Below are 57,244 nucleotides of genomic sequence, written 5' to 3'. Positions count from 1 at the left end.
GCAGGCGAAGTCGAGCGGATCGGATTCTCGGCGCAGGACCGAATGCTCGCCACGATGCCGTTCAATCACGTCGGCGGGCTCACCTGTACCCTGCTTTCTGCACTCCTTGCGCGCGGACAGGTCGTGCTGCACCCTGCTTTTTCCCCGACGGCTGTTGTGAATGCCCTCACCAACGATGACATCACGATTTTCGCTGGTGTCCCGATGATGTGGAAGTTGATCCTGGCGACGTTGGGGGAAGGGCGCACGCTTTCCGGTCTGAGGGTGGCCATCGTGGGAGGATCCAACGCCGAACCGACGATGTGCCAAGAGATCCGTAGAGCAGGGCCGACTGTTCGCCTGGTCAACCTTTATGGGATGACGGAGTTCTCAGGGCCATGTCTGATGTCTGAATTGGACGACGATCTCGAGACGATCTCAACGACGTTGGGCACGGCCCTGGACGGCGTCGAAACACGGGTGGTCGATTTCGACGGTGGAATCGTCGACGGCGAAGGTGACGGCGAACTTCAGGTGCGCGGAGCGGCTGCGGCTGCCGGGTACTGGGACCAGGCTATGGCCACGGCCGACACCTTTCGACCGGGCGGATGGGTCGCCACCGGAGACATTGTTGCGCGTACGGGTACCGGACATTTTCGGTTCCGCGGTCGTTTGAAGGAGATGTTTATCCAAGGGGGTTACAACGTATACCCCGTAGAGGTCGAGAACGTTCTGACCAGCCACCAGGCAGTCGTGGCAGCAGCCGGCATCGGGATATCGGACACGCTGAAGGGCGAAATCGGTCATTACTTCGTGACGATCGTCGACGGTTCTGCCATCACAGCCGACACGTTGATCGAATATTGCGCAGGCCGTCTCGCAAATTACAAAGTCCCGGTAGCCATCACCATCGTGGACAAACTCCCTACCACGCCGGGAGGAAAGATTGGGAAAGCCGACCTCAGGAAACTCGCTGCTGTGCAATCCTCTCAACTCGATTAATGCGCATGCGACAAGGATGCGAGGAAATGGTCGAGTCTCTGCGGGGAGCTGGCCTGCTGCGCTGCGTCCGCGTTCCCAGCCTGCGGACATCGATCGGCTGAGTGAAATCGTTGCCCGTATCAGCGCTTTCGCCTTCGCCCTCGGCGACGGTCTCGAATCCTGAAAACCAATGCGCCAAAAGGCCACGGACCACACATCGAAGCCCTGGTCTATTTAGACACTCCCGCCAATCCGAAAAGGAACCAGAAATGACAACTGCAACAAACCGCGCCGATACCAGTCGACCGATTCTGCTCAACTGCAACGATGCAGTCACCGCCGAAGAAATCGGGCACGTCTTCCTGGTGACGATCAATCGCCCCGAGGCCCGCAACGCCGTCAACCCCGACGTCATCCGGGGCGTCGGACGCGCGCTCGAGCATGCCGAGGAGTGCCCAGGCATCCGGGCCGTCGTCATCACCGGTTCCGGGGACAAGGCTTTCTGCGCCGGCGCAGACCTTAAATCGGCCGCTGTGGGAGCTTTCGGCGAGATCCCAGAGGGGATGGAGCAGTGGGGCTTCGCCGGCTTCGTCAAGCACCACATCTCCAAGCCCACCATCGCCGCCATTAACGGCTTCGCGCTCGGCGGCGGCACCGAAATCGTTCTGGCCAGCGACCTGGCCATAGCCTCCAGCGAAGCCGTCTTTGGGCTTCCCGAGGTAAAGCTCGGTATCTTTGCGGGCGCAGGTGGGGCCTTCCGCGCCGGTCAGCAGGTCCCCAAGAAGATCGCGATGGAAATGCTCCTGACCGGACAACCTCTCCCGGCCCAACGGGCACTCGAGATCGGACTCGTCAACCGTGTCGTTCCCCCTGAGGAAGTTCTCCCTGCCGCACTGGAACTGGCCCGGCAAATCTGCGAAAACGCCCCTCTGGCCGTCCAAACCACCAAGCGCATCGCCAACGGCATCACGGACGGAACGGTCGAATCCGACCAGGCAGACTGGGCGCGATCGGAGTGGGAGGCGCAGAAGCTGATGCGCAGCACGGATTTCATGGAAGGCATGCGAGCCTTCGCCGAGAAGCGTGCCCCGCAGTGGCAGGGAGAGTGACGGGACGCAAAATTACGAGAACAATCAAGGTGGCGATTGCCGACCTCGGTATCACCGAACTGGGCAGGGTGTGGGAAGACGGCTTCACAGTTCGCGGTCCAGGCCGTGAACTTGGCAGCCCAAGACTCAGGCTTGTCCCTGGCGGACAGCGACGGGCTGATCGTCGTGGGCAATCTAGACCGACGTCGACACGTCCACAAGGGGCGTTTGGGTCTGACGACCTAAAACTGTTCACGTAGGTGCAGACCTACGGCTCTCTGCTTCACCGCCGCGGGCGAGGCCTCTACCGCACCCGTGCCCAGCCAACGCAGCCAGGTCATCCCGATCCTCGCGGCCACCACAGACATATCCGCCCGATTTTCCCGAGTACTACGGCGCGCCCCCATGGGTGCGATCCAACCACGCCAATTGGGAGGCACGCTCTGGGAAACCGGCCACAGTACGGGTGGCAGGCCGCTTTCTGCGCCGAGGCCGTAACCTTTTCATGCGGCCGGCTCAGGCTGCCGCCGAGGGCCTCTCCGGAATTCCGTCGTGGTACCGCACAGTGCTTCGCTTGAACACCTCCGCATAGATGGAGGACCTGACGGAGGCTACCCCGTCCCGTATCTGGAGATCAGCCAGCAGCAGCCGGAGGTCCTCCAGGGTGGCCATAGCCACCTGCGCCATAAGCTGCTCGCCGGAGGCGCCGGCCCAGCGCGTGACCGGGAGGCCGGCCAGGTATTCCCCCAGCCCATTCGTTGCTGCGCCTGTACAGGTGATACTGATCAAAGATTCGATGGGGAAGCCCAATGACGCTAGGTCTACCACCGCCCTGATTAACAAGGCACCGGAGCTGGTCATCGCGTCGAACCGGCGGCTGACGGTTGCTTTGGAGACATCCAGTTCAGAAGCGAGCTCGTCCACGGTTGCCCGGCCGTTGCGGTGCAGGAGCCGGGCCAGCATCAGGCCGGTGTCATCGAGCGGTGTGTAACCGGTCGCCCTGCTGGTGGCCCGGAGGGCATCCTCGTCGGGGTGCAGCGCGGCATTTTGTTGTTCATCCAGGACGTCCGGCGTCCAGCCGGAGGGGGTCCGGAAGAACTCGAACAGCGGCATCATGGTGAACGACTGGACGCCCTCCACTTTCGCGAGACGGTGGTACAGCAGCTCTGAGAGCTCATCGGGACGGACGAACATTTCCGCCACACCCTGGTTGGATCCGGACAGGGCGCTGACCCACGAGGACTCTTCCTGGTCGGCGAGCCACGAACAGACCTGGCGCAGCTCTCTGGGCGCCGCCACCACGCGGAGCAGGAAGGCACCCCGCGAACTGACTGCCACGGGGTTGATGAACGCGTTGATGCGTACGGCACCGGATTCGAGCAGTTTGTTGCCCCGGCGTGCCACAGTCCGTTCCTGTTGGCCCAGGACCTCGGCGATCAGGCGCCAGGGCGCGCGGCCATTGCGCACGAGTGCCGCCATGATCTGCCGATCGAGCGCATCAGGCTGCTCCATGTCCGTTTCCTTTCACTGCTGCTTCCCGCCCTCGACGCCGGCCGGCGTCGATACCCAACGACACGGGGGCGGCAGGCAAGTCTGCCGCCCCCGTGCCATCTCAGTTCCGGCCCAGATAGGCTAGCACTCCGGAAAGTGCCGCCCCTGTTCCACCGACGACGGCGGCGCGTGCGTCCGGCGCGAAGAACGGTGAATGATTGCCCGCCGGCGAAGCGCCGCCTTCGAATAGTTCCGGGTCGAAGGCGCCAAAAGCCCAGAAGACACCGGGAACACCAATGGCGTCGCTGAGCCAGCCCGCGTCTTCGGAACCCATCCCCAGCGGAGCCGCAGTCAGTGCCTCCGAGCCGAAGTCCGCCGTGAACGCTTGCATGACACGGCTGGTGGACGCCGGATCGTTGTAGCAGCGGGGGAAGTTGTTCAGCTCCGTGATGGTGGGTTCGGGAGCCGCGGAGGCCGCGGCTTCGGCGGAGATGATCCGCCGAATTGCTGCGAGCACGATGGTGCGGGTGTCTTCATCCGGGGTCCGGACGTTGACCGTGAACTCGGCCGAGTCCGGGATGATGTTTTCCTTCAGGCCCGCGTGGAACGTACCCACGGTCACTACGGCCGGGGTGGACGGCGCCAGTTCGCGGGAGACTATGGTCTGGAGTCGAAGGACCATCGCAGAGGCGGCGACGATCGGGTCAATGGATTTTTCCGGCTGCGAGCCGTGCGCCTGCTGGCCGTGGACCGTGATCTTCCAGGAGTCCGCCAGGCTGGCCATGTGCCCATCCCGGATAACGAGCTTGCCCTGGCCCACGGGCATGACGTGTTGGGCCAGCACCACCTCGGGTTTGGGGGCGCGGTCCCAGAGGCCGTCGTCGATCATTGCCCTCGCGCCGTACGCCGTCTCCTCGCCGGGCTGGAAGATCAGGACCAGGGTCCCGGACCAGAGGCCGCGGCGCTCCGAGAGAAGAGAGGCCAGCGCCAGGGCAGAAGCGATGTGGGTGTCGTGGCCGCAGCCGTGCATCACCGGGGCGGTGGACCCGTCCGGTAGCGTGCCCGTGGCTTCACTGGAGTAATCCAGGCCGGTCTGTTCGGCGATGGGCAGTCCGTCGGTGTCGGCCCGGAAGCCGATCACCGGTCCGTCTCCGTTCTTCAGGATGCCCACCACTCCGGTGACACCGCAGCGGAAGGATTCAATCCCCAGGCCGGCCAGATGGGCTTCAATGTAGGCGGCGGTCTCGAACTCCTGTGAGGAGAGTTCCGGGTGGGCGTGCAGGTGCTTGTAGACGGCGACGTAGGCGTCCACAAATGATTCGGGAACCTCTATGGCGGCGGTCAGCCGCACACTCGTGGTGGTGGTCATTTTTGGTTTCCTTTCAGCGGGTCGGTTCGGAGATGTGCGGCGGGCTCGCTTCAGCCGGGGCCGTGCCGACAACGGACGGCGGGGTTTTGGACCGCGTAAACCAGGACAGGGCGATGGTGATGACGACGGCCAGCGCCGTGGCGTAGAAGGTCAGAGACGGTACGAGCGGAACCACCACGAAGACGAGGACGGCGGCGACGATGACGGCCACGATAGTGGTACGGCGGCTCCTCATGGCCATCACACTCTGCAGGACCACGGCACCGAAGACGGCGGGCAGGATGTAGCCGCGCGCCGTTGCGATGAGCGGTGCGGGCAGCATGCCCACCAGCCAGGTACCCAGGATTCCCACAAAGATGGTCAGGGTGGTGATGTGGATCAGCACGGCACCGATGATGGCGCTGCCGGCGATGAGTTCCGCCCGGCGCGTGCCTGGGCGCTCACCGAGGTTTGCCTGGGCAACTACGGCGGCGGGGAGGAGCTTGTTGGCGATATTGCCGATCAGGAACGCCTGGTACATGGCCGAGCGGCCCAGGATGGGGAAGTAGGAGATGGGCTCAATGATGGCAATGACGCCGAAGGTGGCGAGCACGGCCACAACGGCGGTGACCAGTTCCACCGGCGTGATGCCCATCCCGGAGCCGAAGGCGGCATACAGCGCGGCGGCCAGCGAGATGAGCAGGCCTAGCGCCAGGGTGATGGGCCCCCAGATGGACGTGGTGCGGTCAAAGGCTGAAAGTCCTGCGGCTGTGTCAGCGGAAGTTGTTGTAGACATCAGAATTGCTCCTTTCGGGGGCTTCAGGCTGCGGTCATGAAGTAGGCGGCTGCTAGGGCCACGACAATGGAGAATCCGAGTCCCCATTCACGCAGCCAGGAAAGCCTCAGCCGGTGGGCGAGGATCAGGCAAACGGCCATCGCGGCCGCTGACGCCAGCATGGTGACCAGGTGCGCGGGAGATTTGAGCACTTCCGTGAAGGCGAGGGTGAAGAAGGCGCCCAACAGTGCCGCCGTCGGGACGATGGCCATCACCGCCGGATTCACCTTGCGGAGTTTCGCATCACCCTTGCTCAGGATGGGCGTGAGGATCAGCGCGGACAGCATCCAGGCCAGGCCGCCGATGGTCATGGCGGCAAAAGCGAGAGCGAAGATCTTCTGGGTATATGTAGGTCCGCCGAGCTCGGCGCCCTGGGTGCCGGCCGAGATGCCTGCGGCGGCGACATCGAACGCCGCCGATCCGACGAGGCCGATCCGTGCGAGCACCGCCGGCGTGCCGAACAACGGAAGAAGGGAAACGGCGATCAGCGCGACGGCGAGCGAGGGCCCGATGGCCGCCACTGCTCCGGAGCGGACCGAACCGGTCACCTGCGCAGGGCTCAGGCCGACGGCCGGCGCTGCTTTGCGGATGGCCCTGAAATAGATGACCGACTGGAGGATGATCACCGCGAAGACGCCGGCAGCGCAGGCCCAAAGGACCGGGTGCTGGATGAGGGGTGTTATATCTGTGGAACTGGGATCGACAGCTGCAATAGCCACGGTTGCTCCCTTGCAAGCGTGAGGAACACTCCGCGGACGAAGGTGTCCAAAAGATGGATGAGATGAACGTCTCATGTCGTTATCTTCTATTTGTACAGGATTTGGTGTCCATAAGTAAAGACTTTTCAGATTTGCGGCATGTTCGGCGATGGCACGGAAGGGCAAATTCTGGGTCCACCTGTGACCGTTAACTTCGTTTGGCGGCTATTTCGCAGGTTCGTTCGGCGCTTAAGCTGATGCCGATGACGAGGGCGGACAGTGCGGCCTCGGCGGCGTTGGTAAGCGGCCTGCGGCAGCGGAGCGGAAATCGGTCGTATTTGCTACAAGCGGGCAGGGCCCGTTGTTATTTTCAGAAATCGTCTGCACGGAACGTTCGAAGTCGTCTGCGCTGCGACCCCGATGGGAGTTCGCGGGTGTGAGCCGACACTTCGGGTCAGGACGCTGTTGCACGGGCCTTCGCTAAGAACATTCGACGCGGTCGGCAACTATCGAGAGGCATCCTGCTGTGCCTGGTGCCAGCCGACCACGCTGTTGGCGCAGTCGGCGACTAACGTGCTGAACGAGGTGGTGCAGTTGTTCGACCGTGCGCTTGCAGGATATGGAGCTACTCCCACCCGTTTCCCCCGGGAGAGCAAGCCGCGGCACAAGATGGGACGCGCTGGCTGAGCGGGGCAGAGCCGGGGAGGACAGGCAGGTGCTGTTGGACGCGACTCTGGGCATCGTCGCCGACCCGGCGGTGCGACCATACCGCCACCATCGAACCGGGCGCCACACTGGAACTGCTGGCCGTTCTCGAAGAACAGCGTGATCGGATGAATCAGCGCATCGACTGCCTCACCCGCAACCGGGACGCCCTCAACAACTACATCAACGTCGTCACCGAAACAATTTCAAAGACGACCACCTGGCAAGCAGCGTAGCCAAAGGTGGCGCCCGATCACGCGGTGCAGTTGCCGCCACTTGTGCGGCGTCAAGGATTGGGGCCTATGGCCTGCGCTGCCAGGTCGTCATCTCCCTTTGGGACGGTGCGAGTTGCTTGGAAGCAGAGCCGACTGGGTTCGAACTGCCAAATTTCTTTACTTATGCAATATTGGACACGCCGTGTTGCGAGTCATTCTCCTGATTTCCCGTGCGGGCACGCCTGTGAGAGCCGAAATTTCGTAGTAATCACAAATCCGGAGGCTGTATGCAGTGATGATGACCCGATCCCGCTGGCTTAAAAGCCTTTCTCTTTCGGCTTCGGCGCGTTGAAGCCGGTCGGTCGTGGAAGTGATCGCAGCAACATGCGCGTCATGAGGCACTCCTTGGGGATGCATATCCTCGAAGCTCAGACCGATGGCGCGCACCTCGGCCATGGAGGCGGACGAGGCGGCCGAGACGGCACGGAGGGGAACACGATCCCAGAGCGCGTCAGCGATTTGCTCGTTCCGGCGTACCAAGATGGCTCTGATGGACGCGACGGCCTGGGAAAGTGCTTGGCGGTGCCATTGCAGGGCCTTTTCGACATTGCCCCTGGTTGGATGCAAGGATTCTTCCGACTGGGCTGCATCACCCCTATTTTGGTATCCGCCACGGGGACTTGTGCCGGGAACGGGAAGGCTTGGCCCGTCGAGGCCCGTCGGGTGATGTAGCCTCACTCGGGCCTGCAGACGATCTGAACCTGCGTCTCGGGGTGGAGCGCCGGAGCGGGCATGCGGTTGAAGAGTCTGCCTTCGAGCTGAAGGGGCTCTACCCAAGCCTCGTATCCTTCTGCTGCTTCGAACAGGGCCCTATTGTTGTTTGCGTCGGCGGCGAGCCAAAGGCACGATGAGTCTGACATGGCATCGTCCACACGCCCTGTCCGGAGGACTTTCTGGTTTTTCCGAACCTCGATGAGGGCGCCGATGAGCTGATCCCAGTTGTCGTGACGGTAGGTGGGCATGTGGTCATTCCTATGGTTGGCGAACAGCTTGGCGGGAGATTCCCCGGCACGTTGTTCGACATTTACTCTGCAGAACGCCTACGGAAGTGCGCCCAATCGTCGACAATCGGGCCTGGAGGAGATCTTCTCTTCCCGGGGGTTGCCGCCCATCTTCCGGTCGTCTCGACTCACACGGCTTCGAGGACGCTGACGTAGTTGGCGATGCCTACACCGCCCATGTTCTGCACCGCCGCACGCCGGGCGCGGCCCAGCTGCATGTCACCGGCGGTGCCGGTGAGCTGCATGGCGGCGATGACGTGCTGGGATACGCCGGTGGCGCCGACGGGGTGGCCTTTGGCCTTGAGCCCGCCGGAGACGTTGACGGGGAATTTGCCGTCCTTGAAGACCCAGCCTTCGGTGACGGCGCGGGCGCCTTGGCCGGGTTCGGTGAGTCCCATGGCCTCGTACATCAGCAGCTCGGCGATGGTGAAGCAGTCGTGGACCTCAGCGAAGTCCAGGTCTTCAAGCCCGACGCCGGCCATCGCCAAGGCGCGCTGCCAGGACGTGCGCGTGGCCGCGAAAGCCGTGGGATCCCGCCGCTCGGCCGGGAAGAAGTCGTTCGCGTGGCCAAAACCGGCGAGCTGAACGGGCAGCGTAGCCGCCGACGAGGACGCGGAAGTGGACAGTACAACCGCGGCGGCGCCATCGGACACTGGGGAGCAGTCGGTGCGGCGCAGCGGATCGGCCACCATCGGGTTCTTATCCGACACGGTGCGGCAGAACTCCTCGCCGAGGTCCTTGCGGAGCTGGGCGTAGGGGTTGTCCACGCCGTTGCGGTGGTTCTTCGCCGAGATAGTGCCGAGCACATCTGACACCGATCCGTAGCGCTTCTCGTAATGCTTGGCAACGTCGGCGAACAGGCCCGTGAATCCGGTGGTGGAGGTCTGGCCGGCCATGTCGTAGTCAGCGCCGAGCAGGGCGGCACCCACCACGTCTGCCCCGGCATGGGTCATCTTCTCCGCACCGATCACCAGGACGGTCTTGGCGGTGCCTGCCAGCAGGGACTTGGTGCCTTGCTGGAAGGCGGCCGAGCCGGAGGCACAGGCATTTTCCACCCTGGTGGCGGCAACGTTGGCCAGGTCCGGTGAGACCTGCAGTGCCAGGGAGGACGGGAACGCCAAGGGCATCATGCCGGAGTTGAACTGGCCCAGGTAGATCTCGTCGATCTGGCCGGGCTCGATGCCGGCGTTGCTGATGGCTTCGCTGGCCACTTGGACGATCAGGGATTCGAGTGTCTCGTCGGTCAGTTTGCCGAAGCGGCTGTGGCCCCAGCCGGTGAGTAGGACATCCTTGCTGAACTGTTCTTTCAAACTCATGACTTGGCTCCTTTGGGCTGTGGTGAGCGGCGATTGCGGGGGTTGGCGGTCCTCATACCAGCGTCGGTTCTATGGGTGGAATCAGCATCTGATCTTGGAGGGGCGGGAGCCCGGCTCGTGAGAGTGTTTTGCGGGCATGGCGCAGGAGGGGCTCGTCCACCATGCGTCCTTCAAAGGTGAACACCCCGGCGGACAGTTGTGCGGCGGCGAGGATCTTCTGTGCCTGGGCAACCTCCGTCTGGGTGGGTGCGTATGCTGCCCGGATGACGGGCATCTGGCTGGGGTGGATGGATGCTTTCGCGGTGAAGCCGGAAGCGATGGCGTCGTCGCATTCCTCCTTGAGCCCAGCCAAGTCAGCTATGTCCACGTAGACGGAGTCCAGGGCGGCCTTTCCGGCCGCTCCTGCGGCGAGCAGCACGTGTGAACGGGCGTGCAAAGCGACGTCACGGTACTGTCCGTCGGGCCTGCGGCTGGACGTGCCCCCGAGTGACGCGAGCATATCTTCAGCGCCCCACATGAGGGCCACCACGTTGGGGGCGGCCGCGATGGCCGGCGCGTTGATGATGCCTTTGGCCGTTTCGCACAGGGCCACTATGGAGTAGTCCGCCAGTTGGGCCAGTGACTCCGGTTCTTCGGTCTTGGCGAGCATGACGTACCTGTACCGCGTCTGCTGCAAGGCTCGTAGGTCCTGCGCGAAGTCGTCGCTACCCGCAGGGTTGATCCTGACGACGGTCCGGTCCGGATCCATAGGGTTCGCTATGAGGGACTGCCGCGCCTCTTCTCGGTCCTGGGGAGCCACTGCGTCCTCGAGGTCCAGAACGACGGCGTCGGCCCGGTCCATCGCCTTGCCGTAGCGGTCTGGACGACTTGCAGGGCAGAAGAGGAGCGCCGGACCCATTTCGAAATCTGTCACGGCTACTCCTTTTCCGCGGGCATGAGGGCCTCGTGGGCATCGCGGGTCCACATCAGGCACGAGCGCGTTGCTTCGGCTACGACGACGCCATCCTGGTTCCGTCCGGTGTGCTTCATGCCCACTACTCCTTGTCCCGGGCGGGATGCTGACAGCCGGACCTCGGTCACCTCTGTTTCGGTGTAGAGGGTGTCGCCGTGGAACATTGGGTGTGGGAAGCGGACGTCCGTCAGGCCGAGCTGGCCGATGATGGTGCCCTCGGTCATCTGGGGAACGGACTGGCCGATCATGGTGCCCAGGGTGAAGAGGGAGTTCATGAGTCTCTGGCCGAAGGGCTGGGTGGCGCTCCATGCGGCATCGAGGTGCAGGCCTTGGTTGTTCATGGTCAGCGAGGTGAAGAGGACGTTGTCCGTTTCCGTGAGGGTGCGCCCTGGCCGGTGGGCGTAGACCGCGCCCTCCTCCAGCTCATCAAGGTAGAGTCCGCGCTGTTGAATGCGTTTGATCTCAGTGGTGTCCATTGGATTATCCCTTCGCTTCTTCGAGTTCTTGTGCGGCTGCTTCGACGGTGTCGTGAGGGTTTGCGTCCGTGGTGTCCAGGGAGAGCGGTTCCACGGTTGCCACGATCTGCGCGGCTTTGACCAGGTCTCCCACTTTCAGGCTTAGCCGTACGATTCCGGAGATGGGTGCGTTGAGTTGGTGCTCCATCTTCATCGCCTCGATGGAGAGCAGCGGTTGCCCTTCCTCCACGAGGTCGAGATCGGCGACTTCCACCGCGATGACGGTGCCCGGCATGGGTGAACGGACTTCGGGGGAGGCTGTGCCGGCGTCGCGTTTCAGGGAGGCGAGCCCGCGCTGGAGCTGTTCCTGGCGGCTGAGCTGCCGTGCGGACCCGCCCCAGCCATCGATGCCCAGCCACGCGGTGCCGTCGGCGGAGGTGGCGGTAGCGACCCGCCTTCGGGCGCCGTTCACGGAGGCTGAACCGTCGGCCAGGGACTTGACGCGGAACAATTCCCCGTCGATGCCGAATGTCTGCCCCTCCGTGTCGCGGCTGGCGGTGACGGTGTGTGTCTGGCCGTCGACTTCCAGCTGGATCGACGACGTCGCATGACGGCCCACCCGCCAGCCGTCCCCGGCGCCCCAGGGTCCGGGAGCATCCGGCTGGCTGCCGGTCAATGCGTGGGCGGCGAGGGCAAGGTCTTCGCTGCTGAAAGTCCGGAACGGCATGCCGGCGATTTTGCGGTCGATCAGGGTCGTATCGAGCCGCCCCGCGGCGACGTCCTCGTCGGCGATGAGCAGCCGCAGGTACTCGACGTTGGTTTTCACACCCAGCAGGACTGTATCGGCAAGGGCCCGGTCCAGGGTGCCCAGGGCCTGTCCGCGGTCTGCGTTCCAGACGATGACCTTGGCGATCATAGGGTCATAGTGCGGCGAGACCTCCAGACCCTCAACCAGGGAGCTGTCCACTCTGACGCCGGGACCGGAGGGTTCACGGATCTCGAGCAGCCGGCCGATCGACGGCATGAAACCGTGGGAAGGGTCTTCGGCGTAGACGCGCGCTTCGATCGCGTGTCCTTCGAGTACGACGTCGGACTGCGCGACGGTGAGGACCTCACCGGCTGCGACGCGGACCTGCCATTCGACCAGGTCCAGCCGTTCGCCGTTGACGCGGACGACCTCTTCGGTGACGGGATGCTCCACCTGGAGACGGGTGTTCATTTCCATGAAGAAGAACTCGTCGGGGGCCTCGTCGGAGACCAGGAACTCCACGGTGCCGGCGCCCACGTAGTTCACGGAACGGGCCGCGTCAACGGCCGCCGCACCGATCCGTGCCCGGATCTCGGCGCCGTTCGGCAGGCTCTGCAGCAGCGGTGCGGGGGCCTCTTCGATGACCTTCTGGTGCCGGCGTTGCAGGGAACATTCACGTTCGCCCAGGTGGATGGTGTTGCCGTGGCGGTCGGCGAGGACCTGGACCTCGATGTGCCGGGGGGAGCGGACCAGGCGTTCCAGGAAGAGTGTGTCGTCTCCGAAGGAGCTCTTGGCCACGCGCCGGGCTGTTTCCAGGGTGGCTGGCAGGTCCTCGGCCCGTTCCACTACGTGCATGCCCTTGCCGCCGCCGCCTGCGGAGGGTTTGATGAGCAGCGGGAAGCCGACGCCGTCCGCGGCGTCGACCAGTTGCTCATTGCTCAGTCCTGGTTCGGCGATTCCCGGGACCACGGGAACGCCGTGCGCGATTACGTGGTTCTTGGACCGGATCTTGTCTCCCATCATGTTGATGGACTGCACGTCCGGGCCGATGAAGGTGATGCCTGCTGCCTCCAGGGCGCGGGCAAAGTCGACGTTCTCGCTGAGGAAGCCGTAGCCGGGGTGCACGGCCTGGGCGCCGGTGTCGTTGCAGGCCTGGATGATGGCCTCGATCTTCAGGTAGCTTTCTGCCGCCTGGGCGGGGCCGATCCGGACGGCAACGTCCGCCTCCTGTACGTGGCGGGCGTCGGCGTCGGCGTCCGAGTACACAGCGACGGACGTGATTCCGAGGCGGCGCAGGGTCCGGATGACGCGGCAGGCGATTTCACCGCGGTTGGCGACCAACACGGTGTCGAAGGTTCTGGTGGTCATGGAAGTGCTTCCTTGAGCTGGTGTGGTCATGGCGGTTACATCCGGAACAAACCGAAGGAGGTCTCCGGCAGTGGGGTGCGGGAGACGACGTCGAGGGCCATGCCGAGGACACGGCGCGTGTCGACGGGGTCGATGATTCCGTCGTCCCAGAGGCGCGCGGTGGAGTAATACGGGCTGCCCTGGTCCTCGAACTGCTCCTTGATGGGTGCCTTGAAAGCCTCTTCGTCGGCAGCGGACCATTCCTCGCCACGGGCCTCGTACTGGTCGCGTTTAACGGTCGCCAGGACACTGGAGGCCTGGTTTCCGCCCATCACGGAGATACGGGACGCCGGCCACATCCAAAGAAACCTGGGTGAGTAGGCGCGGCCGCACATCGAGTAGTTGCCCGCGCCGAAGGACCCGCCGATGACGACGGTCAGCTTGGGTACGCGCGCGGTGGCGACGGCGGTGACCATCTTGGCGCCGTTCTTGGCGATGCCGCCGTGCTCGTAGTCTTTACCGACCATGAAGCCGGAGAGGTTCTGCAGGAAGATCAGCGGGATGCCGCGCTGGTCGCACAGCTCGATGAAGTGTGCGCCCTTGAGCGCGGATTCGCTGAAGAGCACGCCGTTGTTGGCCACGATCCCCACCGGGTGGCCGTGGAGCCTGGCGAAACCGGTGACAAGGGTGGCGCCGTAGTTGGCCTTGAACTCATGGAACTCGCTGCCGTCCACCAGCCGGGCGATGACCTCACGCACGTCATATTGCGCGTTCACGTCAACCGGAACCACGTCATAGAGTTCTTCCGGGTCCGCCAGCGGCGGAACCACGACGCCGGCAACGTCCCAGACGGGCGCGGAAGGCTTGGGCAGGGTGGCAACGATGTCGCGGACGATCTGCAGGGCATGCTCGTCGTTTTCGGCCAGATGGTCGGTGACACCGGAGATCTTCGAGTGGACCTCACCGCCGCCGAGCTCCTCGGCCGTGACGATCTCACCGATGGCCGCCTTCACGAGCGGCGGGCCACCCAAGAAGATCGTCCCCTGGTTCCGGACAATCACGGTCTCGTCGCTCATCGCCGGGACGTACGCGCCACCAGCCGTACACGAGCCCATCACGGACGCGATCTGGGGGATACCCGCCGCGGACATCTTCGCCTGGTTGAAGAAGATCCGGCCGAAATGCTCCTTGTCCGGGAAAACCTCGTCCTGCTTGGGCAGGAACGCTCCACCGGAATCCACCAGGTAGATGCAGGGCAGCCGGTTCTCGAGAGCGATTTCCTGGGCCCGGAGGTGCTTCTTCACCGTCATCGGGTAGTAGGTGCCGCCCTTGACCGTGGCGTCGTTGGAGATGACCAGCACTTGGCGGCCATGCACGAGTCCGATCCCGGCGATGACCCCGGCGCCGGGTGACTCGTTGTGGTACATGCCGTTGGCAGCCAGCGGCGCAATCTCCAGGAACGGACTGCCCTCATCCAGCAGCCGGTCAATGCGTTCGCGTGGCAACAACTTGCCGCGGGACACATGGCGTTCCCGGGACTTCTTTGGTCCGCCCAGCGCCGTCGCCGCGAGCCGTTCCTTCAATTCCCGGGCCAGGCCCAGCTGGGCCTCGCGGCTCACGGCGGTGGCGGAGCTTGCCGCATCGACGCTGCTCGTCAGTGTATTCACGTGTCCTCATTCCAGTATCGGGTGGGCAGATCCGTGGATCAGCACTAAGTTGTTAGACCAGACTGCTCTCGGCTGTGGCAGTGAAGGCGTTGTGTGGTTCGCTGGGGAGCAGCTTGGGGGGCAGCACGTAATCGACGCCGTCCAGCGCCGCGGGGTCGACGGCCAGCATTTTGCAGGCTGCCCCTACGAAAAATCGCTGGATGGTGTGCAGCTCCAGACGTCCGCCCGGCCGGTACCAGTGGGCCACGCCTGTGCCCATTTCCACGATGGCCAGACGGGCCATCGCGAGGTCATCTGTGTGGAAGCTTCCGACGCGCTGGCCACGTTCCAGGACCTGGGCGAAGAGGGCTTCGTATTCATCGCGCATTCCCTGAAGTGTGGGCCGGTTGGCCGCAGACAGGGCGCGCATTTCATATTCCGCAACCCTGGCGGTGAGCTGGTTGATCGCGGTGATGCCCACATGGGAGGACACCAGCCCGGCGAGCTGGACGACTGGTTCGGAACTTGCCCGGAGAGCTGCTGCCCCGGCGTCGATGAGCTCCTGCAGACAGGCGCGCATAATGCTGACCAGAAGGTCTTCCTTACTGCCGACGTAGTGGTAGAGGGTTGCGGAGTTGATTCCTGCGGCGCCTCCCAGTTCGCGGATTCCGGTGGCGGCGAATCCGTTCGTAGCGAACAGGGAAACTCCCGCGCGCTGTACACGCTCCAGATCCATCCGTCCCACTTTCGTCTTCGACTTATCCACTTGATCCCAATCGATCGATTGGACGCCCAAGCCAATAAAACACTATCGAAACCTGATATGTCAATCAATCGATTGACGCAGCATCCTTTCGCGGCGTCGCTGATTGGCCACTATGGTCCTTTCAGGCGAAGCGCGCCGCTTCCTCCCGGCCTCAGCGCTCGATGGAGTACCTGCCGCACGACGCAATTAGCCCTAGTCGCGTTTCCCACACTCTCAAAAGGAACAGCACCTTGATTTCAAAACCATATGAAGACATCAAAACCGGCGACACCGCGACAACAAATTCCCGCATCATCACAGCCGAGTATGTTCGAGCGTTCGGTGAACTCACCGGGGACAACCACCCACTGCACACGAATGCGCAATATGCGGAGCAGACTCGTTTCGGGAAGCAGATAGCGCACGGGGCCTTGATGATCTCCACGTTGCTGGGGCTGGTCGAACTTCACCCGAGCTACCTTCAGTGCTTCTACAGCCTCGATAACCTAAGGTTCAAAGCGCCCAGTTACTTTGGGGATTCGGTGTACGCCGTTTGTGAGATATTGGCCGTTACGCCCCATAAGGATGGCGAATCGGCGGTCGTAACGAGCGCGGCCAAACTCATCAACCAGGACGGTGTAACGGTACTCAGCGGTGACTTCTCCCTGCTCGTGGCAGGCCGGAGCACCGCACTGGCAGACCCGGCATTGAAAGCGCAGGGCGCCCCCTGAGCGCCGGCAGCGCCCATTCCTGGCGCTGGACCACCGACCGCAGCCTTGCCGCCCCGCTCCGGATCGCCATCGATGACCGCGGACTCACCCTGAGTTTCCGACGCATGATCTTCCCCGTTGCGGTCATTGGCAGCTCGGCCAAATACGAAGTCGAGCGGGGGTACTGATGTACGCGAGCTTGAGCTTGACGTGGTTCTTCAGCTCGCACCCCAGGGTGTGCAGGCCGTCTGCGTGGCCCGTGCCTGTTGTGCTGGTCATGCTGCTTCCTCCAGGATTTCGCGGGACTTCTGCACGCGGTCGCCTCCGCGCCGGCTGCGGCGCTGGGCCAGTCGTTGGGCAGTACCCGTCAGGCCGCCCGGCAGGAAGAGCACCACCAGGATGAACAGGGTGCCCAGGATAAAAAGCGGTTCTGACAACGGTACGCGCAGGATGTCGGGCAGTGCATCGATGGCGTCCGAGTTCGCGAGCGTGGTGAGGCGCTGGTCCAGGATTGTATAGAAGACACCGCCGATTACCGCCCCCCAGCGGGAGCCGACGCCGCCCAGCACCACCATGACCAGCAGCGTGATGGTGAGGTCGGCAGACACGGCCCGGGGCACGGCACCGCTCTGCAGCAGCAGGAAGACCATGCCGATGATGCTGACCAGGACGGCGGAGACCACAAAGATCAGAAGTTTGACCAGGTATGGCTGCAGGCCGAGTACACGGACCCGGAGTTCGTTCTCGCGGACGGCCGCCGCGACGTGGCCGGCACGGGAGGACTGCACCCACGTAACGATGATGAAGACCGCCACGAGCACGGCCAGGGCCAGCCAGTAAAGGTTGCGGGTGTTGACCACGCCCACCAGGAAGTCCGGCAGGTTGTCGGTGCGCAGCGTGAGGCCTTCGTCGCCGCCCGTGGCACCTTCCGGGTTACGGCCAACCACCACCGACCCCGCCTGGGCGAAGGCCAGGGTGACCATGGCGAACGGGATACCGCTGACCCGCAGGCTGATGCTGCCCACCACATGGGCCAGCACAATCACCACCAGCAGCGTCAGGCCCATGGCCGGCAGCAGCGGGATGTCCAGGTTCTGCAGGGTGATCGCCAGCCCATAGACCCCGGCACCGAAGTACAGGGCGTGCCCGAAGGAGAGCAGCCCGGCCACGCCGAGGAGCAGGTGGTACGTTAGGGCGGCGGCGGCCATCAGCATGCACATGGCAAGCAATTGCAGGGACCCCGGTGTGTAGGTCGGGCCCGGCAGCACTCCCGGCAAGGACAGGTTGAGTAGCGGGAGCAGGACCAAAAACACGATCCCCACGACGCCGGCTGCCGCGCCCACCACCCTGCCGCGGGTCAGGCGCAGACGGGAGGGGCCGTCGTCGTCGGCCTGGCGGCGGCGCGACCCGTCCGGACCGGCAGTTGCGTCGTTGGTGGCTGCGCCGTTCGTGTCTGTGGCGTCGGTTTCGGTGGTCATGAGGTTCTCCCGAGCAGGCCGGAGGGACGGAACAGGAGCACAAGCGCCAGGGCCAGCACCACAACGAAGTCGCCGGTGCCGCCGAGGTAGAAGTTGGCGAACTGCTGCAGGACCGCGACGGCGACGGCGGCGATAGCCGCACCGGTCAGGGACCCGAGTCCGCCGATCACGGTGACGATGAAGGCGAAGATGAGCAGCGAGCCGCCCAGCAGCGGGGAGACGTAGCCGAAGTAGTGCGAGGCCAGCACCCCGCCCAGGCCGGCCGCGGCGCCACCGATGGTGAAGACGAGGGTGAAGGCTTTGCGGACATCGATGCCCAGTGCCGTCACCATGGACCGGTTCTCGACGCCGGCCCTGATGATCATGCCGTAGCGGGTGTTCTTGAGGAAGAAGACCAGGGCGAGCAGCACCAGGACGGCGGCGATGATGCAGATGAACCGGTCATTGGGGATGCGGGCACCCAGGATTTCGGTGGTCTCCTTGAACCAGGCTGGGCCCTGGATGAACACCGGGTCGGTGCCCCAGATGCCGTCGAAGAGGGCCACCGCGGCGAGGGACAGGCCCACAGTGATCAGGACCTGTTCGATGTGCCGCTGGTACAGCCGGCGGATCAGGACGAACTCGGTAAAGGCGGCAAACACTGCCCCGGCCACGGCCCCCACCAGCAGGGACAACAGGAAGGTCCACCAGTTGTCAGAGCCGGTCCGCCGGGCGATTTCCCAGCCAGTAAAGGCGCCGAGCGTAAGGAACGCACCGTGCGCAAAGTTCAGCACGCCCATCAGTCCGTAGATCAGGGACAGGCCGGCGGCCACCAGGAAATAGAGGGCACCGAGGCCTAGGCCGGTGAAAAGCAGGAGGACAACGGTACTCACAGGGCCGCACCTTTCTCGTGGGGGGCAGTCTCGGTGGAGACCCCCAGAAGCCGTTGCGTCAGCCCGTCGTCGTTCAGGAAGTCCAGGGCGTTGCCGGTGTGGACCACCCGTCCCCCGGACAGGACCACGGCGCCTGCCGCGAGCTGGCGGACCACCTGCAGGTTCTGCTCCACCAAAAGGATGGGAACGGTTTTGGCGGCTTCGGCGAGGGTCTCGGCAACCTCGGCAACGATCTTCGGGGCCAGGCCCTTGGTAGGTTCGTCGACAAGGAGGATCTTGTTGGTGTTCAGGAGCGCCCGGGCCAGCGACACCATCTGCTGCTGGCCGCCGGAGAGGGTGCCGGCCATCTGGCCGGAGCGGGCCAGCAGGTCGGGGAAAAGTTCCTCGACGAGCTGCCGCCGGGGCGCGGCGTCGCGTTCAGCCAGCCGGAGGTTCTCGGCGACGGTGAGTTTGGAGAACACTTCGCGGTCCTCGGGGACGTAGCCCACGCCGCTGCGGATGATCTTGTACGTCGGTTCCTTTTCGACCCGGACGCCGTCGAGCTCCACCACGCCGCTGCGGTCGATCAGGCCGATGATGGCCTTGATGGTGCTGGTCTTTCCGACGCCGTTGCGGCCCAGCAGGGCTGTGATGCCGGTTGTCGGGACCGTGAAGGACACGTCCTCCACCACCTGCTGGCCGGCGATGTGGGCGTTGAGTCCTTCGATTCTGAGGATGGGGCGCGGGGCTGTTCCGGGGGTCATACGGGTTCTCCAAGGTAGGCGCTCTGCACTATGGGATCGGCCATGACGGCGTCCGGGCTGTCCAGGGCGAGCAGGCTGCCGTGGTGCATCACAGCCACCCGGTCCACCAGCCCCAGGACCACGTCCATGTGGTGCTCCACCATCATCACGGTGCAGCCGCGGTCGCGGTGCATACCCCGAATAATCGCGGTCAGGGACGGGACGTCGCCCGAGGCGACGCCGGCCATCGGTTCATCAAGGAGGACGACGGCGGGATCGGTCGCCAGGAGAACGGCGATTTCCACCTTCCGTTTCTCGCCGTGCGAAAGGTCCCCGGCCGCCGTCGTCAATTGGCCGGTTAGCCCCACTTCACTGATGGTGCTGCGGGCAATCCGGGTGGCTTCGTCCGAGGCGGAGGGGAAGCGCAGGATGCTGAAGCTGCCGCCGATCTTCGCCTGCGCGGCGAGCCGGACGTTTTCCAGCACGCTGAGCCGGGGAAAAAGGTTGGAGGTCTGGAAGGTCCGCCCCAGCCCTGCCTTGGCCCGGCGATGGACCGGCGCTGACGTGATCTCCCTTCCGTTCAGGCTGACGCTGCCTTCGGTAGGCCGCATCACACCGGAAATCAGGTTGAACAAGGTGGTCTTACCGGCACCGTTGGGGCCGATGACGCCGATCATTTCGCCGGCGCCGACGGCGAAGCTCACATCCTGGAGGATGCGGGCGCCGCCGATCTGCAGACCGAGGCCGTCCACCGCGAGGGCGGGCCGGACTGGAGCATTCATTCGCCGACCCTCTACTTCTTCTCGGGCGGTGCGACGTCCTCGCCGGCGACTACCTTGATGAGCTCGGGGCCAAAGGCGCCGTCCTTCTGCACGAGCTTGACCTGGTACATGTCCTGGATCAGCGCGTGGTCCGAGGCCCTGACAGTCTGCTTGCCCTTGGGGCCGTCGAAGCTGAACCCTTCGAGTGCCTTGACCATCGCGTCGGCGTCGGAGCCGCCTTCCTTGATGGCCTGGACAATCATCTGCCCGGCCACGAAGCCGTCCGAAGTGAAGATATCGGCCTTCTGGCCGGCTTTCTCGACGGCGGCGATCATCTTCTTCTCCACGTCGGTGCCGGATGCGCCCGGGAAGTAGTGGTTCAGGAAGCTGATCTTGGCGGCGGCTTCGCCGTATGCGCCGAAGGTGGACGCGTCGCCGAGTCCGGTGACCACCGGGGCGGCGTCGAAGGCGCCCTGCTGGCTGAGGGTCTGCCACATGGTGCCGGAGGTTGCCCCGGCCCAGGCGACGAAGACCATGTCCGGCTTGGCGTCCACGAGCTGGCGGGCGAACGGAGTCAGTTCCTGACCGTCCGGAACGAGGACGGATTCCACCGTGGCGCCCTTGGCTCCGAGGACGGCCTTGACGGCGGCAACGTTGCTCTGGCCGAACGCGTTGTCCTGCGCGAAGACCACTACCTTCTTGCCCGCGGTGTCGATGAAGGAGCCGGCCGTGGCCACGTCCTGCAGGCTCTGGCGGCCGGAGCGGAAGGTGTACTTGTTGATGCCCTGGATGGCGTCGGTGGCGGCGGGCCCGGAAATGTACAGCACCTTGTTCTGGGCTGCCTGTTCGGCCAGCTTCAGCGCGATGCCGGAGACCACGGTGCCGCCAATGATCTTGTAGCCCTTGCCGATCAGGTCCTTGGCTGCCGTGACCGCCTTGTCCGGATCTCCGCCATCGTCTGCGTACGTCAGGTTGATCTTGGCGCCGTTCACGACGCCGGTCCCGTCGGTGGCGTAGTCGATGCCGGCCTGCAGGCCCTCATAATAGGTGGCCCCGTAGGCGGCGAGCGGTCCGGTCTTCGAGTAGATGATGCCGACGTCAACCGGCTCCGCCGCTGTGGTGTTGCCGGACTCAGCCGGGTTAGCTGTGCCAGGGGTGGGCGCGCAGGCGCTGAGGGCTAGCCCCGTGGCCATCACGGCGGCGAGCAGGAACCTCTTTGTATCCTTCACGGGATGCCTTTCGTTGAATTAACCGGGGGATCTGAGAGTGGGTGCGTTAAGAATCGTGAGTGAACCTGAAAGGTGATTCACATTGCGGCAACTTTAGGGCGCGAATCAGGGCGTGCCGTTCGTCCCACTTTCGTCTTCGACTTATGCACTTGATCAATCGATCGATTGGATGCCCTGCCCAATAAAACAGCATCAAAGATGTCGATGTCAATCAATCGATTGACATGTTAACCCTTGACGGCGTCGCTGATTGGCCACTATGGTCCTTTCAGGCGAAGCGCGCCGCTTCCTCCCGGCCTCAGCGCTCGATGGAGTACCTGCCGCACGACGCAATTAGCCCTAGTCGCGTTTCCCACACTCTCAAAAGGAACAGCACCTTGATTTCAAAACCATATGAAGACATCAAAACCGGCGACACCGCGACAACAAATTCCCGCATCATCACAGGCGAGTATGTTCGAGCGTTCGGTGAACTCACCGGGGACAACCACCCACTGCACACGAATGCGCAATATGCGGAGCAGACTCGTTTCGGGAAGCAGATAGCGCACGGGGCCTTGATGATCTCCACGTTGCTGGGGCTGGTCGAACTTCACCCGAGCTACCTTCAGTGCTTCTACAGCCTCGATAACCTAAGGTTCAAAGCGCCCAGTTACTTTGGGGATTCGGTGTACGCCGTTTGTGAGATATTGGCCGTGACGCCCCATAAGGATGGCGAATCGGCGGTCGTAACGAGCGCGGCCAAACTCATCAACCAGGACGGTGTAACGGTACTCAGCGGTGACTTCTCCCTGCTCGTGGCAGGCCGGAGCACCGCACTGGCAGACCCGGCATTGAAAGCGCAGGGCGCCCCCTGAGCGCCGGCAGCGCCCATTCCTAATGCGAGCTGAAGAACCACGTCAAGCTCAAGCTCGCGTACATCAGTACCCCCGCTCGACTTCGTATTTGGCCGAGCTGCCAATGATGCGTCGGAAACTGTTAGGCCAGGCGACTCTGAACCCCTGAGCGCCCGGGTAGCCCTGGATAGGGTGGGCTACTCGCGACTTCGCTGCTCGGCGGCGACGATGTGGCTTGGTTCACTGGGGAGCCGTTTAGGGGCGTGCACGTAGTCGAATCCGTCCAAGCCTGCGGGGTCGACGGAGAGGATCTTGCAGGCCATGTCCACGAAGAACCGCTGGACAACGGGGAGCTCAAGGCGCCCGTCGCGCCGGTACCAGTGGGCGACGCCCGTACCCATTTCCATAATGGCCAGCCGGGCCATGGCCAGATCCTTCGTCTTAAAGACGCCGACGCGCTTACCGCGCTCCAGAACCTGGGCGAAGAGCCCCTCGTATTCGTCCCTCATCTCCTGCAGCACGGGCCTGTTCGCCTCAGAGAGGGCCCGCATCTCATATTCCGCGACCCGGGCCGTGAGCTGGTTGACGGCGGTCAGGCCAACATGTGAGGAGACGAGGCCTGCCAGCTGGAGCACCGGTTCCGAGCTGGCCCGGACCGCAGCCGCTCCGGAGTCGATAAGTTCCTCAAGGCAAGCCCGCATGATGCTCACCAGCAGTTCTTCCTTGCTCCCGACATAGTGGTAGAGCGTTGCCGAGTTGATGCCGGCGGCGCTTCCCAGCTCCCGGATGCCCGTGGCGGCGAAGCCCTTGGTGGCGAAAAGGGACACCCCGGCACGCTGCACTCGCTCAAGGTCCATCGGTCCTTCCCTCGCTCCGCATATCAGATTCAAGCCGCCCACAGGCGGGCGCCCGTCAACGTAACACGGGACGTGACGTTCGGTGCAACCGGGCACCTGATTCCTCCCGAACCGGTCCACCGGCCCGCTCATGAGACCGGTGCAGCCTCGAACCCACATGTACCAGACCAGCGGGTTGGTCAAAATGTGCTGATGGTGCTCGTCCTACGAGGGGCGCTGTGGTTGCGTCGGTGGCTATAGAAGTCTGACATGAAAATTGCGGTGAGGTTGTCCCGTTGACTGGATGATCGCGCAGGTGAGTTTGCGGGGAGCGTTTTATCCGGTCTGTTGAAGGGGTTCGAGGGTCACCCGGTAGCCCAGGGATTCGAGGTGTCCGATCGCGCGGGCCTTGGTTTTGGCGGGTGCCTGCCGGGTGAAGCAGTCGGCTCCGGGGTCTTTGTAGACTTCGCCGGTGGTGTGCATGTGCCAGACCATGCGGGTGTCCTCGAAGAAAACCCCGTGCGGGTGTTCAGGTTGGATGTTACCGTTCGCAGAGGAGATGCAAAAAGATGAACCCTCGACCAACGCCGGTTCCGGGCCCCAGCGGCCCGGCGGAAGTGTCAGCATCCATCCAGCCATCCCGGCTCCTTCAAAGGATTGACTACAGCACTCTGGCAGCCCGGTGGTCCATTATCGAGCCACTCGATCGCTGCTTCATTTACACAACCGACGCTACGCCCGCGCACCAAGTGTAGCCAGTTTGACCTGCAAAGTGCTGAGCTCCCCGCGCATCCTCATGGGTATGGGGCGGCTTTGGCTTCCTAGTCCGGCAATTCGTAAGGGCAGCTCGACTGACGCATCACCTCGGTTAACCGCGCGACCAAATGGAAATGCATCAGATTTTTCCAAGCTTGTGGTTCCGCCGGCACGGGTCCTTACTAGTGTGAGGAGGCGAAGCCCCCGAGCTTGCCGCCAACCGCTCGAGTGGCGTGCAGGCTTCACGAACGACTGTCGGAGGATTAACAATGTTCGCTCGCGTCAGTACCTACAGGCCTGCCCCTGACAGCACCGGTGCGCCTTCAGAAGAAACCGTCCGCGAGGTGCTTGGGCTGCAAGGATGCCGGGGTATCTATTACTTGCTGGGAAAAGAAAACAAGTCAGTCTCACTCACCCTTTGGGACGACGAGGACGCACTTGCCGGCAGTCGTCAGGCAGCGGACCGTATCCGCGTCGAGACCAGTGCGGAGCAACACATGGAGATTCTTGGGGTAGACGAATTTGAAGTGCTAACCCAGCAGCTGAAGGAGTGAGCGAATGTCCAAGTCGGGGATGAACTCCAGGAATGGCGACTTGGCCTGCCGATGCCGCCATCAATTGCAACCGACTCACCTCTAAATCACCTCAATCAACGGTACAACAACTATTCATCGGTTGTCGTGGCAGCAGTAACCCGTAGATTCCGGGCAACGCAACGTTCAGTCCGTGGTGTCAGCATGGCTTGTTCCTAACGGTGACAGTGCGGGGGGCCTGGAAGGAGAGGAGCCGGATCCATTCGGGTTGGTGGTCCCGCAGTTGGATCATGGGGAGGGCTGAGGCCGTTTCCTGGACAATGACGGCCGCCTCGAGTTCTGCCAGCTTGGCGCCGAGGCAGCGGTGGATGCCGGAGCCGAAAACAAGGCCATGGCCGGCGGATTGACTGCGGCGGGCTGCCTCCGAGGGCATGGACTGGCTCGCGGGTGCGGCGGGTGACGTGATGTGGTTGCCGCTCAGTTCAAGGAGAATTTCGGTGCCGGCAGGGATCAGTTCGCCGTCAAGCGTCGTGTCCTTCGCTGCCACGCGGCGCCAGGTGGGGACGGATGATTCGGTGGTAAGCACGTGCCTGACCATGGTCCTGGAACCTGCCTCCGAGGCTGCGTCCTCCCAGTTCAGTGGCGCGGACCCCTCCAGGAGGCGGAACAGGGTGGTGCTGATGAGCTGGGTGGTTGTTTCCTGGCCGGCGATCAGCAGGAAGTAGCCGAGCGAGCAGATTTCAGGCGTGGAGAGGCCGTGCTCGGCCAGGGATTTGAACAGGTTGCGTCCCGGGGCCTTCCGGGATTCCGCAACGAGCTTGCGCAGCCAGACGTAGAAGTCGGCGGCGCTGTGGGCCAGTTCGAGTTGCCGGTCCTCGTCGGGCCAGCCCCAGAAGAGTTCCATGGAGTCAAGGCCCCACCCCTTCAGGTCCGTAAGATCCCGAACGGGCAGTCCGAGGAGTTCGAGCATGACGACTGACGGGGGAAACGCCGCGACTGCCTGCACGAGGTCCACTTGGCCGGAAGAGTCGAGTTGGTCCACGGCGTTCCGTGCCGCTTCCTGGGCCAGTTCCCGGATCCGCGGCTCCATGGCGGCGACCGTGGCGGGTGTGAAGAAGCCCGCCACGACCTTGCGGATTCCGGCGTGTGTGTCCGTGTCGTTGCTGGCCAGCACGGGTGGCAAGGCAAAGCGCACGCGCTGCAGCACGCGCAGGGCGGGCCCTGCCAGGGGCGTGACCGCGATCAGGGCATTCGCGGGGCTGAAGTCGGCAGGCCGGTGCAGGACGTCACGGACCACTTCCGGGTCACGCACGACGAGGTACGGGCAGCGGGCGTGGCCGGAGCTTTCCATCTCTCCACTGGTTTCCGTCTGTCCCGGGCTTTCCACCCGCGGCTCCGCGGCTCCGGCGGCCGTCAACGCCGGGTTCATGCGGGCAGGCCGTTCAGCCAGGCAGCTGCTCCGGCTCGGAAATCCGCTGGGGACAGTTCCGAGGCCTGCCCGGGGAGGGCCCCGAGGAAGGGCACCCGCAGCCTTCCGAGCACCTGCCGGTTGCTGTGGTGAACAACGTCCGGGAAGCGTGGCCAGCTTCCCAACACAACGCCGATGACCTGAAGGTCCCGCGCTTCCAGCGCTTCGAGGGTCAGCGCGGTGTGGTTCAAGGTCCCGAGCGCCGGCCGGGCGACGAGCACAAATGCTGCCGCCAGGAGCGATCCGAGGTCCGCCAGAGTGCCGCCGTCGGAATCCAGCTCCACCAGGAGGCCGCCTGCACCCTCCACCAGGACGTGGTCATGGGACGCAGCGAGCTCGCGGATTTGCTCGGCGTGCGCGGCAACCCGGGGGAGGGGCGTTCCGTCGACGGCGGCCGCGGCGACGGGCGCCAGCGGCTCCTGCAGAACGACCCCGGTTTCTGCCGTCACAGGCCCGGCGAGCCGGGCAATTTCGGCGGCGTCGGAGTCGCCGTCGGCGGCGCCTGACTGGCACGGTTTGTAGATCGCGACGCTGCGCCCCTTTCCGTGGAGGACTGCGGCGAGGGCCGCCGTCGTCATGGTCTTGCCGACTCCGGTGTCCGTTCCGGTGACCAGAATGATGCCGGGCAGTTTCATGGAAGTTCCTCCAAAATTCCGCGCAGCACTGCGCAGCTGTCTTCGATTTCCTTGGGCGTAAGGGTGGCGCGGGCGGTGAGCCGCAGCCGCGAGATCCCGTCCGGAACGGACGGCGGGCGGAAGCAGCCAATCCGGACGCCGGCGGTGCGCGCGGCCCGGGCGGCCGCCAAGGCTGATTCGGCGGACGGCATGGCGATGGACTGGACGGCCCCCGCTGTCTGCTCGACGGCGGCGCCGCGGGCTGCAAGGGCTGGGGCGAGTCCGGCGGCCAGCGCTGCCGCGTTGCTTCGGACGGATCCGGCCCGCCAAGGCTCATCCCGGATGATCCGCACTGCCGCGAGGGCCGCTGCGGCGGAGGCTGGCGCCAGGCCGGTGTCGAAGATGAAGCTCCGGGCCCGGTTGACGAGGTGCTCCCGCAGGAGGGCGGATCCCAGGACGGCTCCGCCTTGGCTGCCCAGTGCCTTGGACAGCGTCGCGGTCACGATCACGTTCGGATGCCCGGCAAGGGAGGTCCCGGCCACAGAGCCGCGGCCCTGAAAGTTGCCGGTGCCGGTGACACCGAGGGTGTGCGCCTCGTCGATGAGCAGCACGGCATCATGTTCCTCGGCCAAGGCCAGCAGGCCAGCGAGCGGGGCTTCATCGCCCAGGACGCTGTAGAGGGATTCGACGGCGATGAGTGCGCGCGGCTCCGGCCGGCCGGCAAGCAGGCGGCCGGCTTCCTCCAGGCTGTTGTGGGTGAACGATTCGGTACGGGAGCGGCTGAGCCGGAAACCGTCGATCATCGAGGCGTGACAGTGTTCATCCGCGACCATCAGGGTCCCCGGGCCGCCGAGCGCCGTGATCACACCGATGTTGGCCAGGTAGCCGGAGGAGAACACCAATGCCGTCTCCATTCCGGCCAGCTTGGCCAGTTCCTGCTCCAGGTCCAGGTGCAGCCGGGTGGTTCCGGCGACCAGGCGGGAGGACGTTGCGCCCGCGCCCCATTGCAGGGCGGCCGCCGCGGCTGCCTCGGTGACGCGCGGGTCCGCCGTGAGTCCCAGATAGTCGTTGCTGGCGAGGTCGATGAACTGGTCGTCCGCGGCGCGGGGGAGCGGGCGGCGGACCAGGCCCCGGCGGTCCCGGACTGCGGCCTGTCGCTTGAGCCACTGCGTCATCGAGTTGCTCATGCCGCGCCTCCGGACCGTGACGGGATGCGTTCATGGACTTCGGCGACGGCCGCCGCCATGCCTGCGGTGATCTGCTCAACGTCCGCCGCAGTACAGACGTACGGGGGCATCGTGTACACAAGGTTCCGGAAAGGTCGGACCCAGACGCCATGGCTGATGGCCGCGGCGGTGACCGCGGTGACGTCGACGCTGTCACGCAGTTCGATGACTCCGACGGCACCGATGGTGCGGACATCCCGTACGGCGTCGAGCTCCCGGGCCGGGGCGAGGCCGGCTTGCAGGCCCGCGCCGATCCGGGCAACGTCGGCCCGCCAGGCGCCGCCGTCGATGATGCCGAGGCTTGCGTTCGCCACCGCACATGCCAACGGGTTGCCCATAAACGTGGGGCCGTGCAGCAGCGCCCCGGCCGCGCCACGGGAGACCGTCTCGGCCACAGCGCCGGTGCAGATCATGGCCGCCAAGGTGAGATAGCCGCCGGTGAGGGCTTTCCCGACGCACATGATGTCCGGGACCACGCCGGCATGGCCGGCGGCGAACAGTTCGCCGGTGCGGCCGAAGCCCGTGGCGATCTCGTCCAGGATGAGCAGCAGCCCGTGCCCGTCCGCGATCTCGCGGAGAATCCGTACGCACTCGGCCGGATACGCGAACATGCCGCCGGCGCCCTGGAGCACAGGCTCCGCAATGATCGCCGCCAGTCCGCCCGAATGGCGTGCGGCGAGCTCTTCCACCTCGGCCCGCCACTGCCCGATGTCCTCCGCCGTGGCCGTCGCCGCAGCGGGCGGCCGCGGCGCAAACACGTTGCCGGCCAGCATCCCCGGGAAGGCCGAATGCATGCCGTCCACGGGATCGCACACGCCCATCGCTGCGAAGGTGTCGCCGTGGTAGCCGCCGCGGAGGCTCAGGAATCGCTGCCGCTTGGGCCGCCCGGCCGCCGTCTGGAACTGCACCGCCAGCTTGAGGGCGACCTCCACCGAGATCGAGCCGGAGTCGGCCAGGAACACGCGCTCCAGCCGTGGCCGGCCTTCCGTGGAAGGAACCAAGGCAAGTAGTCGCTCGGCCAGTTCAACCGCCGGCCCGTGCGTGAGTCCGCCGAACATCACGTGGCTGAAAGCATCGATCTGGCGCTTGGCCGCGGCGTCCAGCACGGGATTCCGGTACCCGTGGATCACCGACCACCACGAGGACATGGCGTCGAGCACTTCGTGCCGGCCGCCGTCGTCGTCGCGGAGCCGCAGCCGCACGCCGTCGGCCGCCTCGACCTCCCACAACGGAAGATCCCCCGACGCCGGGGCATACGGGTGCCACAGACTGGCCCGGTCGCGCTGGATCAGGTTGCGCTGGATCAGGCTCATGCTGCGCGCCTGCCGTGGCGGGAGCATTCGGCGGTCCAGCCCAGCGGCGTGACCTGGACCTTCATGCGGCGCCGGCAGTCCTCGCAGTAGCGCGGCGGCTCCATCGCGAGGCGCTGTGCGCAGTTTTGGTGAGCGTCCGACGTCGGGCTGTCACCTTCCGGTGCGGCCCCGACGCCGGCGGGCTCACCGCAGTGCCCGCAGTAGCGTGTTGTGGCTGTGCCGGTAGATCCAGTGCTCACAGCGACTTCTGGAGTTCCTTGATGGGCATGTTCAGTTCCACGAGGAGGTCCAGGTCAGCGTTGGCGGGACGGCCCAGGGTGGTGAGGTAGTTGCCGACGATGACGGCGTTGATGCCGCCGAGCAGGCCCTCGCGGGTGCCGAGATCGCCAAGTGTCAGTTCGCGGCCGCCGGCGTAGCGGAGCACAGTGCGGGGCATGGCCAGGCGGAACGCGGCGATCGCGCGGAGGGCGTCCTTGCCGTCCATGATGCCCTGGTTTTCGAGTGGTGTGCCGGGGCGGGGGTTGAGGAAGTTCAGCGGGACTTCGTGGGGTTCCAGGGCCGCGAGCTGGCTGGCGAGTTCTGCCCTCTGCTCCAGGGTTTCGCCCATGCCGATCAGGGCGCCGCAGCAGAGTTCCATGCCGGCGGCCTTGACCATGTTGCAGGTCTCCAGGCGTTCCTCGTAGCTGTGGGTGGTGACCACTTGGGGAAAGTAGCTGCGGGCCGTTTCGAGGTTGTGGTTGTAGCGGTGCACGCCCCATTCGGCGAGCTGGTCCACCTGGCGCTGGGTCAGCATGCCGAGGGAGCAGGCGATGTTGATGTCCACTTCTTCGTGGATGCGGTCTATCGCGAACTTGATCTGGTTCATGAGCTTGATGTCGGGGCCGCGGACGGCGGCGACGATGCAGAACTCAGTGGCTCCGGTGGCGGCCGTTTCCTTTGCGGCCTTCACGAGCTCGGGGATGTCGAGCCAGACGCCGCGGACGGGGGAGTCAAACAGGCCGGACTGGCTGCAGAAGTGGCAGTCCTCGGGGCAGCCGCCGGTCTTGATGGAAACAATGCCCTCCACCTCCACGTCCTCACCGCAGTGCCGCAACCGGACCTCGTGGGCCAACTCGAGGGCAGCGGGAAGGGCATCGTCCGGGAGGCGGAGGACATCTTCGAGCTGAGCCTGAGTCAATCCGATACCGTCCTCGAGGACCTGCTGGCGGGCGGTTTCCAGGATTTGGCAGATCGTGCCGGCGCTGGTCGCGGGGTCCGTTTTGTCGCTAGTCGGGACGTTTGTCTGAATCGTCATTGATAGGTCCTTTGCGCTTGCTGGGGATATTCCTCATAGCAGACGCTACTTCGTCGTTGGTGCCGCCATTTTGTCGGGTTTCGACAACATTTTTGCCCCCTTTCAGGCCACTCCCCGGCCATGTGTACGCCGATAGTGGACTTATGTCGAGCTGGTTGCCTGAGGCAACTTTTGAACGGAACTTGCATAAGCGAAACCCAGTTTGGACAATTTGGGGAGGACGAACCCTCGCACCCGCCGGACCGGTGCCACGGCGGGTGAGCTGGACGAGTTTCACTACTTTCACCCATTTCACCGATTTTCACCCGCGGCCTTGGGTTGCCCAGACCTCGGGCTGCGAGTCCGAGGCACGGGGACTCATGCGGCGCTCCTAAGCTGGCGGCCTGTCGTTCCGGCTAGGACTTTCCGCGTCTTCGGGCCTGTTCCGCCAGGTCAGACGCCCAAGACCGCCTTCCGCGGTGGAACCCCATGCCCTCGGGCAGCCCCTGGATAGTCGCGGTGGAACCCGAGATGTCGATGGTGATCCGGCCATTTGCCATGGGCGCGTTGGTGATATGCAGGTCGCCGTAGGATTCCGGGAGCACCGGATCCATCCACAGGCCGCCGCGGGCAACGTCGGCGTAGTAGCCCATCAGGCTCTTCACCAGCAGTATCGGGGTGGTGGCTGCCCAAGCCTGGGGCGAGCACGCCGTGGGATAGGGCACGGGTTCATCGAAGTGCTCGCGGCTGAAGCCGCAGAACAGTTCGGGCAACCGCCCCTCCGAGTACTCGGCCGCCTCAAACAGCGCCGTGGAGATCCGCTGCGCCTGTTCCACGAAACCATAGCGAAGGAGCCCGGTCGCGATGATTGCATTGTCGTGGGGCCAGACCGAGCCGTTGTGGTAGCTCGCGGGGTTGTAGGCGCCCATATCGCTTGCCAGGGTCCTTACGCCCCAGCCGCTGAACATTTCTGGGGACATGAGCCGTTCCGCTACCAGCGGGGCCTTGTCCTCATCGATGATGCCAAACAAAAGGCAATGCCCCATGTTGGAAGCGCACGCGTCGACCGGCTGCTTCCTGCCATCCAGTGCGATGGCGTAGTAGCCGCGGTCGGGCAGCCAGAACTGTTCGTTGAACTGCTTCTTCAGCTGCGCCCCGCGGTCCCGGTACTCGGCTGACAGGCCCATGTCACCGGCGTCATAGGCTATCCAGGAGCGGGCCATATACGCGCTGTAGACGTAGGCCTGCACCTCGCATAGCGCGATCGGGGGCTCGGCCATCCTGCCGTCCGCAAAGTTGATGCCGTCCCAGGAGTCCTTCCAGCCCTGGTTGATCAGCCCGCTGTCGTTGAGACGTGCGTACTCGACGAACCCGTCCCGGTCCTTGTCGCCGTAGTCCCGGATCCAGTCCAGCGCCCGGTCCACATGGGGCATCAGGGCGGCGATGGTATCTGTAGCGAAACCCCAGCGGCTCATTTCCCCGAACAGCGCCACAAACAGCGGTGTCGCGTCGACGCTGCCGTAGTAGGCGGACTTGCCGCCCAACGCCAGCCCGCTGGAGACATCGAGCCTGACCTCGTGCAGAATTTTTCCCGGCTCCTCCTCGCTCATGGGATCCACCACGCTGCCCTGGCGGTCCGCCAGCGTCTGGATGGTACCCAGGGCCAGAGACGGATCCACCGGCAGCGCCATGAAGGACGCCCACAGCGAGTCCCGGCCGAACAGCGCCATGAACCACGGCGCGCCGGCCGCCACCACGATCCGGTCCGGGTGGTCAGGATCCTCAATGCGAAGAGCACCCAGATCGTCGTAGCTGCGCCGAAGGGTCCGCTCGATGGAGCGGTTACCCATCTGCAGGACCGGAATCCTGGACACCCAATCCTGCCGGCGCCGGTCGCGCGGAGACATTTCCCCCTCGCTGGGACGAACAAACGGCGCCGCCGCCCCGGTTCTGTCGAACGTAGGCGCCACATTCACGGTGGCGCTCCATTGCCCGTGCGGCGGGACAACGGCCCGGTATGTCAGGGCCTCCGGCGCGACGTCTGCGCCGCTGGCCGACACCACGACGCCCTTCCGGACATCCTGCCAGGCTGCCCGGATCGTCAGCGCGTCGCCGTCCGCTTCCCGGGACTCCTCCCAGCGCCGCTGAATCCGTGCCTCCTTCACCTCGAAGAGGTCCGCGAAGTCCACCTCGACTTTAAGGGAAACCACGCACTCGGCAGGGGCCGGCGAGTAGTTCCAGACCGTGATCTGCTCCAGGATTCCGGCACCAACCTCGCGGAGGCGTTCGACGATCAGCGGGCTGTCCGCGTAGCCGTCCGAGCGAGGTACGCGGCCGACAAAGAGGGCACGATACGGCTCCTGCGTCTTGGCGGCCAGCGGCTCCAAGGGCTCACCATTAACGGTCAGATTCCAGCGCGACAGGATGCGGGTGTCCTCGAAGAATACCCCGTGCGGGTATTCAGGATGGATATCGCCATTCGCCGAGGAGATGCAAAAGGATGAGCCCTCCACCAAGGTGACCGTCCCGGCACCAAGAGGCCCGGCGGCAGTGTCAGCATTCCATCCAGCCATCCTGAGCTCCTTTAGAGGACTGACCTCAAAGGCTAACCATCGGGCGCAGAAGCGCGGCTCCTTGAACCCTGCCGATCACCTGGTCATATGACGCTACGCCTGTGTGCCAGATGAAGCCAGAGCCGCATAGCGCGTTGGATGAGGTCACAAAGAATGCAGCAAAAGCAGCCATAAGAGCCGACGATAGCCACGAAATTCTGTGGCCGCGTCGTTAATGATCCTCGGATCACGTACCGGAGTGCCGCGCGCCTCCGCTTCAGCAGCGACCGGTTCCGGTGGGGGAGCCGGATGGGCGCGTGACCGCTTTGTGGCTTGATCATGTGCTTGCCTGACAATCAGCTCATGAGATGCGTGAATGAGGTGTCATTACCATGAAGTCCTGCTTTGATGGAGCGGCCTCGCGGCCCATGCATGTGCCGTCCCTTGCAGGCGCCGTCACCCACAACAATGGACGGGGCGAACCCGTCCGTCGTCTGGCTTCGGCCAGTGCAAGAGAAACCGCGTTCCCTCAGTGGGGGAGCGCGGTTGGCGTTGTGGGCTTGCGTAGAAGGGCAAATTTGGGGTGTGGACAATGTCCACACTTTGGGCCTCGGATCGGGTCGTACATCGGTCGGATTGGGCCGGAATCCGCATGTTTCCGCGGGAGCCCAGTGTTTGCAGGGGCTGGAATGCAGTTCGAGTCCCACCTCGGGCACGTTTTCCCACGTCAGAGGCGTTTTTGCTTCTGATGTGTGTACATTTACCCTCCGTCGGCCCCAGAGGCCGGCTGCGGAGTGCACCTGGCGCCGCGCGCGCCTATGAAATTATGTGGGTGGCGGGCTCAGGACCCTGGCGAGCAGGCCCTCCGCTTGCTGGGATGTGGGGGCATTTGTGTCTCCTTTCCGGTTGATGTGGCGGCCGTACTTGGTCTGTCACCTATTCATGTCTCGCGGTTGCGCTGATGACATGACCTGGATGAGATTTTCTTGAGATCCTTGCGCTATTTTCGCCATCTTGGAGTCTGGGGAAGCGGGAATGTGGCCGTTTGTCCGGCCAAAGGGGCGTGGACATTGTCCACAGGGTGTCCACGGGCGGTTGTCGACTTGCAGTTTGGTCCGTTCCTGCAGGTTCTGCCGGTACCACTTCGTGCGTCCGGACGTTCCACGCGACATGACTTGGAGAGAAATCCGGTGTCCCTCGCCTCGTGACGGGGGAGACCGGGCGTGGAAGCCAGTCGTGGCCCCGCCGAGCGTGCCGTCGAGGCCATCAGCGCTGGCTGGAACGGCGTGCGTGCCATCGGCTGGGAGTTCATAGCTGCCATGCTCCTTTAGGTTTGTGCTCCGCGACCCCGCGCTGTCACCCCTCCATGCCATCCGCACGCCGTTCAGACATGACCGCCCGACGAGATGTTCGCGAATCTCTGCGCTCAGCCCGCAGCCCTCACGTGTTAGCGGAGAAAGCAGCCTCGTAACCCATGAGGTGCGGTGGTGTGTGGGACCGTGACCCGCCTACTGTGGCGTGTTGTCGCAGTTCAGACGATTTAGATGAGCAGAGTGTGTACACATTTGGGACGAGTGTGGACACGCGCACGCGACTACTTCAAGGCCAGTCACGGCGCGAGCTGCAGCAGGAGTCCTTCGGCCTTGTCGGTCTGGTCCCAGTCCGGTGCGGTGTCGGCTTCGCCGGCCAGGAAGAGTTCCATTGGTAGGTCCGGGCATGTCGGCGATTAGCATGTCCCTAAGCGCTGGAATTTGGCGTTGGGGAGGCACTCGGCTATTTTCTCCGCCGCCGGCTCCACTCCGACTTCATGAGGCTGGACCGAAACCCGCGGGCCTCGGCCGTCTGCTGGACAGAGCCTTGGGTTATCAGAGGCTGTGGCCGATGAGGCTGACGAGGTCGGCTGGTGTGGTGATGTGCAGGGTGTCCATGATGATCTCCTCAGTTGTTGGCAGGGCCTTGTTGGTTTGGCCGTCTGCTTTGGTGGGGCCTTCTGGTAGAGGAATCACCGCTGGGTTTGAGGGACCGGAGGGCAACCTGCGGGGACCGGGCAGGGGGAGGAGATTGTTGTGAGGAAATAAGCGACGGAGGAGCGCCGAGGAACAATGTCCGGGGGAATGTCCGGCGCGTAGCGCGTGGGTTGCGTGCAGGGACCGCCCAGCGGATGGGGGACCAGAAGGCATCGCTGACTACTGGGATGACTCTGCAAACACTGATGGGCTATCGGGGGATACCCCTGACACGTCCGCAGGGAGACTTTGGCCATCGTGTTGCTTCCGCTGGTCGGATGGTGTTCGGATGCGGCTTGTGTCAGCGGTCGTGGACGTGGGAGATGTCCGGTTCGCTGCCGTCATTCTTGGCGACCCAGGCCAGGAAGTCCGTTAGGGACATGAAGCTGTAGTAGTCGCAGTACCGAAATATTTGATGCCAACTTGTGTCGCTGGCGGCTATCATCGGATTCGTTTCATGGCTTCCGTGGTGCGGGGAACCATCGGCCGCTCGGGGTCTTGACAATGGCCCGTACTCGACCCTGCCCGTCGACGCCGCCGCACGAGGCAATGCGGTGGGCACGGTTATTCTGTCCCGAGCCCGCGTCGCCATTGGCTCATTGGCTTGTCGTGGCCTGCTCACGTCAATCCCCGTTCTACGCAGCCGGTTTGTTAGTTCCCCCCGCTTCTCCATGCGCTCTTTTGGGGCAGGGGACATGACTGGGGACGTAATTGTTCAGCTGCCCAAACGGGGCTCTGAGGTGGCGAGCGCTGGCCGAATGCTCTTTGCACATTGCACTGACTTCACGTGCTGCCGGACCCGGGATGCCCAAGGCCGATGTCCCGCTTGGCCGCACCACTACTTTCATCGGCGTGACGATCGCCACCAGCACACGGCAACCAGCGGGCGGCCATGGAGTTTACAAAGCCACTCTCCAGGCCCTTTGAAGAACGCCGATAACCTGCCTTTCGTAAGGAGAAATCCGGCAGGTTGTAGCAGTTCGGGCGATTGCTGGCGATGTGGCAGCCTTCGCTGCGTGAGCTCTTATGGTGCCAAAGCGCCGGGAGCCCCCGGGGCGTCATGTCGGTTTCTGCCGGTTGCGCGATGTGTTGACTGACAGGAGGTGACTGCAGCGCTGACGATCCCGAAGTCTAAGACGTTGAATCTGCTCGAAGCCTTTCACCGCGACCCGGCATTCTTGGATTCGGAGGCCGGGGGTGTCGGGCGATGTCGAGTGTGTTCCTTCCCCTTAGCGTTGCTGCCGCAGAAAAAACAGGGTGTGCACATTGTGCACACCCTGGGCTTCGGATCGGCTCGTATTGGCTCCGGACTGGGCCGGAGTGGCAATGTTCTGGGTAGCAGCGGTTCTTCAGGGGCTGGAAGGCGGTCCGAGTCCCACCTCGGGCACAGTGTTATCGCAGGTCAGGGGCAAGTTGGCTTGCTGGTCGTTGACAAATGCCCCAGAGCGTTGAGACGGACGTAGCATTTTTGTGGCCAGCATCCAGAAACGCACACGAAAAGACGGTACGTCGTCGTTGATGGTGTGCTGGCGGGATCCGAAGTGCCGGGAGCAACAGGGCATAACTGTTGCCTCCGAAACTGAGGCTGAAACTCTCAAGCGGCTGCTGGACGCCATAGGCCAGTCCGTCAAGATTGCTCAACACGCCCTGCCCTCCAACGAGGCTCGTGTCCCCACGGTCGCGGAGGTTGTCCAGGAACGCAACAATCTTTTGATCCGGCCGTCCAGTGTGACCACCAGGACATATCAAATGATATTGGACATGCCCACTGACCAGGAGGGCACCCTCAAAGCTAAGGAACGTGAATGCTTGAAGGAACTTCAGCGTGACGGGAGGTGGGCGCATCTTTGGGGTGTAGTCGGTGAGTACTCGAACTGCTCAGTGTTCGACGTGGCTGAAAACGACGAGCACTTGTTGCTCTCTGGTTTGCCGCTCGTCCGTACATAGACATCAAGGTGACCTCGCTGGCGAAGCACCCATCCGCCGTCGTGCAGCTTCCCCGACAACTGATACGGAAACCCTTTCAATGCGTCTGAAATAGGTATTTCTGTTCGCCCAATTGAAAGCCTAGTCTGAATCAACCGAACACTATGTGATGCCCAGCACATGGCGCTGTCCTAACGCACAATGCTGACATCAATACGAAATTTCTACGACAAAGGAGTCACCGTGACAACGGAAACCCAGGCAACTGCAGCCGCCTCAGGTGCGGGTGCAACAGCCCGCTTCAGGGAAGACAAGCACGTCGCTGTAACTACAAGCCAGGAAAGAGTTAGTGCCCTTGCCGGCAGGATCATCAAAGCCATCAACGACACCGTGATCGACGAAAAGGTCACTTATGACGAATACAACGCCCTTAAAGCTTGGCTGATCAGGGTCGGCGAGGATGGGGAATGGCCGCTGTTTCTTGATGTCTGGGTGGAGCACTCCGTCGAAGAAGTTGCCAACGTCAACCGACACGGCTCCAAGGGAACCATTGAAGGTCCCTATTACATCCCGAACGCGCCTGTTCAAAACACACCAGCTTCGCTGCCCATGCGTGATGACGAGCCGGGCACGCCGCTTCTGTTCCAGGGACAGGTAAAGAACGTTGCTGGGCAGCCCCTACCGGGAGCCTTGATCGAGCTTTGGCACGCTGACGACCTTGGCTTTTACTCCCAGTTCGCGCCGGGCCTGCCGGAATGGAACCTCCGTGGCTCCGTCATTGCCGACGCCGAGGGCAAGTTCCAGGCCAACACCATTCAGCCGGCCCCGTACCAGATTCCAACTGACGGCGCCTGCGGTGCCCTCATCGCAGCTGCCGGCTGGCACGCCTGGCGTCCGGCACACCTGCACCTGAAGGTCTCCGCGCCCGGCCACCAGCTCATCACTACCCAGTTGTACTTCCAGGGTGATGAGCATGTGGCAGACGATATTGCTTCGGCCGTGAAGCCGGAGCTAATCCTCGCACCTACGGACCGCGGGGACGGCAACGGCCGTGAAGTCACGTACGACTTCATCCTCGATCCTGAGAACTGACACAACGCCGTCTGCGGGAATGGCCCCTCCTTGATCACTAGGTCGTCGGGTGGCGGCTTCAGCGCCACCCGAAGGCCTGGCGAAAAGGGCCACGCTGCAAGCTTCAAGCCATCTCACTCTGACTAACGCCGACACGTTGAAGTGCTGCCCTGACCGTCCCTGAATACGGCCACTCTTTCATCGTCACGATCTGTTAGGGGTGGTCTGGATCGGAAAAGAACATCTGCTGCACTATGCACGGAATGGAATAACCCATGAACTTCGTGACGACGATCCCTACAGTTACCGATGAGATGGTCTCTGATTTCTCGACAAGCCATTTGCCGTGGCAGTTGGATGTGGTTCGCGACGCCGCATTGAAGTACAGGGCGGCAAAGCTTGGTGGGCCGTGGGCTGTGGATTGCCGTCTTGGCGGAATGTCCGGGCGCCGCGGCCAGCGGGAAATCAGCCATACGAACGGTGACTATGCAGCCGTGCTGTTGGTAAGGCACGGCCGGGAAGTATTCTCACAAGGCGGCCGGCAGGCAGTTGTGGGACCCGGCACCGCGGTTGTGTGGGACGGCGTCGTCCCGGGGGAGTGCTTCAGTGAAGGCCCGCTCGTTAAGACCACGCTCTTTATGCCCCGGCAGCTCTGCCTCGAGGCACTGCCGCGCCTTGACTCACTTGTCGGCCGACCCCTGGCCACCAGCCCCAGTCTGCGTTTGCTGTTTGACTGGTTACACACGTCGATGAAGTCGCCGGACCTGGACGAGGATGCAGCTGCGCTAACGGGACGGATTGCCATCGATCTGTTGGCCTCGGCAATTGGCGCTTCGTCCAACATCGTGCTCGACACAAAGACTATTCGGCTAATGGAGATCAAGGCCTTCATCCAGTCCAGGCTTGGCGATTCCAGCCTCACCGTGGATGATATTGCCCGCGGTAATGCAGTATCGAACCGCTACCTTCATACACTGTTCGAGGGTACAGGGGAGACTTGCCGAGAGTTTTTGATGCGGCATCGTCGGGAACTCGCCTACCAACTACTGCTGTCGCCTGCACCTGTATCGGTCACTCAGGTCGCACACCGGTGCGGTTTCGACAACCCGTCGTCGTTTAGTCGTACCTTCCGTGCCGCCTACGGTGTTTCACCCCGGGAAGCACGGAATGCCCGCCGCGGAGTGTGATCCACTCAACATTGTGCGTACCTGGAACATTTCTGTGCACATGGCGGCAGGTTTTGCGCCCTGGAGTTTCAGATACTTGCTACTGCGAGGAAATACCTCCCGGTGACGAAGGAGTCCCCAATGTCGAATACCCTGAGCGAGCGTGCCGTGAAGCACGCCGCACTGTTCCAGCCCGGACGGATCGGACGGATGTCCCTGAAGAACCGCTTCGTCCAGTCCCCCATCTTCACCCAGTACGCCGACGTCGATGGATACGCGGGCCCCCGCCTCATCGAATATTTCCGGGAACGGGCGCGCGGGGGAGCGGGCCTGCTCATCACGGAGAACACCTCGGTTGACTGGCAGGTTGGCCGCACGGTCGGACACCCGATCCGGATCGACCACGACCGTTACCGGTCCGGTCTGGCCGACCTGGTCGAGGCGGTGCACAATGAGGGCGCGAAGATCGCCGTGCAGTTGCACCATACGGGCCGCCAGAACTCGCAGGGCAACACCGAAGGCAACGTGCCCCCGATCGCGCCAACGGCCGGCATCACCAGCGCCTTCGGAACGGCACCGCGCGCCATCGAGCTCGAGGAGATCCCCGGCCTGATCAACATGTACGCCCAGGGCGCCCGCCGGGCCAAGGAAGTGGGCTTCGACGCGGTAGAGCTCCACGGCGCGCACGGGTACCTGCTAGGGCAGTTCCTGTCGCCCAAGACGAACAAGCGCACCGATGGGTACGGAGGTTCGCTCGAAAATCGGGCCCGATTCGCCCTCGAGGTGGTCCGGGCGGTACGCGAACAGGTCGGTCGCGACTTCCCGGTGCTGTACAGGCTCAGTGTCGAGGAGCCGTACGAGGGCGGGCTCTCCCTGGAGGACGGGCTGGCGTTCTGCCAGATGCTGGAGGAGTACGTCGATGCGCTGGACGTGTCGGCCGGCAATTACGACACAGCGGACATTCTCCTGCCCATGGTCCCCCCGGGCAACCTCCTGCACTATGCCAAAGAAGTGAAGAAGCGGGTCTCCGTACCCGTCATTGGAGTCGGGCGTTTGGTCTGGCTACTGGACGAGCTCAACGACGACGTCGCCGCCGGGGAACTGGACTTCGTCGCCATGGGACGAGCCGGCCTTGCCGATCCCGCGATCGTCGAGAAGACCCGGCGTGGTGAAACGTCCAACATTCGCCGCTGCCTCGCCGTCAACGAGTGCATCTCACGGTGGATGTTCAACGGTCAGCACACACAGTGCGTTATTAACCCAGCCCTATCTCAAGAAAAGCGGGCCGCCGAGGCCCGTCGGCTGGCCGTCCTCGCCAAGCGGGTCCTGATTGTTGGAGCCGGCCCGGCCGGATGCGAGGCCGCCATCCTGGCCGCCGAGCGCGGGCATGAAGTGACGCTGGTCGAACGCGAGCAGGAGATTGGCGGCCAGCTGCGGGGGTGGGCAGCGGCGGAGGTCTTGAACAAGGAGATCACCACGTTCCTCGAGTTCTATCGCGCCGAGCTGCAGCGCACCGGCGTTGAAGTCCGGCTCAACACCGAGATCACGGAAGCGGACATGAACGGGTATGACACCGTCCTACTCGCCACCGGCACTAACAGCTCGGGCGCCCCCAAGGGAGCCATCGACGCCGTGCAGATGCTGGCCGACCGCCGTGCCCCCGAAGCGAAGGAGCTGACTGTGCATGGGGACACGGAGACCGCGATGTTCGCCGCCCTGTGGCTGGCCGAGCAGGGCCGGAAGGTTACGCTCAGCTCTCCCAGCGCCGACATCGGACTCGACACCAACGACATGCAGCGCAACCACCTGAAGGGGCTGCTCGCCGCCCGGAACGTCACTGTCCTCACCGACCAGCAGGCCCCCGCTGGAGAGACAGTCGTGTGGGCGCAGGACCGCGCGGCCAGCGATGCCCTGGCGGGGGCAGTCGGCGATTACCGCGTGCATATCATCGGCACACGCCTCAGGGGCGGACGCATGTACGAGGCAACCCAATCTGGTTTCTGGGCCGCAGCCGAGATCTAAAAGGAGTAACAATGACAATTCGCGCAATCGAGCACATTGGCATCACGGTGCCCGACCTCGAGCAGGCAACCCGCTTCTTCGCCGACGCCTTCGGCGCCGAAAAGATCTACGACATGCTCGACGAACCCCTGGCAGGCCCCGCCGTCGAGTCCGGCCTGGGTATCCCCGCAGGGGCAAGGATCGAGGCAATACGCATGCTTCGTCTCGGCGAAGGACCCAATCTGGAGCTGTTCGCTTACTCCGGGACAACCCAGCGCGACCCTGTAGTGCCGAGCGACTACGGCCTCCAGCACTTCTGCGTCTACGTAGACGACATCGAGGAGGCCGCCGCCCAGTTGGAAAAGGCCGGCGGGCAGCTGCTGAGCCAGCCCGGTGATCTTCCCGGAGGCGATGCCGGCGAGGGCAACCGGTATCTCTACGCCCGCACCCCTTGGGGCAGCACAGTGGAGCTCGTGACCTATCCGTCCCCGCAGGCCTACGAGTCGCGGACCTCGTTGCGCAGGTGGCGCCCTCTCATGGATTCCGACAATGCACGCCAGGAAAAATGACACCGGTGCGGCTTGCACGGCACATATGTAGATGGGACATAAATATGGCAGCTTTGCATCTAGGGGTGACGACCAAGGGCGCGCCCTGAGAACGGCCTCATAACCCTCCTTGTAGGGCGGAGGCCAGTGCAAAGGACAAGTTAGGCTTGGCACAGGTACTCATAGACCGTGTCCTGGCTGATCTCTATATCGCGGGCAGGGACGTCTTTCGGCATACCGTTATCGGCCGAGCCGAACCAGCGCGGACGTCCGTCCCGAGTAAGTCCTTTTCCGCTCCTTGTGCGAGCCCCGCTGCTGGGCTGAGGCGATGCATTCCCGTATCGTTCCCTGATGAGCGAGCGTTCGACTTCAGGGACGTGCCCCCATGGCTGAGAGCATGATGTTGGCCATGGGGGCCTCGCCGGTAAATGCCGGGCTGTCCTTGACGAACTTAGGCCCCTGCCCGTGAAGATCCGCTCGAGAACTTGGCGTACTAGTGGTGTGTCTCAGTTTTGTTTGATGGTTTCGAGGGCGACGCGGCCGCGGGCTACTTTTTTGAGGATTGAGTCTGCGGTCGCGGTCCAGACCAGGGGTTTGGGTTCGGTGTTGTGGGCGGCGAGATACTCTTCGATCTTGTGGATCAGGTCCGGTACGGAATGGAACGCTCCGCGGCGCAGGGCCTTGTCTGTGAGTTCCCGGAACCAGCGCTCGACGAGGTTGAGCCACGAGGACGAGGTGGGGGTGAAATGCAGCTGGAAGCGGGGATTATTCGCCAGCCAGGCTTTCACGTCGGGGTGCTTGTGGGTGGCGTAGTTGTCCAGGATCAGGTGGACATCCAGGCCCTGCGGGACTTCTTTGTTGATGGTCTTGAGGAACACCAGGAATTCTTCGTGCCGGTGTTTGGGCAGGCATGAGCCGATGACTTTTCCGGTGGCCACGTCCAGGGCAGCGAACAAGGTGGTGGTGCCGTTGCGTTTGTAGTCATGGGTCATCGTTTCCGCCCGGCCTTTCTTCATCGGCAGGGACGGCTGGGTGCGGTCCAGGGCCTGGATGGACGATTTCTCGTCCATGCACAGCACGATCGCTTTCTCCGGCGGGTTCAGGTACAGGCCGACGACATCAATGAGTTTTTCTTCAAACCGCGGATCGTTGGAGAGCTTGAACGTATCCACCAGGTGCGGCTTCAAGCCCCTGGCCGCCCAGATCCGCTGCACCTGCGCCGGAGACACCCCCACCTTCGCCGCCATCGTCCGCACCGACCAGTGCGTCTGCCCTTCGGGCCTGGAATTGCGCGTCAGATCAACGATCTCGTCAATCTTTGACTGCGGAATGACCGGCTTGCGGCCCCGCCCGGCACGCACCTCTCCCAGGTGGGACAGGCCGTCCTCGGCGAACCGGGCCCGCCAGGACCTCACCGTCCCCGGGCTCGTCCCGGCGACCTTCGCGATCGATTCATTGGCCAACCCCTCCGCGGCCATCAACAAAACCTGCGCCCGCTGAACCTCGCGATGGGACGCCGTCTGCGATTTCGAAAGGACCTCCAATGCTGCACGTTGTCCATCAGAAACCACCAATGCAGGAGCCGGATTCGTCATACCCCCAGTTTAACAGAACACCCGCAAACTATTTTGGAGACATACCACTAGCTGGTTATTCTTGTTCTGTCTGGTGTGCTCAAGCACATACTCTGGTGACCTTCGCGAAATTTTCCCGATGGAGGCTCGGGAGCTGATGGCATGGCGAGGATTCGGTCGAACGGGCCCAGCACTAATGGCGAGACGCGAACGCCAGGTTCGGCGCGGAGCGAATGATGTTCATGACCCAGCGGGCCGGGTAGCAGAGCCAGGGCGGGGCGATGTTGGACGCCCCCCTTAAAGGTGGATTCCTAGGAATATAATTCCTCGAAGTATAGTTACCTTCACTATGGACTTCTTCGATGCACTCATCCGGTATGAAACCAACTTGTGGAACCACGTGGATAACCGGCTCAAAGCCGCAGGCGCGCCGTCGCTCGCTGTTCTGTCCTCCCTCCGAGTGATTCGGCGCTACGCGCCCTCCGCTCGCGTACAGGAGCTCCGCCAGGAGCTGCGCATCACCGTAGGTGCCGCGAGCAAACTGGCGGATCGACTTGAACAGGAGGGGCTGGCCCAACGGCAGCCGCATCCCTCTGACCGCCGCTCCTCACTCATTGCACTTAGCCCTGCCGGCGAGCGGGCACTGGATCTTGGCGTCCAGGTGCTGCAGGACGCTCTGGACGAACACCTCGCCGGTGAGGACACCAGCGCTCTGGCGTCAGCGGTGCAGCGCCTTGATGAAAGCCTCACCGTATCCGCCGCGGTGCCGCAATGAGTGAAACAATGCGTGCAGTGGTTGTGGAGGCACCAGGGGCACCTGAAGTACTGCAGCTGAGGGAGCTGCCTCGCCCGGCAGCCAGGCCGGGTCAAGTACTGATCCACGTGAAGGCTTTCGGACTCAACCGGTCCGAGCTGCACTTCCGCCAGGGCCTGGCGTACACCGGAGGTTTTCCACGTGTCCCGGGAATTGAGGCGGCTGGTGTCGTTGCGGAATCTCCCGGCGGGGAGTTCGCACCTGGTCAGCAGGTGGTCACGATGATGGGCGGCATGGGCCGCGAGTTCGACGGCGGTTACGCCGAGTTCGTGCTGGTGCCGGCGTCGCAGGTCATCCCCTTCCATAGTGAGCTTCCCTGGGACGTCATCGGCGCCGTTCCAGAGATGCTGCAGACCGCTTACGGCTCCCTCACGGTAGGGGTGCAGGCCAAGGAGGGGGAGAGCGTGCTCATCAGGGGCGGCACGTCCTCAATCGGTCTGGCCATCGCGGTGCTGGCAAAGCTCCGCGGTATGACCGTTCTCTCCACCACCCGCAACGAGTCCCGCCGCGCCCTGCTCGAGAGCGTGGGCGTAGACCATGTGCTTATCGACGACGGCGAAATCGCGCCCCGCGTGCGGGGGATAATGCCTGGCGGCGTTGACGGCGCTGTGGAGCTCGTCGGGGTCAACGTGATGCGCGATACACTGCGCACGGTCCGCCCGGGGGGTGTTGTCTGCTTCACCGGCATGCTCTCCGACCAGTGGACAATCGATCAGTTTTATCCGATGGACTGGTTGCCGAACGGCGTGCGGCTCACCGCATACTCCGGAGAGGCGGCCGATCTCCCTGCCGAGGTACTGCAGGAGTTCCTTGACGCAGTTGCCACCGGCCACGCCCCGGTCCCGGTCGGCGCCACCTACCGCATGGAGGACATCGTGCAGGCGCACCGCGATCTTGAGGCAAACACTGTCGGCGGCAAGGCAGTGGTGCTCCCATGACCGCCTTGATCCATGTGGCGCAGGATCAGCGTCCCGCCGCACCATCTACAGGAATCCCGGGCTGATGATCGAGTTCCGTGAGATCGGAAAAAGGTATCCAGACGACTCCGTGGCAGTCGCGGGCTTCAATTTGGTGGTGCCGTCGCATCGCACTGTCGCGCTCGTGGGGTCCTCCGGATCCGGGAAGACCACCCTGCTCAGGATGGTCAATCGCATGATCGACCCCACCGAAGGTGCAGTACTCATAGACGGACGCGATGTCCGGCAGCTGGACCCCGTGCAGCTTCGACGATCCATCGGCTACGTGCTGCAGGCCGGCGGATTACTGCCGCACCGCACCGTGCTGGACAATGTCGCTACCGTCCCCGTTCTTCAGGGAGTGCGACGCCGTGATGCCTGCCGCGACGCCTACGAACTGCTCGAACGCGTTGGCCTCAGCGCTTCACTTGCCCTGCGCTACCCGTCGCAGCTGTCCGGGGGGCAACAGCAGCGCGTCGGGGTTGCCCGCGCGCTGGCCGCCAATCCAAACATCCTCCTGATGGACGAGCCGTTCGGGGCAGTCGATCCAATCGTGCGCCGTGAGCTGCAGGATGAGATGCTGCGTTTGCAAGCGGAGCTCGGCAAGACCATCGTGCTGGTCACGCACGACATCGACGAGGCGTTCCGCCTTGCGGACGAGGTCGTGGTGCTGCGCCAAGGTGGCGGCATCGCGCAGGTCGGCACGCCGACGGAAATCCTCGCCGCACCGGCAGACGACTTCGTTCGCGAATTTGTAGGCGCTGATCGCGCCGACCGGACGCTTGTTGCCCGTGATGTGGCAGGGCGTCGGGTGGTCGTCGACGGCGAAGGCCGCCCGGTTGGGGTGCTTGCCCTGTGACCTGGCTCGCAACCGGCTGGCCGCAAGCGGTTCAGCTGGCGCTCATTCACCTTGCCCTCAGTCTGCCCGCCATAATCCTCAGCGTGCTCATCGCACTCCCACTCGGGGTGCTCGCGAACCGCCGGCCCCAGTTTGGCGGTGCACTGCTCAGCATCGCCGGCCTGCTCTACGCCGTACCAGCGCTGCCGCTGCTCATCATCGTGCCGGCACTGTTGGGCATCCCGCTGCGGTCACCGCTGACGATGGTGGTGGTACTCACCATCTACGGTGTCGCGCTGCTGGTCCGCAGCGTCGCCGACGCTTTCGCTGCCGTCGACCAGACAGCCCGGCAGGCGGCCGTCGCGATCGGCCATTCACCGCGGGCCGTCTTCTGGCAGGTCGAGCTCCCGCTGGCAGTCCCGGTGATCCTGTCCGGTGTCCGCGTGGTGCTTGTGAGCACCGTCGGGCTGGTCACGATCGGTGCTCTCGTCGGAATCTCCAGCCTCGGCAGCCTGTTCACCGACGGCTTTCAGCGCGGCATCGCAGAGGAGGTGCTCACGGGAATGGTGCTCACTGTCGTCCTCGCGATGCTGCTCGACACAGCCGTGGTGATTTCAGGCCAAATGTTCACCCCCTGGACGCGCGCGAGACGCCCCGGCCGCGAAAATACAGTCAGGCACATCGCCGCGCCTGCGGAGGTACGACCGTGACCCTCCTCCTCGAGGCCCTGAACTGGCTCAGTGATTCCGCACGATGGACCGGACCGACCGGCATCTTCCAACGCGTGTTCGAACACCTCGCGGTTACGGCCGGGGTGATACTCGTCGGGGCTGCCATCGCGCTGCCAATTGGAATCATCGTTGGCCACACACGCCGAGGCCGCTCGGTAGTAGCAGCTCTTGCCGGCGCAGCCAGGGCGATCCCGACCCTTGGATTACTCACCGCCCTTGGGTTGGCCCTCGGCATCGGTTTACAGGCACCCGTGCTCGCCCTCGTGGTCCTCGCCGTCCCATCGTTGCTGGCGGGAGCCTACGCCGGCGTGGAAAACGTCAGCCCCGCCACTGTGGACGCTGCACGCGCAAGCGGAATGAGTGAGCTGCAGATCATCCTGCGGGTCGAACTGCCACTCGCGTCACCGATCATCCTGGGTGGTCTGCGCGCCGCCACCTTGCAGGTTGTGGCCACCGCGACACTCGCCGCCTACGTGGCTGACGTGGGCCTGGGCCGCTACCTGTATGCAGGGCTCAAAACCCGGGACTACCCGCAGATGCTCGCCGGCGCGGTGCTGCTGGTGATCCTGGCACTCCTGCTCGAAATCATGCTCTCCGCCCTGCAGCGGGCTGGCCGCCGTGTCGCCACACCAACCGGGAGCAAGCCCTCCCGCCATACTCACGCGGCACAGCCGCGCCGCCCTTAACCCTCACCCCTTTTGAAAGGACAATCATGAATCCCCGAATTTTCGCCGCCGCGCTGTCCGCCGTCACCGTCGTCGCACTAACCGGCTGTTCGACGAGCAATCCCTTAAACGACAACAACGCCGGCAGCAACACCACGGAGTCCATTGTCGTCGGCTCGCAGGACTATTACTCCAACGAGATCATTGCCGAGACGTACGTCCAGGCCCTAGAGGCAGCCGGGTACTCCGTGGAGCGCCAGTTGCGGATCGGCCAGCGCGAAGCATATCTGCCTGAAATCGAGGCGGGCGAGATTGACTTGTTCCCTGAGTACACGGGCCCCGCCCTGCAGCACTGGGAGCCAGAAACCACCGCGCGCCTGGCCGACGCCGTCTACGCCGAACTCCATGAAGCTGTTCCCGAAAACCTGCGCGTGCTTGACCAGTCACCTGCCACCGACCAGGACGCCTACGTCGTCACCCGGGAGTTCGCCGATCGGTGGGACCTCACCACCATCGCTGACCTCGCAAAAGTCACCGAGCCACTTACCCTCGGAGGCAACTCCGAGGGTGAAACCCGGCCAAACGGCCCCCGAGGCCTCAAGGACAAGTACGGCGTTGAAGTTAACTTCACTCCGGTTGAAGACGGTGGCGGCCCACTGACTGTCAAGGCGTTGAAGGACAACGCTGTGCAACTGGCCATCATTTACACCGCCGACCCCTCCATTCAGAAGAACGATCTGGTGGTGCTCGAGGACCCGGAAGGCTTGTTCCTCGCCTCCAACGTGGTCCCGCTGGCCAGCGGCGACGTCGACGAGAAGGCAGCCGAAATCATCGACCGGATCAGCGACGCCATGACAGCGGCGGAGCTCGTGGCCCTCAACGCGCGCAGTGCCGACGAGAAACTGCCGGCAGCCACCATCGCCAAGGACTGGCTTACCGCCAAATCACTTATCTGAACCTCCCCCGCACGCCGAAGCGGCTGCGGCAGAACACCATTTCCTAGACCAACTTCAGGAGACTCATCATGACTCATTCACGTGTTGCCCTCGGCACCTCGGACCTGTCCGTTTTCCCGCTCAACCTTGGCGGCAACGTCTTCGGCTGGACTGCAGACCGGCAGGCATCCTTCGACATCCTCGACGCCTTCACCGCGGGAGGCGGCAACTTCGTCGACACCGCGGACGGATACTCCGCCTGGGTGCCGGGTAACACCGGCGGAGAATCCGAGCGCCTCATCGGCGAGTGGCATCAGCTCCGCGGCAAACGGGACGAGCTCGTCATCGCCACCAAAGTTAGTGAGCACCCGGATTTCAAGGGGCTCTCAGCCAGAAACATCGCCGCTGCCGCAGACGCCTCCCTTCAGCGGCTGCGCACCGACCACATAGACCTCTACTATGCACACTTCGACGACGCGTCCGTGCCGCTCGAGGAGACGGTCACCGCGCTCTCCGCACTCGTAGACGCCGGTAAGGTGCGCCACATCGGCATCTCCAACTACTCTGCGGCACGCATCGCCGAGTGGTTCCGGATCGTCGACGCAAAGGGGCTGCACCGCCCGGTGGCCCTGCAGCCGCACTACAACCTCATCGAGCGGGACTACGAGGGCGAGCTTCGCAACATCGCCTTGCAGGAACGGCTCGCCGTCCTGCCGTACTACTCCCTTGCATCGGGCTTCCTGACCGGCAAGTACCGCGAGGGCGCGAGCATAGACAGCCCCCGCGCTGACGGCGCCCAGGCGTACTTGGAGAAACACGCGGCCCTGCTGTCTGTCCTCGACGAGGTCGCGGCCTCCCATGACGTCTCAGTCGCGACAATCTCCCTCGCCTGGCTCCGGTCGCAGCCGACGATTCTCGCCCCGATCGCCAGCGCCCGCACGGTAGAGCAACTGCCCGACCTGCTCGCAGCGGCTACCCTCGAATTGACCGCGGAGGAGCTCACCGCCCTCTCGGAGGCGTCGCTCGCGACACCCGCAACGGTCTGACTGCAGCACACGAATGAGCGGCTCCCGGAACCACAAACCCGGGAGCCGCTCATCCATGCCTTTGATAACTGGACCTTACATTTCAGCCGAAGACCACGCCGCCGTTCACGTGAAGGATCTGTCCGGTGATGGTGCCGGCATCTGGTGCGAGGAGGAAAGCGATGGCGGCAGCAATTTCCTCGGGTTTTGAGAGACGTCCCAGGAGTGACATTCCGGCGATCCGGTCGCGGTCGGTATCACTCAAGACATCGGTCATCGGTGTTTCCGTTGCCCCGGGGGCGACCATGTTTACGCGCACGCGGTGCGGGGCAAGTTCGCGGGCGTACCCGCGGACCAGCCCGATGAGAGCGGCCTTGGAAGTGGCATATGCGCCGTTACCCATGAGGCCGCCTCCGGTGAATGCGGCGGCGCTGCCCAGGACGACTACCGTTCCCAGGGCGCCGGCCCGGATAAGGTGTGGCCCGGCGGCGGAAATCGTGTTCTGGACTCCGATGACGTTGATGTCGAGCACCCTCCGGAATTCGGACACATCGATGTCGAGCAACGGCAGGCGGCTGACTATGCCGGCGGCGGCAACCACACCGGTAATGCTTCCTCCGTCAGCGAACTGGTCAGCGGCGCTGCGCATGGCATCGGCGTCGGTGACATCGGCGGCGATCGCGAGGTGCCCGTGTCCTTCAAGCGTCGCCACAGCATCTGCTGCTGCAGAGGGGTTGATATCGACTATGGCGACGCGGGCGCCCCTGGCCGCGGCCTGGCGTGCGCACGTCAGGCCGATGCCTGATGCGCCACCGGTGATGAGGACAGCTTCGGCTGTCACCGATTGGTGTTGATTCACGACAAAATGCTCCTGATCTTTCGCGGTTAAAGGATCGCCATAGCGTTGGCGGGGCTGCCGACTCCACCCAGCAGATTTAGCGGCTGTGCGGTGAGGAACACGTCGTACCGCTTGCGCAGGGTGCAGGCGGCTGCGAGTTCGTCGAGCGCCCAAAGTTCACCGAGGGTGAGTCCCAGCAGGGGGATGAGGATGCGGTGAAGCATCCCGGTGTGACTGGACATTGGCATGGAACCATTCAGTTCCGCATCGACGGTGACTTCAGAATCAGTTGGCGGCCACGCTTCGAGGGCGATGTTGTCAGAGGCTGCCACGGCGACCTGGTGGTCCCAAAGCCAAGCCGCAGTCTCTTCCGACTGGCGAAGTCCCGGCGAACGAAGCACGCCGTCCCTATGGTCAGTCACCTGACGGAAATGCTGCAGCCAGCCGGTGCGGATCATGATGATATCGCCCGGACTAACTGAACTGCCTTGCCACTCGAGAGTTGCATCCAGATCCGTGACCGGAATCGGCTCGTTTCGCGTCTGATCGATCGGACGGCCCACCGCTTCTCGGTAGGCACCCACATCAATGAGCAGCCCTCGTCCGGCAATCCCGCGTTGTGCCACAGCCTGGATGCCGAGGTCGGGCTGGCCCGCAACCAGTCCCGTCGGGTCGGTGTCGTTGTAAAAGCCACGGTCCGGATGCCCGAAGTGACGAAGTCCGTCGATCTGCGTGGATGCCTGCAGGAAGAAGCTGTCGATCCGGTCATCGCGGTGGAACTCATTCAAGCCGAACACGGTGTGTTCGACCGAGCCGCGGTGGGAAATGATCGGCGGGTCGAACTCTGTCAACGGCAGGTTCAGAGGGACGACGGCGCCGGTCAGGATGCTTTCCCGTGCGGCGAGCACGCGCTCGGGTGTGAGGTGGTTGAGTGTGCCGAGCTGATCTGTCGGACCCCAGAGGCCCCACGCCGTTCCCTTCAGCCTTCCGGGGCGATCCAGCAGTTCGGCATATCGGGGGATTTCACCGCCTGACGACTGATGGGGGGCTTGGGGAGTCGTCATCGGCAGGTTCAGGATTCGCCCTCGGTCATGACCTGGTGGATTTCGATCATGTTGCCCGCTGGATCGGTGAAGAAGATCTGGTGCCAGCCCTCGACCGACCAGATGCCCCAGTCGTCGAACGGGATGTTGTGCTCGGTCAGGCGCGCCTTGATCGCCTCAATGTCATCGGTCCGGAATGCAAAGTGGCCCCCGATCAGCGGGTTGACCGAGTGCCCTTCCTGCGCTGCAAGGTATGGCTGGCGCTGGGTGGCGTGGATCTGCAGCTCGTTCGGGTCGCCGGCGTCGTAGAACTTGGCGGCACTGTCCCACTCGGCGTCACCGTCGATGTCTTTGTCCGCGTTCTTGGAAGTGGCGATCATCGCCGGGGACGGGAGCTGGTTCAGTCCCAATGCCTTTCCGTAGAAGTCGGTCAGCAGTGACATGTCATCGGAGGTGACGTTGACGTGGTGGAGACGGAGGTAAACCATGATGTGTCCTTTGATTTGTTCGGTTTGGGTTGGAGCGAGGAGGTTTGGTGGTGTCAGAGATCGACGCGGTAGCGGGTGACCTTCTCCGGATCGAGCCGGATGCCGAGGCCGGGTCCGTCAGGGACCCGCATACGTCCATTCTCGATCAGGAGAGGCTCTTGGAGTAGATCGTCGGCCATGTCCAGGTAGTTGGACAGTTCCGCCGCGGAGCGCGCGGTGATCTCCTGAGATGCACCGAAAATGAGGGAGCAGACGGTACCGATGTGCGCGTCGATCTGGTTGCCGATGACAGCTTCGATGCCCAGCCCCTCGGCAAGGTGGGATACGCGTAACGAGTCCGAGAAGCCGGTCCGGGCTGTTTTGATGCTCACCGCAGTCGCTGCTCCCGCGAGGATCTCGCGGGTGACGTCTGCAGGTGTCGGGGCGCTCTCGTCGGCGACAAACGGGATGGGGCACTGGGAGACCAGCCAGCGTCGGCCCAAGACGTCATCAGCGGGGCAGAGTTCCTCGACACGGCTGAGGCCGACGTCTTCAAGCTGACGGATCGCCAGAGCGGATTCCGCCGCTGTCCACCCGCGGTTCCCGTCGATGTAAAGTTCGGCGTCCGGCCCCAACGCACCGCGGACCGCTTTGCAGACGGCCACGTCCAGGTGGACGGGGCGGCGTCCCACCTTGATCTTGAAGCTCGAAATGCCGAGCGTCTCGCGCAGTTGGATGGCTTCGGCGGCCACTACGTCGGGATCGTCGAATCCCAGCATGTGGCTGACCTGGAGCTGGTCGGTGAACCCTCCCAGAAGGCTGTGGACCGGGGTGCCGATTGTCTTTCCCCAAGCGTCCCACATGGCCATGTTGATTGCGGCTTTGGCGGTTGGGTTGCCGACCGTTCGTGCCAGCCGTGACCTGACCTGTTCGCGGTCAAGAATTGAGAGCCCGATGATGGCGGGAGCGAATATTTGCTCAATCACCGCGACGATGGAGGCTTGGGTCTCGCCGTAGGTGTAGGGGCGAGGCGGTGCTTCGGCTATTCCGACTACGCCGTCGCTGGTGACGATCTCCACAAGCACGTTGTCAGCTATGGCGATTGATCCGCTCGCAAACTTAAGCGGCTTGCTGTAGGGGATCGCATAGGGCACAGTTCGTACCTCAAGGATGCGTGCGGCAGTTGACGGCTCATAACCGGGAGGCGCTGTCTGGGTGGTTGATTGGACTAGCAAAGTCTCGGTCATCCTTCGGTGCGGGGAAAGGTGGGTGTTTCGATGTTCAGGGTTCCGCGGAGTCCCCCAGTTTTACGATCCGCCCAGCCGATCAGGATGTAAACGAATACGGCAGCGAGGGCGAAGAAGCCTGACATCACCAGGAGACCGGTGGAGGTCGAACCCGTAAGGTCGGTAAGCCATCCCTGGATGTACGGACCGACGAGACCGCTGAGGTTACCCACGGAGTTGACCAGGGCGATGGACACAGCGGCCAGTGCGCCGGCGTAGACCTGCACGACGGTTGCGTGGAAGGTTGACAGGACTGCGAAGAAGCCTGCAGCGGCGATGCTCACGCCGAGAAGTGACAGGAACGGGTTCCCGGAGAGTACTCCGAAAAGGAGACCCAGGGCGGCGGCAATCATGGGGACTGTAAGGTGCCAGCGACGCTCGCCCGTCCTGGAGATACTGCGGACTATGGCGAACATGACGATCGCGGATATGGCCCACGGAATCGCGGAGATGAAGCCGGATGCCACCACGTCCAGCTTGAACTGCTCTTTGACAATGGAGGGAAGGAAGTAGGTGATCGACCAAAAGCCGATAAGGATGAAGAAGTACGTGATAGCGAATGCCCACAGCGACGGCCGCCGCAGGGCTGCCGGGAGTTGCTTCAGTTCGTGAGCCCCAGCATCGGCGCGCTGAGTCACGTTTTTTGCCAGGTATGCTTTTTCATCTTCATCGAGCCAGGAAGCCTTATCCGGCGAAGAGGGCAGGACGAAGAAGAAGACTACTGCCAGGATGACTGCCGGCAGGCCTTCCAAAACGAAAACCCACCTCCATCCCGCGATACCGCCGAGCCCATCGAGGAGAAGGATTGATGACGTCACTACGGAGCCGGTGGCCAAGGCGACAGGGACAGCCAGGTTGAACCAGGACATTGCCTTGGGAAGCAGCCGGGCGGGCAGCCAGAGAGCGAGGAACAGTATAGCGCCGGGGGTGAAGCCAGCCTCCGCCAAGCCAAGGAGGAAGCGCATGGTGTAAAGAGCGATATCGTTCTGCATCCAGGCCATGGCCACCGTCACGATGCCCCAGGTAACCATGATCCGTGCCAGCCAGATCCGTGCGCCTACCTTGGCGAGGAACATGTTCGACGGAATCTCGAACAGCAGATAACCGATGTAGAAGAAACCGGCTGCGAGACCGAAGGTCGCCGCCGTCAGACCCAGATCACGTGACAGCGGGCCAGCGATTACACCGAGATTGGCGCGGTCGATATAGGAGACAAACATTCCGAGCATCAGGATCGGAAGAACCTTGAGCGCAACTTTCCGGTAGACGCGGGCTTCGATGCCCGAGTCCACCGCCACAGGGGTTGTTGTCATTGCAGTTAGCTCTCTTCGTTGAGGGACTGGCTTGGTGCCTTCCCAAAAGATTAGCTAGACATTGTTCCGAATAGAAATACCAATTACCTATAGTTTGAGATCGAAACCAGAAAGATCGGGAGTTGGCAGAGCTGACCTGGACACCTCCAGGACTGCTGAGAGTGCGGGCGATGGGTCATCCTTGCGCCAGGTCAGTGTGGCGAACATGTGGCTGGGATGGATGTCGACGAGTTCTCTGTAAACGATCCCTACCGACTGGGCCGGCGTCACAGAACTCAAGGTGATGGTGATTCCAGCCCCGGCCGCAACAAGAGCCAGCGCTGTTGCAGAGTCGGGCGATATTTGAACCACCCGGGGCCGGAATCCTGCCGTGATGCAAAGGGCAAACATGGTGGCCTGAAGGATGGACCCGGTATCAGAGGGCAGGCTGACGAAATCCTCGTCGTGGAGGTCCGCCAATGACAGATTTGGCTGATTGGCTCGAGGGTGCCCTTCGGGCAGGGCACATAGGATCTGCTCGACCTCGACGACGCGCGATTCAAGTTCCGGCTGCGGCGTAGGAAGGCGTGCGAAAGCCAGATCCAACGAACCCTCGAGGAGCTTGTTCAACGCCGTGTATACGTACGTTTGAGATTCCAACTGCAACTCGATTCCGGGATACGACTCCCGAACAGCCCGAGTCAGAATCGGGAGGGCGCGCTGGCTCGAGGCGCCCGCGAAAGCGATCCGCACGCGACCCTGGTCCCCGGCCGCGATGGATTCGGCGAGATTCTGGACAGAGGCGACCTGACTAAGAACCTTCCGCGCCGGAACCAGTAGCCTTGACCCCGCGTCCGTCAGCGCAACGCTGCGCGTGCTGCGTTCAAAAAGCCGCAGGCCAAGGCTTTGTTCAAGTTGCCGGATCCGCGCACTGAGAGGCGGCTGGGACATGTGCAGCTTCGCTGCAGCCCTGCCGAAATGGAGCTCTTCAGCAACCACGACAAAGGCTTCAAGATCCTTGACTTCCACTTTCTCTCCTCTGGGCAATCAATTATTCTGCTTTGCCGATCAGTCTAGCCGTAATTGGTATGGGATTTAGGCATTATGCCGAGCTTTCCTGACGGATACTTAGGAACAATGCTTTGCGCTGATCCCACAGCGTTCCGCGCATGCCGACGTGTGCGGAGGAAGGAAATTCTCATGGTCGAACGCCTCTTAGTTACCGGCGGCGCGTCAGGAATCGGACGCGCAATTGCTCAACACGGACTCAAGCAGGGATGGGACGTCGTGGTCATCGACCGGCAGCATGCCGATCTTGGTCGCTCGATCCTTGCCGATCTCTCCGATGTCGACAGCACCGCGGAAGCCTTGGAAACCGCACTTGCGGAAGGCCCCATCACCCGGCTGGTCAACAATGTGGGCGCGGTCTTCCCGGCACCGCTCCGGGATCAGACCCTTAGCCAACTTGATCAGTCCCATGCCCTAAACCTCCGATGCGCCGTTCAGTGCACTCAAAGCGTCCTGGAGGGCATGACAGAGGTCGGATTCGGCCGCATTCTGAACATGTCTTCCCGTGCCGCCCTCGGCAAGGAACTGCGCACCGCCTACTCTGCCGCCAAGGCCGGCCTTATCGGCTTGACCCGGACATGGGCCCTGGAACTGGGCGCTGCCGGCATTACGGTCAATGCGATCGGACCGGGACCTATCGCCACGGAATTGTTCATGAAGGCTAACCCGGAAGACTCACCCCACACAAAGGCCATCATCTCGTCCGTTCCCGTCGGCAGGCTCGGCCAGCCGGAGGACATCGCCAACGCTGCCGGATTCTTCCTCGACGAGCGGTCCGGTTTCATCACCGGCCAGACACTGTATGTTTGCGGCGGGCTCACCGTCGGATCGAACCCGATGTAACGACAAGCAGGACGCACTCGGGTACTCACCCGGGCGACCCTTGCTCCTTCGCGGAAGAAAACAAATTTGATTGCCCAAGGAGGCGCAATTGGCTGATCATGAAAAGTCGTTTCGAACCACGGACGGTGTTCGGCTGGTCTACGACGATCACGGCACCGGACCCGCCGTTTTACTCGTCCATGGTTTTACGTGCCGGGCCGAGCACTGGGCCTTCCAACGTGAGGCGCTGGTGGCCGCGGGATATCGGACGCTCGCCCTTGACCTGCGGTTCCATGGCCGTTCAGAGTCGCCGACCAGCGGTCAGCGTGTCTCCCGCCTAGGGAAAGACGTGGGCGAACTGATTGAACATCTGGAACTTGACGCGGTGGCGCTTGTCGGACATTCCCTGGGGGTCTCGGTTTGCCTCGCATACTTTGACTTATTCGGCACGGACCGCGTACGGGCGTTTGCGGCCATTGATCAGTCCCCGAAGATCATCAATGACGAGTCGTGGGCCTGGGGTGTCAGGTCTGTCGAGTGGGCAAACGTCTGGGATTGCGTTAACGGCCGATATCAGTGGGGCAATCCGTCATTCGAACCACCGATGCCCGCTCACGTCGGGCAACTGCTCGCCGAGGTGGGTGGCCTTACTGACTTTCCCCCAGGGGCGGTGCTTCAGTTGATGGTGGACCACTTTACTGCGGACTGGCGGGACGTCGTTTCGAGGGTCAACGTTCCATCCTGGGTGGCGACAGGCCACTTCTCTCCGTCATTTCCGCTGGAAGGCATGAAATGGCTCGCGGAGACTCTGCCGGACTCTCATTTGTCCGTGTTTGAAAACAGTGGGCATTGCCCTCACTGGAACGAACCAGAGGCTTTCAATCGCGAAATGATTGCTTTCCTTCAGGCGGCCCTGCGGTAGTGGGAGCGACCGCCACCGGCGCGTCTAGAACTCTTCGGTCGTAACAGCGCCGAGGAAAGTCCGCAGTTCGCCGGCCATATCCACGGAGTCGTTGTCCAGCAACCACTGGACCTGCAATCCGTCCATAAGCGCCACGAGCAGCCGTCCCGCTGCGCCCGGCGTCACGCCAGGCCTTAGCCTGCCTCGACGATCCAGATCGGAAAATGCTTGGCCGCCAACCTCCCGAACCCATTTGTAGCGCCGCTGAAAGTACTCATGGGCGGGGTGGGTCGGGTCTGTCGACTCGGCCGATAGGACGCAGTGGAGGGCTACGAGCCCGGGAACTGTGGTGTTGTACTGAACGAGTCGGACGATCCCACGCAGGGTCTCCATGCCGTTGTCCGTCACAATGCCGGCCGCGGCCCAGGAGTCCTCATCACGAAGGGTAAGGACCGCCTCGAGCAGGGCTTCCTTGCTGGGGA

At 63.4% G+C, this 57,244-nt stretch carries 53 protein-coding genes and 2 pseudogenes (2 of these 55 cut by a window edge); 19 read left to right on the top strand and 36 right to left on the bottom strand.

The window, feature by feature from the left end; genetic code table 11:
• A protein-coding gene (locus AU252_RS00750; protein ID WP_058929088.1) for a class I adenylate-forming enzyme family protein crosses the window boundary here: on the top strand, positions 1-981 show its 3' portion. 591 nt of this gene lie to the left of the window's left edge; 981 of the gene's 1,572 nt are visible here — the last part of the coding sequence; the start codon falls outside the window, past its left edge; it ends in the stop codon at positions 979-981.
• A gap of 248 nt (positions 982-1,229) precedes the next feature.
• Positions 1,230-2,069 carry an enoyl-CoA hydratase/isomerase family protein gene (locus AU252_RS00745; RefSeq protein WP_083510176.1) on the top strand — a complete coding sequence of 280 codons (840 nt, stop codon included), beginning with the start codon at positions 1,230-1,232 and terminating at the stop codon, positions 2,067-2,069.
• A gap of 495 nt (positions 2,070-2,564) precedes the next feature.
• Here AU252_RS00745 and AU252_RS00740 read toward each other — a convergent pair whose 3' ends face one another.
• The 11 genes from AU252_RS00740 to AU252_RS00685 form a co-directional block, all read right to left on the bottom strand.
• Positions 2,565-3,560, bottom strand: a complete 996-nt coding sequence (locus AU252_RS00740; RefSeq protein ID WP_058929087.1) for an Lrp/AsnC family transcriptional regulator — start codon at positions 3,558-3,560, stop codon at positions 2,565-2,567.
• 100 nt (positions 3,561-3,660) lie between these two features.
• A complete protein-coding gene (locus tag AU252_RS00735) occupies positions 3,661-4,908 on the bottom strand; it encodes an amidohydrolase (protein WP_058929086.1) in 1,248 nt (415 codons plus the stop codon).
• Between the two features lie 13 nt (positions 4,909-4,921).
• On the bottom strand, positions 4,922-5,683 hold the full coding sequence (locus tag AU252_RS00730) for a hypothetical protein (RefSeq protein WP_058929085.1): 762 nt from the start codon (positions 5,681-5,683) through the stop codon (positions 4,922-4,924).
• A gap of 23 nt (positions 5,684-5,706) precedes the next feature.
• Entirely contained in the window at positions 5,707-6,441 is a 735-nt protein-coding gene (locus tag AU252_RS00725) for a DUF5058 family protein (RefSeq protein ID WP_058929084.1), read from the bottom strand.
• A 1,633-nt stretch (positions 6,442-8,074) separates the two neighbouring features.
• Complete coding sequence (locus tag AU252_RS00715) at positions 8,075-8,362, bottom strand: hypothetical protein (protein WP_058929082.1); 288 nt, start codon at positions 8,360-8,362, stop codon at positions 8,075-8,077.
• A gap of 167 nt (positions 8,363-8,529) precedes the next feature.
• Positions 8,530-9,717 (bottom strand): acetyl-CoA acetyltransferase, encoded by a 1,188-nt coding sequence (locus AU252_RS00710; RefSeq protein WP_058929081.1) that lies wholly within the window; start codon positions 9,715-9,717, stop codon positions 8,530-8,532.
• Positions 9,718-9,769: 52 nt separating this feature from the next.
• Entirely contained in the window at positions 9,770-10,615 is an 846-nt protein-coding gene (locus AU252_RS00705) for an HpcH/HpaI aldolase/citrate lyase family protein (protein WP_058932676.1), read from the bottom strand.
• A gap of 17 nt (positions 10,616-10,632) precedes the next feature.
• Entirely contained in the window at positions 10,633-11,145 is a 513-nt protein-coding gene (locus tag AU252_RS00700; protein WP_058929080.1) for a MaoC family dehydratase, read from the bottom strand.
• Positions 11,146-11,149: 4 nt separating this feature from the next.
• Positions 11,150-13,240: an acetyl/propionyl/methylcrotonyl-CoA carboxylase subunit alpha gene (locus AU252_RS00695; RefSeq protein WP_099093360.1), complete on the bottom strand. Its 2,091-nt coding sequence runs from the start codon at positions 13,238-13,240 to the stop codon at positions 11,150-11,152.
• Positions 13,241-13,275: 35 nt separating this feature from the next.
• Positions 13,276-14,886 carry a carboxyl transferase domain-containing protein gene (locus AU252_RS00690; protein ID WP_058929078.1) on the bottom strand — a complete coding sequence of 537 codons (1,611 nt, stop codon included), beginning with the start codon at positions 14,884-14,886 and terminating at the stop codon, positions 13,276-13,278.
• Positions 14,887-14,938: 52 nt separating this feature from the next.
• A complete protein-coding gene (locus AU252_RS00685; protein WP_058929077.1) occupies positions 14,939-15,601 on the bottom strand; it encodes a TetR/AcrR family transcriptional regulator in 663 nt (220 codons plus the stop codon).
• Positions 15,602-15,861: 260 nt separating this feature from the next.
• On the opposite strand from AU252_RS00685, the gene AU252_RS00680 reads away from it, so the two are divergent.
• Positions 15,862-16,341, top strand: coding sequence for a MaoC/PaaZ C-terminal domain-containing protein (locus tag AU252_RS00680; RefSeq protein ID WP_058929076.1), 480 nt, complete (start codon positions 15,862-15,864; stop codon positions 16,339-16,341).
• A 123-nt stretch (positions 16,342-16,464) separates the two neighbouring features.
• Here AU252_RS00680 and AU252_RS24740 read toward each other — a convergent pair whose 3' ends face one another.
• The 6 genes from AU252_RS24740 to AU252_RS00655 are packed head-to-tail and all read right to left on the bottom strand — an operon-like array spanning position 16,465 to position 21,382.
• Positions 16,465-16,599, bottom strand: a complete 135-nt coding sequence (locus AU252_RS24740) for a hypothetical protein (protein WP_276203732.1) — start codon at positions 16,597-16,599, stop codon at positions 16,465-16,467.
• Entirely contained in the window at positions 16,596-17,798 is a 1,203-nt protein-coding gene (locus tag AU252_RS00675) for a branched-chain amino acid ABC transporter permease (RefSeq protein ID WP_083510174.1), read from the bottom strand. The genes AU252_RS24740 and AU252_RS00675 overlap by 4 nt, the downstream gene beginning before the upstream one ends.
• A complete protein-coding gene (locus tag AU252_RS00670; RefSeq protein ID WP_058929075.1) occupies positions 17,795-18,670 on the bottom strand; it encodes a branched-chain amino acid ABC transporter permease in 876 nt (291 codons plus the stop codon). Before AU252_RS00670 ends, AU252_RS00675 begins: the two co-directional genes overlap by 4 nt.
• Positions 18,667-19,413 carry an ABC transporter ATP-binding protein gene (locus tag AU252_RS00665; protein ID WP_058929074.1) on the bottom strand — a complete coding sequence of 249 codons (747 nt, stop codon included), beginning with the start codon at positions 19,411-19,413 and terminating at the stop codon, positions 18,667-18,669. Before AU252_RS00665 ends, AU252_RS00670 begins: the two co-directional genes overlap by 4 nt.
• The gene (locus AU252_RS00660; protein ID WP_058929073.1) at positions 19,410-20,174 is read right to left on the bottom strand and encodes an ABC transporter ATP-binding protein; all 765 of its coding nucleotides are present in this window, start codon (positions 20,172-20,174) and stop codon (positions 19,410-19,412) included. Before AU252_RS00660 ends, AU252_RS00665 begins: the two co-directional genes overlap by 4 nt.
• An 11-nt stretch (positions 20,175-20,185) precedes the next feature.
• Complete coding sequence (locus AU252_RS00655; RefSeq protein ID WP_058929072.1) at positions 20,186-21,382, bottom strand: substrate-binding domain-containing protein; 1,197 nt, start codon at positions 21,380-21,382, stop codon at positions 20,186-20,188.
• 377 nt (positions 21,383-21,759) lie between these two features.
• On the opposite strand from AU252_RS00655, the gene AU252_RS00650 reads away from it, so the two are divergent.
• Positions 21,760-22,239, top strand: coding sequence for a MaoC/PaaZ C-terminal domain-containing protein (locus AU252_RS00650; protein WP_058929071.1), 480 nt, complete (start codon positions 21,760-21,762; stop codon positions 22,237-22,239).
• Between the two features lie 176 nt (positions 22,240-22,415).
• On the opposite strand, the gene AU252_RS00645 is transcribed toward AU252_RS00650, so the two are convergent.
• The 3 genes and pseudogenes from AU252_RS00645 to AU252_RS24355 all read right to left on the bottom strand — a co-directional run.
• Entirely contained in the window at positions 22,416-23,075 is a 660-nt protein-coding gene (locus tag AU252_RS00645) for a TetR/AcrR family transcriptional regulator (protein ID WP_058929070.1), read from the bottom strand.
• Positions 23,076-23,390: 315 nt separating this feature from the next.
• Positions 23,391-23,543, bottom strand: a pseudogene (locus AU252_RS24360) (IS110 family transposase); the annotation flags it as partial.
• Positions 23,544-23,582: 39 nt separating this feature from the next.
• Positions 23,583-23,681, bottom strand: a pseudogene (locus AU252_RS24355) (hypothetical protein); the annotation flags it as partial.
• Positions 23,682-24,079: 398 nt separating this feature from the next.
• On the opposite strand from AU252_RS24355, the gene AU252_RS00635 reads away from it, so the two are divergent.
• Positions 24,080-24,364: a hypothetical protein gene (locus tag AU252_RS00635; RefSeq protein ID WP_058929068.1), complete on the top strand. Its 285-nt coding sequence runs from the start codon at positions 24,080-24,082 to the stop codon at positions 24,362-24,364.
• Between the two features lie 178 nt (positions 24,365-24,542).
• Here AU252_RS00635 and AU252_RS00630 read toward each other — a convergent pair whose 3' ends face one another.
• From AU252_RS00630 to AU252_RS23695, 8 genes are all read right to left on the bottom strand, one after another.
• The gene (locus AU252_RS00630) at positions 24,543-25,772 is read right to left on the bottom strand and encodes a cytochrome P450 (RefSeq protein ID WP_240484283.1); all 1,230 of its coding nucleotides are present in this window, start codon (positions 25,770-25,772) and stop codon (positions 24,543-24,545) included.
• On the bottom strand, positions 25,769-26,446 hold the full coding sequence (gene bioD, locus AU252_RS00625) for a dethiobiotin synthase (protein WP_058929067.1): 678 nt from the start codon (positions 26,444-26,446) through the stop codon (positions 25,769-25,771). The genes AU252_RS00630 and bioD overlap by 4 nt, the downstream gene beginning before the upstream one ends.
• Entirely contained in the window at positions 26,443-27,600 is a 1,158-nt protein-coding gene (locus AU252_RS00620) for an 8-amino-7-oxononanoate synthase (RefSeq protein WP_058932673.1), read from the bottom strand. Before AU252_RS00620 ends, bioD begins: the two co-directional genes overlap by 4 nt.
• Before the next feature lie 8 nt (positions 27,601-27,608).
• The gene (locus tag AU252_RS00615) at positions 27,609-28,964 is read right to left on the bottom strand and encodes an adenosylmethionine--8-amino-7-oxononanoate transaminase (RefSeq protein ID WP_058929066.1); all 1,356 of its coding nucleotides are present in this window, start codon (positions 28,962-28,964) and stop codon (positions 27,609-27,611) included.
• A complete protein-coding gene (locus tag AU252_RS22945; RefSeq protein ID WP_083510173.1) occupies positions 28,961-29,203 on the bottom strand; it encodes a hypothetical protein in 243 nt (80 codons plus the stop codon). The genes AU252_RS00615 and AU252_RS22945 overlap by 4 nt, the downstream gene beginning before the upstream one ends.
• Complete coding sequence (bioB, locus tag AU252_RS00610) at positions 29,200-30,258, bottom strand: biotin synthase BioB (protein ID WP_058929065.1); 1,059 nt, start codon at positions 30,256-30,258, stop codon at positions 29,200-29,202. The genes AU252_RS22945 and bioB overlap by 4 nt, the downstream gene beginning before the upstream one ends.
• A gap of 395 nt (positions 30,259-30,653) precedes the next feature.
• The gene (locus AU252_RS00605) at positions 30,654-32,810 is read right to left on the bottom strand and encodes an amylo-alpha-1,6-glucosidase (protein ID WP_058929064.1); all 2,157 of its coding nucleotides are present in this window, start codon (positions 32,808-32,810) and stop codon (positions 30,654-30,656) included.
• Between the two features lie 1,844 nt (positions 32,811-34,654).
• A complete protein-coding gene (locus tag AU252_RS23695; protein ID WP_157768902.1) occupies positions 34,655-34,795 on the bottom strand; it encodes a hypothetical protein in 141 nt (46 codons plus the stop codon).
• A gap of 1,470 nt (positions 34,796-36,265) precedes the next feature.
• Between AU252_RS23695 and AU252_RS24350 the strand changes: the two genes are divergently transcribed.
• The 5 genes from AU252_RS24350 (at position 36,266) to AU252_RS00580 (ending at position 41,528) form a co-directional block, all read left to right on the top strand.
• Positions 36,266-36,742, top strand: a complete 477-nt coding sequence (locus AU252_RS24350) for a muconolactone Delta-isomerase family protein (RefSeq protein WP_240484281.1) — start codon at positions 36,266-36,268, stop codon at positions 36,740-36,742.
• A 222-nt stretch (positions 36,743-36,964) separates the two neighbouring features.
• Entirely contained in the window at positions 36,965-37,813 is an 849-nt protein-coding gene (catA, locus tag AU252_RS00595) for a catechol 1,2-dioxygenase (RefSeq protein WP_240484280.1), read from the top strand.
• A gap of 254 nt (positions 37,814-38,067) precedes the next feature.
• A complete protein-coding gene (locus AU252_RS00590; protein WP_058929062.1) occupies positions 38,068-38,979 on the top strand; it encodes a helix-turn-helix domain-containing protein in 912 nt (303 codons plus the stop codon).
• A 120-nt stretch (positions 38,980-39,099) separates the two neighbouring features.
• Positions 39,100-40,980 carry an NADH:flavin oxidoreductase gene (locus AU252_RS00585; protein WP_058929061.1) on the top strand — a complete coding sequence of 627 codons (1,881 nt, stop codon included), beginning with the start codon at positions 39,100-39,102 and terminating at the stop codon, positions 40,978-40,980.
• 11 nt (positions 40,981-40,991) lie between these two features.
• Positions 40,992-41,528, top strand: coding sequence for a VOC family protein (locus AU252_RS00580; protein ID WP_058929060.1), 537 nt, complete (start codon positions 40,992-40,994; stop codon positions 41,526-41,528).
• Positions 41,529-42,013: 485 nt separating this feature from the next.
• On the opposite strand, the gene AU252_RS00575 is transcribed toward AU252_RS00580, so the two are convergent.
• Positions 42,014-43,102 (bottom strand): IS630 family transposase, encoded by a 1,089-nt coding sequence (locus AU252_RS00575; protein WP_058929059.1) that lies wholly within the window; start codon positions 43,100-43,102, stop codon positions 42,014-42,016.
• A gap of 328 nt (positions 43,103-43,430) precedes the next feature.
• Here AU252_RS00575 and AU252_RS00570 point away from each other — a divergent pair, with 328 nt between their 5' ends.
• From AU252_RS00570 to AU252_RS00540, 7 genes are all read left to right on the top strand, one after another.
• A complete protein-coding gene (locus tag AU252_RS00570) occupies positions 43,431-43,856 on the top strand; it encodes a MarR family winged helix-turn-helix transcriptional regulator (protein ID WP_058929058.1) in 426 nt (141 codons plus the stop codon).
• Positions 43,853-44,833 carry a zinc-binding alcohol dehydrogenase family protein gene (locus AU252_RS00565; RefSeq protein WP_058929057.1) on the top strand — a complete coding sequence of 327 codons (981 nt, stop codon included), beginning with the start codon at positions 43,853-43,855 and terminating at the stop codon, positions 44,831-44,833. Before AU252_RS00570 ends, AU252_RS00565 begins: the two co-directional genes overlap by 4 nt.
• Positions 44,834-44,897: 64 nt before the next feature.
• A complete protein-coding gene (locus AU252_RS00560) occupies positions 44,898-45,710 on the top strand; it encodes an ABC transporter ATP-binding protein (RefSeq protein WP_058929056.1) in 813 nt (270 codons plus the stop codon).
• 83 nt (positions 45,711-45,793) lie between these two features.
• A complete protein-coding gene (locus AU252_RS00555) occupies positions 45,794-46,399 on the top strand; it encodes an ABC transporter permease (RefSeq protein ID WP_240484279.1) in 606 nt (201 codons plus the stop codon).
• Positions 46,396-47,106 carry an ABC transporter permease gene (locus tag AU252_RS00550; protein WP_058929054.1) on the top strand — a complete coding sequence of 237 codons (711 nt, stop codon included), beginning with the start codon at positions 46,396-46,398 and terminating at the stop codon, positions 47,104-47,106. The genes AU252_RS00555 and AU252_RS00550 overlap by 4 nt, the downstream gene beginning before the upstream one ends.
• Before the next feature lie 26 nt (positions 47,107-47,132).
• Complete coding sequence (locus AU252_RS00545) at positions 47,133-48,041, top strand: ABC transporter substrate-binding protein (RefSeq protein WP_058929053.1); 909 nt, start codon at positions 47,133-47,135, stop codon at positions 48,039-48,041.
• A gap of 68 nt (positions 48,042-48,109) precedes the next feature.
• Entirely contained in the window at positions 48,110-49,066 is a 957-nt protein-coding gene (locus AU252_RS00540) for an aldo/keto reductase (RefSeq protein WP_058929052.1), read from the top strand.
• 82 nt (positions 49,067-49,148) lie between these two features.
• On the opposite strand, the gene AU252_RS00535 is transcribed toward AU252_RS00540, so the two are convergent.
• The 6 genes from AU252_RS00535 to AU252_RS00510 form a co-directional block, all read right to left on the bottom strand.
• A complete protein-coding gene (locus AU252_RS00535; protein WP_157768901.1) occupies positions 49,149-49,904 on the bottom strand; it encodes an SDR family NAD(P)-dependent oxidoreductase in 756 nt (251 codons plus the stop codon).
• A gap of 26 nt (positions 49,905-49,930) precedes the next feature.
• The gene (locus AU252_RS00530; RefSeq protein ID WP_058929050.1) at positions 49,931-50,947 is read right to left on the bottom strand and encodes a cyclase family protein; all 1,017 of its coding nucleotides are present in this window, start codon (positions 50,945-50,947) and stop codon (positions 49,931-49,933) included.
• Positions 50,948-50,955: 8 nt separating this feature from the next.
• Positions 50,956-51,414 carry a VOC family protein gene (locus tag AU252_RS00525; RefSeq protein ID WP_043480746.1) on the bottom strand — a complete coding sequence of 153 codons (459 nt, stop codon included), beginning with the start codon at positions 51,412-51,414 and terminating at the stop codon, positions 50,956-50,958.
• Positions 51,415-51,467: 53 nt separating this feature from the next.
• The gene (locus tag AU252_RS00520; RefSeq protein ID WP_058932672.1) at positions 51,468-52,628 is read right to left on the bottom strand and encodes a mandelate racemase/muconate lactonizing enzyme family protein; all 1,161 of its coding nucleotides are present in this window, start codon (positions 52,626-52,628) and stop codon (positions 51,468-51,470) included.
• Between the two features lie 8 nt (positions 52,629-52,636).
• Positions 52,637-53,992 carry an MFS transporter gene (locus tag AU252_RS00515; protein ID WP_058929049.1) on the bottom strand — a complete coding sequence of 452 codons (1,356 nt, stop codon included), beginning with the start codon at positions 53,990-53,992 and terminating at the stop codon, positions 52,637-52,639.
• A gap of 87 nt (positions 53,993-54,079) precedes the next feature.
• Positions 54,080-55,000 (bottom strand): LysR substrate-binding domain-containing protein, encoded by a 921-nt coding sequence (locus AU252_RS00510; RefSeq protein ID WP_058929048.1) that lies wholly within the window; start codon positions 54,998-55,000, stop codon positions 54,080-54,082.
• Positions 55,001-55,171: 171 nt separating this feature from the next.
• Between AU252_RS00510 and AU252_RS00505 the strand changes: the two genes are divergently transcribed.
• Together AU252_RS00505 and AU252_RS00500 are read left to right on the top strand one after the other, a co-directional pair.
• A complete protein-coding gene (locus AU252_RS00505) occupies positions 55,172-55,882 on the top strand; it encodes an SDR family oxidoreductase (protein WP_058929047.1) in 711 nt (236 codons plus the stop codon).
• A gap of 88 nt (positions 55,883-55,970) precedes the next feature.
• On the top strand, positions 55,971-56,783 hold the full coding sequence (locus AU252_RS00500; RefSeq protein ID WP_157768900.1) for an alpha/beta fold hydrolase: 813 nt from the start codon (positions 55,971-55,973) through the stop codon (positions 56,781-56,783).
• 24 nt (positions 56,784-56,807) lie between these two features.
• Here the strand turns inward: AU252_RS00500 and AU252_RS00495 are convergent, their stop codons facing one another.
• Positions 56,808-57,244: the 3' portion of a TetR/AcrR family transcriptional regulator gene (locus AU252_RS00495; RefSeq protein ID WP_083510171.1), read on the bottom strand. 193 nt of this gene lie beyond the right edge of the window; 437 of the gene's 630 nt are visible here — the last part of the coding sequence; its start codon lies off the right edge, out of view — the gene reads right to left on this strand; the stop codon is at positions 56,808-56,810.

Origin of the sequence: Pseudarthrobacter sulfonivorans, assembly GCF_001484605.1 — a bacterium.
In the GTDB taxonomy this organism is placed as follows: domain Bacteria; phylum Actinomycetota; class Actinomycetes; order Actinomycetales; family Micrococcaceae; genus Arthrobacter; species Arthrobacter sulfonivorans_A.
The sequence above is the reverse complement of the archived record's forward strand: the minus strand, read 5'-3'. Positions and strand labels throughout refer to the sequence as shown.

Excerpts from the sequence above, each read along its gene's own strand:
- AU252_RS00745 (WP_083510176.1), top strand. The coding sequence starts at position 1,230 with ATGACAACTGCAACAAACCGCGCCGATACCAGTCGACCGATTCTGCTC.
- AU252_RS00740 (WP_058929087.1), bottom strand. The coding sequence starts at position 3,560 with ATGGAGCAGCCTGATGCGCTCGATCGGCAGATCATGGCGGCACTCGTG.
- AU252_RS00735 (WP_058929086.1), bottom strand. The coding sequence starts at position 4,908 with ATGACCACCACCACGAGTGTGCGGCTGACCGCCGCCATAGAGGTTCCC.
- AU252_RS00730 (WP_058929085.1), bottom strand. The coding sequence starts at position 5,683 with ATGTCTACAACAACTTCCGCTGACACAGCCGCAGGACTTTCAGCCTTT.
- AU252_RS00715 (WP_058929082.1), bottom strand. The coding sequence starts at position 8,362 with ATGCCCACCTACCGTCACGACAACTGGGATCAGCTCATCGGCGCCCTC.
- AU252_RS00710 (WP_058929081.1), bottom strand. The coding sequence starts at position 9,717 with ATGAGTTTGAAAGAACAGTTCAGCAAGGATGTCCTACTCACCGGCTGG.
- AU252_RS00705 (WP_058932676.1), bottom strand. The coding sequence starts at position 10,615 with ATGGGTCCGGCGCTCCTCTTCTGCCCTGCAAGTCGTCCAGACCGCTAC.
- AU252_RS00700 (WP_058929080.1), bottom strand. The coding sequence starts at position 11,145 with ATGGACACCACTGAGATCAAACGCATTCAACAGCGCGGACTCTACCTT.
- AU252_RS00695 (WP_099093360.1), bottom strand. The coding sequence starts at position 13,240 with ATGACCACCAGAACCTTCGACACCGTGTTGGTCGCCAACCGCGGTGAA.
- AU252_RS00685 (WP_058929077.1), bottom strand. The coding sequence starts at position 15,601 with ATGGATCTGGAGCGTGTACAGCGCGCGGGAGTTTCCCTGTTCGCTACG.
- AU252_RS24740 (WP_276203732.1), bottom strand. The coding sequence starts at position 16,599 with ATGACCAGCACAACAGGCACGGGCCACGCAGACGGCCTGCACACCCTG.
- AU252_RS00675 (WP_083510174.1), bottom strand. The coding sequence starts at position 17,798 with ATGACCACCGAAACCGACGCCACAGACACGAACGGCGCAGCCACCAAC.
- AU252_RS00665 (WP_058929074.1), bottom strand. The coding sequence starts at position 19,413 with ATGACCCCCGGAACAGCCCCGCGCCCCATCCTCAGAATCGAAGGACTC.
- AU252_RS00660 (WP_058929073.1), bottom strand. The coding sequence starts at position 20,174 with ATGAATGCTCCAGTCCGGCCCGCCCTCGCGGTGGACGGCCTCGGTCTG.
- AU252_RS00645 (WP_058929070.1), bottom strand. The coding sequence starts at position 23,075 with ATGGACCTTGAGCGAGTGCAGCGTGCCGGGGTGTCCCTTTTCGCCACC.
- AU252_RS00635 (WP_058929068.1), top strand. The coding sequence starts at position 24,080 with ATGTTCGCTCGCGTCAGTACCTACAGGCCTGCCCCTGACAGCACCGGT.
- AU252_RS00630 (WP_240484283.1), bottom strand. The coding sequence starts at position 25,772 with ATGAACCCGGCGTTGACGGCCGCCGGAGCCGCGGAGCCGCGGGTGGAA.
- bioD (WP_058929067.1), bottom strand. The coding sequence starts at position 26,446 with ATGAAACTGCCCGGCATCATTCTGGTCACCGGAACGGACACCGGAGTC.
- AU252_RS00620 (WP_058932673.1), bottom strand. The coding sequence starts at position 27,600 with ATGACGCAGTGGCTCAAGCGACAGGCCGCAGTCCGGGACCGCCGGGGC.
- AU252_RS00615 (WP_058929066.1), bottom strand. The coding sequence starts at position 28,964 with ATGAGCCTGATCCAGCGCAACCTGATCCAGCGCGACCGGGCCAGTCTG.
- bioB (WP_058929065.1), bottom strand. The coding sequence starts at position 30,258 with ATGACGATTCAGACAAACGTCCCGACTAGCGACAAAACGGACCCCGCG.
- AU252_RS00605 (WP_058929064.1), bottom strand. The coding sequence starts at position 32,810 with ATGGCTGGATGGAATGCTGACACTGCCGCCGGGCCTCTTGGTGCCGGG.
- AU252_RS00590 (WP_058929062.1), top strand. The coding sequence starts at position 38,068 with ATGAACTTCGTGACGACGATCCCTACAGTTACCGATGAGATGGTCTCT.
- AU252_RS00585 (WP_058929061.1), top strand. The coding sequence starts at position 39,100 with ATGTCGAATACCCTGAGCGAGCGTGCCGTGAAGCACGCCGCACTGTTC.
- AU252_RS00580 (WP_058929060.1), top strand. The coding sequence starts at position 40,992 with ATGACAATTCGCGCAATCGAGCACATTGGCATCACGGTGCCCGACCTC.
- AU252_RS00575 (WP_058929059.1), bottom strand. The coding sequence starts at position 43,102 with ATGACGAATCCGGCTCCTGCATTGGTGGTTTCTGATGGACAACGTGCA.
- AU252_RS00570 (WP_058929058.1), top strand. The coding sequence starts at position 43,431 with ATGGACTTCTTCGATGCACTCATCCGGTATGAAACCAACTTGTGGAAC.
- AU252_RS00565 (WP_058929057.1), top strand. The coding sequence starts at position 43,853 with ATGAGTGAAACAATGCGTGCAGTGGTTGTGGAGGCACCAGGGGCACCT.
- AU252_RS00560 (WP_058929056.1), top strand. The coding sequence starts at position 44,898 with ATGATCGAGTTCCGTGAGATCGGAAAAAGGTATCCAGACGACTCCGTG.
- AU252_RS00545 (WP_058929053.1), top strand. The coding sequence starts at position 47,133 with ATGAATCCCCGAATTTTCGCCGCCGCGCTGTCCGCCGTCACCGTCGTC.
- AU252_RS00540 (WP_058929052.1), top strand. The coding sequence starts at position 48,110 with ATGACTCATTCACGTGTTGCCCTCGGCACCTCGGACCTGTCCGTTTTC.
- AU252_RS00530 (WP_058929050.1), bottom strand. The coding sequence starts at position 50,947 with ATGACGACTCCCCAAGCCCCCCATCAGTCGTCAGGCGGTGAAATCCCC.
- AU252_RS00525 (WP_043480746.1), bottom strand. The coding sequence starts at position 51,414 with ATGGTTTACCTCCGTCTCCACCACGTCAACGTCACCTCCGATGACATG.
- AU252_RS00515 (WP_058929049.1), bottom strand. The coding sequence starts at position 53,992 with ATGACAACAACCCCTGTGGCGGTGGACTCGGGCATCGAAGCCCGCGTC.
- AU252_RS00505 (WP_058929047.1), top strand. The coding sequence starts at position 55,172 with ATGGTCGAACGCCTCTTAGTTACCGGCGGCGCGTCAGGAATCGGACGC.